The organism is Microbacterium kunmingense (genome assembly GCF_023155745.1).
Lineage (GTDB): Bacteria > Actinomycetota > Actinomycetes > Actinomycetales > Microbacteriaceae > Microbacterium > Microbacterium kunmingense.
Window position 1 is genome coordinate 1 of record NZ_JAKNUS010000007.1, and the last position, 56,970, is coordinate 56,970.

A 56,970-nucleotide genomic window follows, 5' to 3' on the forward strand; every position below is an offset into this window, starting at 1 on the left:
CAACCACGTCCGACCACACGAAGCGATCGCTTGGAACCGGCCCGCCGACGTCTACGCCGGCACCGCCGACCCCACCACCCCCAACTTCGAAATCGAAGAAACCCTGCCAACTACTTGACGCGGGACATCCTGTCGCGTCACCGTTCAAGACTCACCCACCGAGGAGCGGAACCTCTTGATCAACACGCCCTAGTAAGCCTGATCTGCACCCTCGCCAGCTTCATCCCCGTTGAGAGCTTCCTAGCTCGCTCCATGCTCGTCATCGTGCCCTATCTGCTCGTGCCCGCCGGCCTCGCCGCCACGGCGTTCGCGGTCGTCGCCGCGGTGCTCACGCACAGGTTCCGCCGGGCGAGCCGAAGCTGACGCTTACAGCTGTAAACCGGGGCCCCGCAGTGGCTCGGCCGAAGAGAACCGGGAAGGGGCTCCGACGCCCGCTCGCCAGCAGGGATGTGTCGGCATCTGAGTGCTCTTTGGTGTGCACTGTAGGCTGTGGGGGATGGTCTCTTCAGCCCGGATTCCGCGTTCCGCGACGCTGAACGAGCAGTGGTTGATAATGAGGCTCATTACTAGCATCGGTCTGGCGTTGCTACTGATGCTCGGTCTGGCAGCAACGGCGCATTCGGAATCGAGTGAGGCGACGTCTATTCCGCTCGTGGTATCCGGGCTGATGGACCCGCACGTGGAACCGGTGGCCGACGCCCCCGCAGAGCACGAGGAAGTCGGCAGCGGCGCATGGTCCGGATCGAACGCGCTGGCCGGTGCGGCGTTGTGTGTCTTCGGTGTTCTGTGTGGCCTCACATTCATGGTGGCTTTGCGAAGGCTATGGCACCGACGGATGCCGCCCGTTCTCCGTGAGGCACCTCGGGTGCCTTCGCTGTTTCCTGCGCCGGCCCTGAGCGCGCACCCGGTCGTGTTGTCGTTGACTCAGCTGGGTCTTTCTCGAACCTGACATCTGGCACGCCGCCCCGTGGTGGTGGTGTTTCGTCCCGGGCTGTGTGTGCTCGGGTGCTGTCCTGTGTTGTGTCTTGGTTTGGAGTACCCGATGAAAACGTCAGTAAAGGCGACGTTGATCAGTATTGCCGTTGTGGTGGTGCTGATTGGGGCCGCGTTGATCTATGTCCTTATCAATCAGAGCAAAGCCGCTCTGCCCTCATCCGGGAACGGCTCCTCGTCGTCGCAGCTGGTGCGGCAGAACTCGCACATTCTCGATGGCGGAGGTGAGGGAGCGGTCACGGTGGTGGAGTTCCTGGATTTCGAATGCGAGGCATGTGGGGCGTTCTACCCGATTGTGGAGGATCTGCGGGAGCAATTCGACGGGGAGATCACGTATGTGGTCCGCTACTTCCCTCTGCCGGGTCATTTCAACTCAAAGAACGCCGCGGTAGCTGCGGAAGCGGCCGCGCAGCAGGACCGGTTCGAGGACATGTACCACCGGTTGTTTGAGACTCAGGCGGAGTGGGGCGAGGCGCAGGAGTCGCGTGCCGATTTGTTCCGCGGCTTCGCGGAAGAGCTCGGCCTGGACATGGCGGCCTATGACGCCGCGGTGGCGGACCCAGCGACGACCGAGCGTGTCGAGTTTGACTTCGAGGAGGGGCGCGCTCTGGGGGTAAGGAGCACACCTACGTTCTTCATCGACGGGAAACTCGCCGAGCTGCAGGAGTGGGATGACCTGGAGAATGCCGTCCAGGCTGCGGTGAGCGGTGGGCAGTGATGCGGACGGGGTTGTCGCATCGTCGGGTGATCGTCGTCGGCGCCGGGCAGGCCGGTCTCGCGGTCGCTGTGGCGCTGAGCGCTGTAGGTCTTCGACCGCAACAGGATTTCGTGGTGATCGACGCGGCCCCGCCTGGGCACCGTTCCTGGGCGTCGCGGTGGCATTCGATGAAGCTGCTCAGCGACGCCCGCCACAGCGCGCTGCCTTCCCGACGGCTGCTGGGTGATCAACACCGGCATCCGCGCGCGGATGAGATGGCTGACTATCTCACTTTCGTAGAAGCAGGCTTTGGTGTGGAGACGGTCTGGGGCGTCCGCGCGACCAGGGTGGAGCATCGGGGAGATGGCTCGACATTGTTGTTGTCGACGACAGCGGGTGAGGTGCAGACCCGCAACGTGGTCTGCGCGACCGGTGCGCACACTCACCCCCGGGTTCCCGATTGGGCGAGCGGGCTGACGGTGCCAGGGGTAGTGATGCACAGCAGCGAGTACTTGTACCCAAAAGAGATCCCCGCTGGCGACGTGCTGATCGTCGGCGGCGGAAACAGCGGTGTGCAGCTGGCCCGCGAATTATCTGCCTCGCACACCGTCACGCTGTCCGTGCGCACTCCGCGGCAGCATCGGCCTGAGAGAAGCTACCCCGCCGCAGCAGGTGAAAGCGTGTCGCTGTTGTCGCGGAAGAGGCGACCCGAGCCTGTCTTTGGCGACAGCTACGAGCGGCTTCGCCGTGCGGGCGTTACGATCACCCCCGCAGTGGAAGCCGCTAGCGGCGCGGTAGTGACCTTCGCCGACAGCACCCACTTCTCCCCCCGATCGGTGATTCTCGCAACCGGCTACGACCCTGGTGATCGTTGGCTGCCGCAACCGCCCAGTTCTCCTCGGCCTCGGCGCACCATGACCGGTCTTCCCGGGTTGTTCGTGGCGGGGATGCCGCAGTACGGCGGTCGCGGGTCCGACACCGTGGCAGGGGTTCGGAGAGACGCGACGACGATCGCCCAGCACATCATCAACCGGCCCTGAAAGGACCGAGACCATGACCTCTATACCCGTTGCCGTCCGCGCATCCCGGCGCCGATCACCTACCCCCGGGGTCCGTCGACGCTCCGTTCTGCCCGGGCTGGCGGCGCTGCTGCTGACCGCCGGTCTGCTGTTCGCCGTTGCAGCTCCCGCGGCCGCGCACGATGAGATCGTCTCGTCCTCCCCGGAACCCGGTTCCACGATCACCGTGGTCCCGGAGGAGATCTCGCTGACCTTCAGCGGGGAGATTCTCACCGATTTCAGCGCGGTGATCATCGAGGTCGTCGCGGCAGACGGGCAGAACCTCGCGTCCGGAGACCCCATCATTGACGGGACCACCGTCACCCAGGCTGTGCGGCCGGGTCAGACTGGGGTCTTCACGGTGCGGTGGCGGGTCGTCTCCAGCGACGGGCACCCGATCAGCAATGAGTACCAGTACACCGTCGAAGCCGTCGCGGTGCCCACCAGTACCCCCATCTCCGAAGCGACCGAGCAACAGACACCCGAACCGTCTGCGACGACCCCGGCCGCGACCTCCGCAGAGGTTCACAACGGCCCCTCCGGAGGGGGGGAGCTTCTACCCGTCTTCGCGGTCGTGAGCGGTGTAATCGTTGTCGGCGGCGCTCTGATTGTCGTACTCATGGTGGCTCGAGAGCGCCGCCGTCGCGACAGAGCAGCCGCAGCTGCTGCGTCCGGTCAGGGCAGCGGAGACACGAGGAAGGACGGTCCCGCTGATGAATCGTGAGCAGTCCCGACGATTCGCGATCGCCTGTCTGGCCGCCGGCGTGGTGGTCCTGATCGACCAGGCGACGAAAGCGGCCGCACTCAGCGGGTTGAGCCAGGACGAGCGCCTCCCGCTGCTGGGAGATCTGCTCGGGCTGCAGCTCGCATTCAATCCGGGCGCGATCCTCTCTCTCGGCGCCGGGTTCACGGGGCTACTCACTCTCCTCGGCGTCGGCGCGGTGGTGGTGTTGATCGTCGCCGCGGCGCGGGCACGGACGGGATGGTGGGCGGTGGGGATCGGGCTGATCCTGGGCGGCGCGATCGGCAACGTGATCGACCGGCTGTTCTCCCCGCCTGGCTTCGGGGTCGGGCACGTCACCGACTTCCTCGCCTACGGAACCCTCTTCATCGGAAACCTCGCCGATGTCGCCCTCGGCGCGGGCGTGATCGTGCTCGGCCTGAACATCTGGGTCCGAGACCGGCGCGCCCGCACGGACACAACGAATGACGGGGTGACCGGCGGGGCAGCGCCGGCGGGATCGGCGGTGAGCGGGTCATGATGGCTAAGCAGCGCACCCCGTCTGTGTATCAGCGCAACGCGTTCGCCCCGGGGCTGCTTGCGGCCGCGGTGTTGTTCCTCGCGCCGGTTCTGATGGGCGGGGACTGGTTCACGCTGGTGCTGTTCGTCACCGCGATCTTCGCGGTCATCGTCGGCTGGTTCGCGATTCAGGCGCGGCAGTGGTGGTGGGTGCCGGTGTTCGCAGCGATCGTGGTGATCTGGAACCCGGTGTTCCCGTTTCCGTTCACTGGCCCGGTGTGGACGGCCGCGCAACCGGTCGCCGCGGTCGTGTTCCTGGTGGCCGGCGCACTGATCAAGGTCAAGCGACCATGAACCACCGCCCTCTGATCGCCACCGCCTCGGTTCTGCTTGTGGTTGGGCTGCTCGCCGGGTGCGGATCCAGCGACTCGCTCGCGCAGCAGTACCGGGACGGGAACGAGAAAGGCTACATCTCCGGCGACTTCCAGATCGTCGAGATCCCCGACGCCGATCGTGGAGAGCCGGTGGTGTTCGAAGGCGTCACCGAGACCGGCGAGACGGTGTCCAGCGACGACTACCGCGGCGGGGTGCTGGTGGTGAACTTCTGGTACGCCGCCTGCGGGCCATGCATCGTCGAGGCGCCGCTGCTCGAGGAGGTCTGGCAGGAGTACCAGGAGCAGGGTGTCGCGTTCCTCGGGGTCAACACCTACGACCAGCCCGCGACCGCACTGTCTTTCGCCCGCGACAACAACGTCACCTACCCGAGCGTGATCGACGTGAACGACGGCAAAGTGAAACTCGCATTCGCGCAGGTCACCCCAATCCAGGCCACCCCCACCACCCTGGTTATCGACCAGGAAGGGCGGGTCGCCGCGCGGATCATCGGGCAATTGGCCAGCGCATCGATCCTGTCCACCCTGGTCGCCGACACCCTCGCAGAGGACAGCTCGTGAACCCGGGAGCGGTCATCGTCGACGGTGCCCTGTGGGTCGCGATCCCGGTCGCGATCCTCGCCGGGCTGGTCTCCTTCGTGTCCCCGTGCGTTCTCCCACTGGTGCCCGGTTACCTCGGCTACCTCGGCAGCACCACCACCACCACAACATCTCCCACCGTGAACGGCGGGCGCACCGCCACTGCGGAGCGCGCCCGGCTGCTGCTTGGCGTAACACTATTCATCGCCGGGTTCACGATCGTCTTCGTCGCCGTAACGATCCTCGGGGGCACCTTCGGATACCTGCTGCTGCAATACGCGGGCATCCTCACCCGTGTGTTCGGGATCATCATCATCGCCCTCGGGCTGGTGTTCCTCGGCTTCTTCGGCATCGCGCAGCGCACCCTCCGCCCCCGCACCCAGGGCAGGGCCGGGCTGATCGGCGCGCCGCTCTTGGGGTTCGCGCTCGGCGTCGGCTGGACCCCCTGCATCGGCCCGACACTCGCGGCGATCATCTCGATGTCGTGGAACCTCGGCGACCCCGCCCGCGCCGGCCTGCTCGGGCTGGCGTACTCGCTGGGCCTAGGCATCCCGTTCCTGATCCTCGCGGCCGGGTGGGGCTGGGCGTCCCGATCGGTCACGTTCCTGCGCCGCCACATCCGGGCGCTGAACATCATCGGCGGGGCCATGCTCATCGCCCTCGGCCTGCTGATGGTCACGGGACTGTGGACGGCGCTGATGTCGCAGCTGCAACAGGTGGTGATCAATGTCCCCCTCCCGCTCTGACACCGGCACCGACGTCACAGCCGACCCGCTGCGGCCCCGTGACCACGCCGACACCGACGTCGATACCGCAACCGAGATCACCCAGCCGGCACTCGGCATCACGGGCTGGCTGCGGTGGGCGTGGCGGCAACTGACCAGCATGCGCACCGCGCTGGTGCTGCTGCTGTTCCTCGCCATCGCCGCCGTGCCCGGGTCGCTGTTCCCGCAACGCAGCGCCGACCCCAACGGGGTCATCCAGTGGGAGCGAAACAACCCCGACGTGTTCCCGCTAGCGGACGCGGTTGGGCTGTTCGACGTGTACCTGTCGCCGTGGTTCTCCGCGATTTACCTGCTGCTGTTCACTTCCCTGATCGGTTGCGTGATTCCACGCGCCAAGCATCATTACAAGGCGCTGCGCACTCGCCCGCCGCGCACCCCGGCGCGGCTATCACGCCTGTCCGAGTACCGAGAGGCCACCATCCCGGTAGGGGACGCGCAGCCCGACGTCGCCGCGCACGCGGTTGACGTCGCGGCAGAGCAGCTGCGTAAGTCCGGGTACCGGGTGGAACGCTACGACGCCCGCGGCGCCGCGTCGGTGTCTGCCGAGCGCGGATACCTGCGGGAAACCGGCAACCTCATCTTCCACGTCGCCCTCGTCGGGGTGCTGGTCTCGGTGGGAATCGGCGGGTCGTTCGCGTACACGGGGCAACGAGTGGTGGTGGAAGGCACCACGTTCGTGAACGCGCTCAGCGACTACTCCTCGTTCAACCCCGGCCGGTTCGTCGACGGCACAGGTCTTGCCCCCTACTCGCTCACCCTCGATGACTTCCAGGTCTCCTACCGGCTCCCTGGCACCCCGGGCGCAGGCCAGGCCGGCGACTTTTCCGCGGACGTCACCATCCGCCAGCCTGGGCAGGATGACCGGCCGCAGAACGTGATCGTGAATTACCCGATCACCGTCGAGGGTGACCGGATCTACCTGCTCGGCAACGGCTACGCCCCCACCCTCACGATCCGCGACGCCGCCGGCGAGGTGGTGTACAGCGAGTCGCAGCCGTTCCTGCCGCAGGACGGCAACATGACCTCGCTAGGGATCATCAAGATCCCGGATGGGCTACCCGAACAGGTCGGGTTGGTCGGGTTCTTCTACCCCACCCAGGGCGTCTTGCCCTCCGGCGCGTTTACCTCGATCTACCCCGACGTCATCAATCCCGTGATGACGCTCAATGTGTTCAGTGGTGATCTGGGCATCGACGACGGCACTCCGAGATCGGTGTACACGCTCGAAGTGGACGGGCTGACCCAGCACACCGGCGGCGACACCGCGGTCGATTCGCTCGAGCTCACTCCCGGCGCCACAGTGGACCTGCCGAACGGGTGGGGCACTATTACGTGGGAGGAGGTCACGGCGGAGGAGCCGGTGAAGCGGTTCGCGTCGTTGCAGATCCAACGGGACCCCAGCAGCGGCTGGGTGCTCGCGTTCTCGGTCCTTGCCACCCTGGGCCTGTTCGCCGGCCTGTTCGTGCCCCGCCGGCGGCTCTGGGTGAAAGCGCACACCACCCCGGGTGGCGTGCACGTCGAATACGCGGGGCTGGCCCGCGGCGAAGACCCTGCGTTGGCACGCGCCGTCGACGAGTTCGCGGCCCGCCACGCGCAGATCCTCGGCGTAGACCAGCCGGCGAAGGGTACGCTGTGACGACCGTGTGGATTCCGGACGCCCCGCCGACCCTGGGCGGGTTCCTCACCCCGGCCCCGCTTCCGGCCCCGGTGTTGCCGATCCTCGCGGGACTCCTCGCGGTCGTCTATCTTGCTGGCGCGATCCGCATGTGGGCGCGCGGCCGGGGCTGGCCGGTGTGGCGGACGATCAGCTTCCTGCTCGGCTGCGTCGCCCTTGCCGCCGTGACTGGGCTGGCGGTGGAGAACTATGGGTATGCCCTGTTCTCGGTGTTCATGTTCCAGCAGCTCACCTTGATGATGGCGATCCCGCCGCTGCTGGTTCTCGGCTCTCCCGGCACCCTGCTGTTGCGCGCTACTCCGCACCACGGCCCGGGTCTCCTGGTGCTGCGTGCCGCGCATGCTGGGCTGCGCAGTCGCACCGCGCGGTGGTTGCTCAGCCCGTGGCTGGCGGTGCCGCTGTACCTGGCCGCGTTCTATGGTCTGTACCTGGCGAACTTCGCCGACCCGATCCTGTCCACTATCACCGGGCACACCCTCCTCGAGGTCGGGTTCCTGGTCGCGGGGATGCTGTTCACCATCCCGATCCTGTCGTCTGACCCGCTGCCGGTGCGGATGAGTCACGGCGGCCGCGCCCTGGACGTGTTCGCCGAAGCCGCCCTGCACGCGTTCTTCGGCGTCTTCCTGATGATGGCCACCACCACCCTCATCGATGGGTTCGCCGGCCCGACGAGCGCGCTGGGCATCGACCCAATCGAAGACCAGGGCCTCGCCGGTGGGCTGGCCTGGTCCTACGGCGAGGCCCCCACCTTGCTGATGCTCATCTACGTCATGCACCGCTGGTTCCGCGACGACACCGCCCAGGCGGTCGCCGCCGACCGTCGCGCCGACGTCCACGGAGATCCCGAGCTCGACGCCTACAACGACTACCTCGCCCGCCTCCACCAGAAAGACACCTGAACCATGCGCACGACCCTGCCCACCCCTGCGTCGGCCGCCGCGCCGGAGCTGGAGGCGCCGCGCCGCACCGTTGCGGCGTGGTCGCTGCCGGTGTGGGCGGCGGTGCTGGCATCCGGGGCCGCCGGCCTGCTGCTGGATCTCGCCTCCGCGCCGGTGGGGTGGTGGCCGTTGACGTTCGTGAGCGTCACGGTCGCCCTAGTGGCGCTGATCGGCCGCAGCACCGGCGGAGCGTTGCTGGTCGGCACGGTCTTCGGCGCCGTGTTCTACATGACACATCTGGTGTGGGTGGGGGAGTTCCTCGGCCCGGTGCCGTGGCTTGCCCTCGCCGGGCTGGAAGCGGTCCTGTTCGGCGCCGGTGCGGTGCCGATCACCCTCGCCTACCGGTGGACCGCCCGATATCCGGCCCGCGGGGCCGTGCAGCTGCTCGTGGTGCCGCCGCTGATCGCGGTTCTGTGGACAGCCCGGGAGGTGGTGATGGGCGCGTGGCCGTATTCCGGATTCCCGTGGGCGCGCCTCGGCATGACCCAGGTGGGCGGGCCGCTCGCGGAGGTCGCGTCGTGGACCAGCGTGAACGGCCTCTCCTTGCTGATTGTCGTGGTGTGCGCCTCTGTGGTGCAGTGGGTCCGCGCTGGCGGCCTCCGGTTCATGCTGGGGCTGCACCCTGCCGTGAGCGTCGCTGTTCTCCTGGTCGTGACACCGCAGTTCCCCACCGCGCCGGCCGGGGAGTTCCGCGTGGGATGGGTGCAGGGAAACGGCCCGACCGGGTACTTCGACGACAAGGCGCCTGGCGACGTCCTGGCCGCGCAGACCGCCGCCACTGTGCCGCTGTACGGGCAGCCGATGGATCTGCTGGCCTGGCCGGAGGGCGGCGTCGACGCCGACCCGCTCAGTGATCCCGCCGCCGCCGAGGCGTTGAACCGGGTCGTGCGCTCGGCCGAGGCCCCGCTACTGATGAACGCCGCCACCACCCGCGGCGACGATGTCTTCAACACCTCCCTGCTGTGGACTGCGGATCCCACGGACCGGCAGTGGCACGACAAGGTCAATCCGGTCCCGTTCGGGGAGTACGTGCCCGACCGGTGGTTCTACGAGCTGATCGTCCCCGACTTGGTGGGACTGATCCAGCGGGAGTACACCCCAGGCACCAATTCGCCGATTGTGCGGGTCGGCGATGTCGGGGTGGGGTTGGCGATCTGCTTCGACGTGATCTACGACGCTGTGATCTGGGAGGGCGCCCGCGCCGGCGCGGAGGTGTTCGTGTTCCAGACCAACAACGCCGACTTCCGTGGGACCGACGAGAATCTGCAGCAGCTCGCGTTCGCCCGGATGCGCGCCATCGAAACCGCTCGCGCCGTGGTCAACGTCTCGACGGTGGGCACCAGTCAGGTGATCGCCCCTGACGGCACCACCCTCGACAGTATCGGCGTCGACACCGCAGGCGCGTCGATCGGCGCCGTCCCACTGCGCACCGGACTCACCCCCGCGGTGATCCTCGGTCCCTGGCTCACGGCTCTCATCATCCTCGCCGCCGTCGGCGCTCTCACAGCGGCGGGGGTCTCCCACCGTGCTCGCACGTGTGCGGACGGCGCAGATCGTTCGACTAATCCGGGGAGGCAGTCATGAACACGCCACGGGAGAGGCCTGCCGGAGGTCGACTTGCCGGGTCGCGGCGAATGCTGGCGACGGGCAGTGATCTCACCCTTCCTGATGATTTGATGGCGGAGGAGTGTGGGTGCGCGCCCACGCCCGCGGAGAGCCGCGCATTCCGGGCTGGTGTGGGCCGGCGCACTCTGCTGACCGCGGGAATATTGAGCTCGGTCGCCGTCCTGGTCGGCGGCCCGCTGCTGCCGCCAGCGTTCGCGGCGACCTATCCGTCCTGGGAGGACGTGCAAGCCGCGAAAGCAAAGGAGGCCACCAAAGCCGCTGAGGTGCAGCGGATCCAGGGCCTTATCCAGAGCCTGAACGGTGAGGTGGCGCGCACCCGCACCGCCGCCGAGCAGGCCGCTGGTGCGTTCTACACCGCCCAGCAGGAGTATTTCGACGCCTCCTTCCGGGCCGACACGTTGGAGTCCCAAGCCGACGTGGAAGCGCAAAACGCGGCCGATGCGGCGAACAAGGCCGGCCGCATCGCCGCGCAGCTATACCGCGATGGGGGCGACACAGCCTCCCTTGAACTGTTCTTTTCCGGGTCGGCAGCGACCGCGGACGATCTCCTGTCCCGGCTGGGCGTGATGGACAAGCTGCTGGAACGCAACCAGGGAGCGTATGCGGCCGCGATCACCGCCCGCGATGCTGCGCAGAGCCTCACCGATCAGGCCGTGGTCGCCCGAAACGAACGGGACCGGCTGCAGCAGGTCGCCGAGCAGAAGATGCTCGAGTCGCAGCAGGCCGCGGATGCCGCACAGGCCGCGGTGGACGCGCAGACTCTCCATCTCGGCGAGTTGCAGGCCCAGCTCGCCGCCCTCGAGGACACCACCGCGAAAACCATCGCCGATTATCAGGCTGGAATCGAGGCTGCCCGCATCGCCGAGGAGCAGCGGCGAGCGGCGGAGCGTGCCGAAGCAGAACGGCTCGCCGCCTCGGGCGGCGGCGGGGGTGTGGTCAGCTCCGGATGGGCACGGCCGACATCAGGGAATCGCACGTCGGGGTTCGGGCCGCGCAGCTCCCAGTGCGGAAACGGGTACTGCTCGACCAGCTATCACTACGGCGTGGATCTCAGCGGCGGCTGCGGCGCGGGGATCTATGCCGTCGCGGCGGGCACCGTCGTCTACGCCGGGTACAACGGTGGCTACGGCAACTACATCAAGATCGACCACGGCGAGGGGATCGGCACCGGGTACGCCCACATCCGCAACGGCGGCTTCTACGTCGGGTACGGGCAACGCGTGAATGCTGGCGACCTGATCGCCCGTGAGGGAGAGACCGGCAACGCGTTCGGCTGCAACCTCCACTTCGAAGTGTACGTGGGCGGCTCCCCGGTCAACCCCGCCACTTTCCTCGCCGCTCGCGGCGTCTCCATCTGACCGGAAATGAAGGAGGACACCATGGCTGAACGGACCACCCCAACGGGGGATCACCTCCAGTCGGTCCCGACACGACGCAGTCTTCGAGGGCTCGCGACACCGCCTCCCGCTTCGTGCGCATCCGTGACGTCGCGCGCGCCCAGTGCAGCAAGTGCTCTGCGTAGGCCGACGTCGTTGCGCCCAGCACGGACGCTGGTAGTCCTTGCGATGGTTGCTGGTCTCGTTGCCACTTTTGCTCTCCCGGCGTACGGGGCTTGGCAGCCCGCGGACTTGGAAACCCGCTCACTGCAGCAGGTCGCTTTGGAGGACGCGCAGTCATTGGTCGTCGCGTCCGATGCGGGCGCAGCGCAGCTCACCCGCGACAGCTACGCTGCCACCAGTCAGGAGGAGATTGATCAGAAAAAGGCGCGAGAAGCAGCGGCACAAGCAGCCGCTGAGCGTGCGCGGGCGTCCGCGCAGGTCGCGTCGGTACCGTTCGACTACGGCATGGTGCCCCCTGGCAGCGGAGCCGTGCGGTGGCCGGTCGGTGGCCCGTTCACTGTGACAGACAGGTTTGGAGCTCGCGGCGGCGCGCACATGGGGACCGACATGGTCGCTGCCGGCGGCACCCCCGTCTACGCCTCCGTCGACGGTGTCGTGCGGATTTCACAGGACAGCTACGGCGCATACGGGGTCACCGTCGTCGTGGAATCCGTTCTGAACGGGCAACAGGTGAGGACGGTGTACCCCCACATGCAAACCGGCAGCCGACAGGTCGCCGCCGGTCAGACCGTCACGGCCGGGCAGACCGTCGGACTCGTGGGCAGCACGGGCCGCTCCACCGCGAACCATCTGCACTTTGAGGTCTACCTCGACGGAACCGCCGTGGACTCGCTGGCCTGGCTGGAAGCGAACGCGGGCTGACCCATGTGCCGCACGGATCTTCCGCACCACCCCGCTCGCGGGCACTCCCTGACCGAGATAACGAAGAGGACGACCCTGCCATGACCGGAACCGACCCGCTCTCCCTCGACGGCATCTCACTGCTGCTGGTGTGGACGTCGATCGGCACCTACCTGCTTGCGTTCATCGCGTACACCATCGACCTGGCTCAACGCTCCGTCCCCGCCGGCGTCCCACAGCAAGAGCCGGTCCTGGCCGGCGCTACCGCCCGGGCGAGCCAGCAGACGGAAAAGGCCCAGAGTGGGGCGGTGGATAGCGTTCGCACGCCGCCTCCACAGCGGCAACGGCTGCTGTGGGCACGGATCGGAACGTCGCTGACGGTCCTCGCGTTCCTGTTCCACCTGGCCGGCACCATCCTGCGCGGGATCGCCGCAGAGCGGGTGCCATGGGCGAACATGTACGAGTTTGCGCTAACCGGCACCGTCTTGATCGTCGCCGTCTACCTGCTGGTGCTGCGCCGCTACGACCTCCGCTTCCTGGGTGCGTTTCTCATCGGCATGGTGGTGCTGCTGCTCGGCGGGGCGACAATCTCGTTCTACGTCGAAGTTGTGCCGCTGATGGATCCGCTCAAGAGCGTGTGGCTGGTCATCCACGTCTTCGTCGCCTCCCTGGCCACCGCCCTGTTCGCGATCGCCTGCGGCATCTCCATCACCCAGCTCCTGCAGGCCCGCCGTGAGCGCCGCGCCCGAGCATCCTCGGATACTGCCCACCCCGCCGGTCCCGGGTTCTTGCGCACTCTGCCCACCGCCGACGTGCTCGAGTCCCTCGCCTACCGGTTCGCGATCGTGGGGTTCGTGTTTTGGACCTTCACCCTGATTGCCGGTGCGATCTGGGCCAACGACTCCTGGGGTCGCTACTGGGGCTTCGACGTCAAGGAAGTGTGGACGTTCGTGATCTGGGTGGTCTATGCCGGGTACATCCACGCCCGCGCGACCCGGGGGTGGCGTGGCACCCGCTCCGCCTGGCTGTCCATCATCGGGTTCGTCGCGGTGTTGTTCAATTTCACAATCGTGAACATGTTCTTCCAGGGCCTCCACTCCTACTCCGGCCTCACTTGATCCTCTTCCGCAACTCCTCACATGAACTGGAAGCACACCTATGCCTTCGAACCGCTCGAACTCGACCAACAGGTCTCAACATGGGCCGGTGACCGTCAAACAACAGCGTGAGCAAAAGCGCCAACAAAAGTTGGCCAAGTATCAGAAGCAGCTCGCCAAACGCCGTCGCAGCAAACTGGTCTGGTGGGTTGTCGGGTCAACGGCGGCTGTGGTGATCATCGGCCTCGTCGTTGCGTCCGTCGTGCTCGCACCGTTACCGCCAAGACAGTACGAAGCCGGCAGCGAAGGGGCAACCATTGAAGGAGTCCAGACCTTCGAGAACACGGCTGAGCACGTCGCCGGTGCTGTCCAGTACGAGCAAAGCCCTCCAGCGGGCGGCCCGCACAACGCCGTCTGGTTGAACTGCGGCATTTATGACCAACCGGTCCCGAATGAGAACGCGGTCCACTCCATGGAGCACAGCGCTGTGTGGGTGACCTACAACCCCGACGAGGTCGCCGGTGAACAACTCGGAACCCTCAAGAGCCTTCTGCCCGCAACCTACGTCGTTCTCTCGCCTTATGAGGGACTGGATGCGCCGATCGTGATGTCCAACTGGAACCAGCAGCTGAAGGTTGATTCGGCGAACGACGAGCGTATCGGCGCCTTTTTCGAAGAGTACTGGCGCAGCCAGAACGCGCCTGAGCCGAACGCCGCCTGCACTGGCGCATACGACGCACCGGGAAAACAATGAGCCGCAGTGAAACCAGCGACGCGTCCCCATCCCGAGGGTGGCCGCGGTGGTGGATCGTCGTCCTTATCCTGCTCGCGGTCGGCGCGCTGACCTTCGCTGCGGGGCGCTTCTCAACTTTCGGGTCGCAGGGCGCGGGCACACCGGGTACCGACTCTCCCGAGGCGGGGTTCTCACGCGACATGCAGGTGCATCACGCGCAGGCCATCCAGATGGCCATGGAGATCTACCGCAAGACATCCGACGAGGAACTGAGGATCTTCGCGTACGACATCGCCACCGGGCAGGCGGGCCAGCGCGGCGAGATGTACGACTGGCTCGTGCAGTGGGGGCTGTCGCAGTCCGGTGGCCCGATGATGCAGTGGATGGATGCCTCTCCGGGTGGGAGCGACCATGCGATGTCTGACGGTGCGGCAATGACGGAGGAAGAGGCGCGCATCGCGATGGGCATGGCCTCCAGCGAAGAGATCTCCGCTTTGGAGGGCGCGACCGGGCAGCAAGCCGATTGTCTCTTCCTCGGGCTGCTCACTCGCCACCACGAAGGAGCCATCCCCATGGCGGAAGCGCTCATCGAACTCGGCACAGATCCACGTGCCCTGACCGTCGCAGAGAACATCAAGAACGGACAGACCGCCGAGATTAGCGCCATGAAATCCATGCAGGCGCGGATCGGCTGCGAATAACACCCGACTGCACCTCCGCGGCGGGTGCCGCAAACCTGCTCCGCCTGGCTGCGAATGATCCCGACCCGAGGGAACCACCGTGACCCCAACGCCCAGAAAACGTCTCGCAGGCGACCGCGCGGCGAGCAACCCGATTCACACCGTGCACGAATGATGTCGCGCAGCAGAGAGATCAATTACCGCACGTTGCGGGTACTCGGGCCGACGATCCTCGTTGGGGTGGCACTCGCTGTGCTGGTCGGCGCACTGGCATTCGGTGGCGGCGCTGCACAGCTCCCCCTCGGTGATGCCGGCCCGGTCGTACGCTGGGGGCTTCCGGCCGCGAAGCTGATCGTGAACCTCGCCGCGGCGGGAATGGTCGGTGTGCTCGTGACGGCGTTGTTCACGTTGCGGACGGGTGAGCGCGAGTTCGATATCGCCCTCGATACCGCCTCGATCTCCGCCGCCGTGTTCACCGTGGCGGCCGGTACGACCGGGTTCCTCACGTTTCTCAGCGTCTTCAACCCCGCGATCGACGTCGGACCGCAGTTCGGTGCCCAGCTCGGACGGTTTCTCGTCGAACTCGAGGTGGGCCGGACGTGGCTGATCACAACGGTCGCGGGCGCAGCACTCACCGTTCTGACATTCGCGGTGCGGTCCTGGGTTGGAACGCTTCTGGTCGCCCTGCTGGCGGTCTCCTCGCTCGTGCCGATGGGCACGCAAGGGCACTCCGGTGATGACGCCCTTCACCGCGAGGCGATGATGGCGCTCATCCTGCACATCATCGGCGCCGCGGTGTGGCTCGGCGGTCTCCTCTTGCTCGTCGCCATCCGTCCAGTCCTCCAGCGGCAGCGCATCGCCGATGTCGTCGCCCGCTACTCAAGCATCGCCTTGGCCGCGTTCGTGCTCGTCGCCATATCCGGCATGGTGCGCGCGGCGATCGGCCTGCAGCAGTGGTCGGACCTGCTCTCCCCTTATGGCGCAATCTTGGCCGTGAAGGTTGTCGCGCTGGTCGGTCTCGGACTGTTCGGCGCGTGGTACCGCATGCGGCTGATCGGCAAGATGCGCGGTTCTGACGGGGCATCCCGCCCCTTCTGGATCTTGATTGTGTTCGAGTTGGCGTTGATGGGCGTCGCCAGCGGTGCCGCTGCAGCGCTGGCCCGCACCCCTCCCCCGAACCCGGCCCCGCTTCCTGCGACCCCGACGCCAGCGGAACGCCTCACCGGCGCACCGCTGCCCGCGGAGCTCACGATCGAACGGTGGGTCACCGCATGGAACATCGATCTGCTGTGGGCGGTGATCGCCGGATTTGCGATCTTCTTCTACCTTGCCGGGGTATGGCGACTGCGCCGCCGCGGCGACCCCTGGCCGGTACACCGCACGATCATGTGGGTCACCGGCATGATGCTGCTGGTGTGGGTCACCGGCGGAGTCATCAACGTCTACCAGGACTACCTGTTCAGCATGCACATGCTCGGCCACATGCTGCTCACGATGGCGATCCCCGTGCTGCTGGTCGCTGGTGCCCCCGTGACCCTGGCGGCCCGGGCGATCCACAAGCGCGATGACGGCACGCGCGGCGGCCGCGAGTGGATCCTCTGGGCGGTGCACACCCCCATCGCCCGCGTACTGACGAACCCCTTCGTCGCTGCGGGGCTGTTCATCGGGTCGCTCTGGGCGTTCTACTACACCGATCTCTTCCGCTGGTCGCTCTACGACCACCTCGGACACGAGTGGATGATCGCCCACTTCCTCATCACCGGATACCTCTTCGCCCTCACCCTGATCGGCATCGACCCGGTGCCCTGGCGCCTCCCGTACGCGGGCCGGCTGCTGCTGCTCATCGGCGTCATGGCGATGCACGCCTTCTTCGGGGTGGCGATGATGATGCAGACCGGGCTCATGGTCGCCGAGTGGTTCGGGTCGATGGGACGTACATGGGGCCCCTCTCCGCTCGAGGACCAGTACATCGGCGGCGGTCTCGCGTGGTCGGTCGGCGAGATACCGACGCTCATTCTCGCCATTACGGTGGCGATTCAGTGGAGCCGCAGCGACGCCCGCGACCAGAAGCGCAGCGACCGCCACGCCGACCGCACCGACGACGCCGAGCTCGAGGCGTACAACGCGCACCTCACCGCGCTGGCGAAGAAGGACGCCCGTGACCGAAGATGACACCCGCGGATTGAATCGGCCTGACTTTCGTTCCGTTCTTCAAGCAAGGATGGAACTCGATGAACAGGAAGTACTCGCCGGAGATGCGTGAGCGTGCGTTGCGGATGCTCGCGGAGGCGCGGCCGGAGCACCCGAACATGATGAGCGCGGTCCGTCACGTCGCCGGCCTGCTCGGGATGAGCCCGGAGACGCTGCGGCTCTGGCAGCGCCGCTACGAGGTCGACGCCGGCACCAAGCCCGGCGTCACCACCGACGCCGCCGCCAGGATCAAGCAGCTCGAGAAGGAGGTCTCGGAGTTGCGGAAGGCGAACGAGATCCTCAAGGCTGCGAGCGTGTTTTTCGCGAAGGAGCTCGACCGTCCCTGACCGAGATGATCCGGTTCATCGACGAACACCGGGATCGTTTCGGGGTCGAGCTCATCTGCCGGGTCCTCCGACCGGCAGTGCAGGGCTTCCTCACCTCCCGCGGCTACCGCTCCGCCGTCGGCCGCGCACCGTCCGCCCGGCAGCTGCGGGACGACCTTCTCGTCCCGGAGGTCGCCAGGCTGCATGCGGAGAACTACGGCGTGTACGGGCGCCGGAAGATGCACGCGCTGATGCGCCGACAAGGCTGGGAGATCGGCCGTGACCAGACCGAACGGCTCATGCGGCTTGCCGGCGTGCGCGGGGTGAGGAAGTCGAAGCGGGTGTTCACCACGCGCTCCGACAAGACGGCGGCGCTACCGAGCGATCTCGTCAATCGCCGCTTCACCGCCCCGGCGCCGCGACGGCTCTGGGTCTGCGACGTGACCTATGTCGCGACGTGGTCCGGGTTCGCCTATGTCGCGTTCGTCACCGACGTCTACTCGAGACGCATCGTCGGATGGAACGTCGCCGCGACGCTGCGGTCCGAGATCCTGCCGATGCAGGCGCTCGACATGGCGGCGTGGGGCGCCGGCGGCCGGCTCGACGGGCTGATCCATCACGCCGACCACGGGTCGAACTACACCGCGATGGTCTACACCGAGCGGATCGTCGAGCTCGGCGCGGTCCCTTCCACCGGGACCGTCGGCGACAGCTTTGATAACGCGATGGCGGAAGCGGTGAACAACCTCTACAAGACCGAGCTGATCCGTCAGCAAGGACCATGGCGGACCGTCGAACAGGTCGAGTTGGCGACGCTCGAATGGGTGTGGTGGTGGAACAACCAGCGCCTCCACGGCGAGCTCGACATGCGCACCCCGGTCGAGGTCGAGACCGCGTATTACGCTGACCTGGAATCAGCCCAATCGGCGCCTGCCGGGCAAGGCTCCCGATAGGAACGAAAGTCAGGCCGATTCAGATGGTGGTCGAGGGTAACCAGGAGGAAGCTTGTCGGGACGCAGACACCAAGGCCTGCCGTACCGTGCCCCGGCGCACCGTAGCGGCGGGCGAGTGCTCAGATACTGAGCTCCTCGCTCGCGCGTCACGGCGAATGTTCGCGAATAGCCTCGACCCTGTTCCCCATCCCGACCACCGCCCTCCCCGCCCTCGGCGAGCAGGCCAAATCTCCAGGTAGGTCGGAATCAGACCGTCACCCTGGTCTCAGAACAAGCGGTCACAGACACTCACGCCCCGGTGAGCACGAGCCATACCAGGACACCGTTAAGGATGATGAGAAAGACGGCTGCGGCGATTCCCGCTACCGTCGTCGCTACATGGTTGCGGAAGGGGCCGAGCACCTCAAACTTTGCCGTAACCACGATCAACGGCACAAGCGCAAACGGGATGCCGAACGAAAGCAACACCTGGCTCAGCACGAGCGCGAGAGTAGGATCGACGCCGAACCCAAGAAGAACAAGCGCGGGCACAAGCGTCACCAGCCGACGCGCGAGCAACGGTACGCGGAGGCGCAGCAAGCCTCGCATGATCTCCGCACCCGCATACGCTCCGACTGACGTACTCGCCAGACCGCTGGCGAGTAGTCCGATGGCGAAAAGGGTCGCGACGACAGGACCAATGTCGTCGTAGAGAGCCGAGTATGCACCCTCGAGGGTGTCCGTGCCGGGCATTCCAGCGAGATTGGCTGCAGCCAGTAGAAGGATGCAGAGGTTGACGGTGCCGGCGATCAGCATCGCGAGCGTGACGTCCCAGCGCGTCGCGCGCAGTAGACGGGATGTCGAGATCCCGCGAACGTCATCGAGCATGACGCCTCGCGGTATGGCACCCGCTGTCGCCAGGTTCTTTGGCGCAGGCGGCGTGAACCGATCACGCGCGAGGGCGCCGTGCGCATAGATTGCGTGCGGCATGATTGTCGCACCGAGGATCGATGCAGCCAGGAGCACGGAGCCAGTGCTGTCGAAACGCGGAAGTAGTCCGCCGACCACCCGGGCCGGGTCAGGCGCTCCGACGAACACGCCGTAGGTAAAGCCGATCGCGATGATGACCGTAAGAACGATCACGGCAAACTCGAACGGCCTCGCCCCGCCGCGCGACTGCACGAGGAGCAAAGTGAGCGAGACGCCTCCGGTAATGATCCCACCCCACAAAAGCGGGATGTCAAATAGCAAGTACAGCGCAACCGCTCCACCTATGACCTCGGCGATGTCGGTCGCCATTGCGACGAGCTCGGCCTGGAACCAGTACGCCCGACGCGCCCAGGAGTTGTGAATACGGTCGCCCATGGTTTCTGGGAGGCTCCGCCCTGTGACGATACCGAGTTTCGCCGACAGGTATTGAATAAGCCAAGCCATGACATTGGCGAGCACAATGACCCACACGAGCAGGTAGCCGTACCGAGCGCCCGCCGTCATATTGCTCGCCACGTTGCCCGGGTCAAGGTAGGCCACTCCAGCGACAATCGCCGGACCTATCAGCCAAGCCCTGCGGTTCGTGGACACGCGACGCGCCGCGCGGGAGCTCCGAGATCCCGGCCAAAAGGGAGTCGGCACCCAAGAAGGCTAATTTTTCGGTGTGCCGAAAACAAGGGGGACGCTCGGTGACCGCAGTAGACAGGCTTATTCTCGCGGTCGATCCCACGACGCTCCCCGCCTTGCACGAAAAACAGGCGCATGAGGTCCGCCGTAGTAGCTCGAAGAGGGCTACGCGTCATGGCGGCTGTCGCCTCGGCGCCCTCCCACACATTCGTCAGATGACGTTGGCATAGATGCGTTGTCCAAAAAACGATATCATCGCATTATGACGATGAAGGTCGCGGTTGGATCCCCGCTGGATGAAGGTGCCACCGAAGTGTATGCCCACCTGTTCGACGCACTCGGGGACCCAACCCGATTGGCGGTCCTACAGCACCTCGCCTCCGGCGAGCATCGAGTACGAGATCTGGTTGAGCACATCGGTCTTGCACAGTCCACCGTGAGTAAACACCTGAGCTTCTTGCTCGACTGTCGCCTGATTACGGTCCGTCCGGAAGGTCGCTCCTCGTGGTATTCGCTGACCGAGCCAAACGCAACCGCCGCGCTCATCAACGCGGCTCAATCGCTCCTCAGCGCCACCGGAACCCACGCCCAACTGCACACACACCTGCGTGACCCCCACCTTGCCCACAAGGAGAGAACGGAGATCCGCTAATGGGCGCTGGGCACAATCACGGTTCCACCCCGGGCGCCGCAGGCCAACCGGGGGACCACCGCAAGAGGCTTTGGATCGCTTTTGGCCTTACCGGGATAATTGTCGTCGCCCAAGCAATCGGATCAATTGTCACGGGCAGTCTCGCGCTACTCACCGACACCGCACATGCGATCACGGACGCTTCTGGCCTCCTGGTTGCCCTGATCGCTGCAACCCTCGTATTGCGGCCGGCCAGCGCGAAGCGCACGTGGGGTTTCCGTCGCATCGAGGTCATCGCCGCAATGGGGCAAGCGACCCTGCTCCTCCTCGTTGGCGCCTACACCGCGATCGAGGGAATTCGCCGCTTGTTCGAACCGCCCGAGGTGCCGGGAACCGAGCTCCTGGTGTTCGGCATCATCGGCCTCACAGCCAACATCGCCGCAATAGTCCTTCTGTCCTCAACTCGCGAAGCAAACTTCAACATGCGCGCCGCGTTCCTTGAAGTACTCAACGATGCACTGGGATCGCTTGGCGTCATTACGGCAGCGATTGTGATCGCAACCACAGGTTTCATGCAGGCTGACGCGATCGCCGGCTTGTTGATCGCCGCGCTCATCGTGCCGCGCGCCTTCAAGCTCCTACGCGAGACCACTAGCGTTCTAATGGAATTCACGCCTCCCGGCTTAGACCTCGACCAAGTTCGTGCCCACATTCTCAAGCTCGACCACGTCAAAGACGTCCATGATCTGCACGCTTCCATCGTCGCAACCGGGCTGCCCACCATCAGCGCTCACGTGGTCGTTGAAGATCGGTGCTTCTCAGACGGTCACGCTGCGAGAGTGCTGGAGGAGGTGAAGGAATGCGTCGCCAACCACTTCGAGGTCTCTGTTCTCCACTCCACCTTTCAGATAGAAACAGCTCATATCCAAGAGGAGGAGGCGACCGTGACCCACGCTTGAGGCTCTCGAACAGCCAGATGATTCGTGACCAATCGACGTAGGTGAGCTAGATAGGCGCAGTTCTCGCTACTGTTCATGCGCCGTTGGTTCGTTGAAATGGTCGTCCGAGGATTCAGATAAGGCGGGATCCGCCGCGCCTCATCGGTCGATGACCGGCTGTACGGGCCGATCTCCCACCCAAATAGTTCATTGTCCAGTGTATAGTCATCGCATGCTGACTCATGCCGATCGACTCGACATAATGAACCGGCTGGGGCGCGCCATGGCCGACCCGACCCGCTCACGCATCCTCCTGACGCTTTTGGCCGGCCCGAGTTACCCCGCGGTGCTGTCTCGCGATCTGGGGCTTTCCCGCTCGAACGTGTCGAACCATCTGACGTGTTTACGGGGGTGCGGGATCGTGGTGGCCGAGCCCGAGGGGCGGCAGACCCGCTACGAGGTCGCAGACCCGCACCTTGCCCGCGCCCTGACGGCGCTGGTTGATGTGACGCTCGCGGTCGACGAGAGCGTGCCGTGCATGGACCCAAACTGCGGGGTCGAGGGCTGCGTGCCGGGGGAGGTTCGGGCATGAGCGCGGTCACGAGTTCGCAAGTCGAACACGTCGACCTCGACGACGACGACGATGACGATGACCGGCCGTGGTATCGGAGCCCGAGCGTTCTGATCCCGATTGCCTCCGGCGTCGCGTTCGCCGCCGGCCTGGTGTGCGACTGGACCGGCGCGGAGACCGCGGGCCTGGTGCTGTTCTGGATCGGTCTGCTGCTGGGCGCGTACACATTCGTGCCGGGCGCACTGCGCAAGCTGTTCACCAAGGGCAAGCTCGGCATCGGGCTCCTGATGACGATCAGCGCCACCGGCGCCGTGATCCTCGGCTACGTCGAGGAGGCCGCCGCACTGGCGTTCCTGTACTCCATCGCGGAGGCGCTGGAAGACAAAGCGATGGACCGCGCCCGCGCAGGGCTAAGGGCGCTGTTGAAGCTCGTGCCCGACACCGCACTCGTCAAGCGCGGCGACGCCACAACGGAGGTTGAGGCGAAGGAGCTGCGTGTCGGCGATGTGCTCACGGTCCGGCCTGGTGAACGGATCGCGACAGATGGTATCGTGCGTGCCGGGCGGAGCAGCCTGGACACGTCCGCGATCACAGGCGAGTCGATCCCGGTCGAGGTCGAGCCCGGCACCGACGTGTCGGCCGGGTCGATCAACACCACCGGTGTCCTCGAAGTCGAAGCCACCGCCGCCGGCACCGACAACTCGCTCACCACGATTGTGGAACTGGTCGAGCAGGCGCAGGCGGAGAAGGGCGACCGCGCCCGCCTGGCCGACCGAATCGCCCGACCCCTCGTGCCCGGGGTGATGATCCTCGCCGTGCTGGTCGGCGTGCTCGGGTCGCTGCTGAGCGGCGACCCCGAGCTGTGGATCACCCGCGCCCTGGTCGTGCTGGTCGCAGCGTCGCCGTGTGCTCTGGCGATCGCGGTCCCGGTCACCGTCGTATCTGCCATCGGCGCCGCCTCTAAGTTCGGTGTGGTCGTGAAGTCCGGTGCCGCGTTCGAGCGGTTCGGTGGCATCCGCCACCTCGCCGTCGACAAGACCGGCACCCTGACTCGCAATGAGCCCACGGTCACCCATGTCGTCACCACCGGCGCGACAAAGGATGATGTGCTGGCATGGGCAGCGAGCCTGGAAGGTCACAGCACGCATCCCCTCGCCGCAGCGATCACCAACGCGGTTCCCGACGCTCCGGCCGCTACCGGCGTTGGCGAGACCGCGGGCCACGGCATCGTCGGCACGCTCGACGGTGCTCATCTCGCCGTAGGGAGTCCACGCTGGCTGGACGCTGGCACGCTGGCCGACGAGGTGCAGGCGATGGAGTCCGAGGGGATGACCGTTGTCATCGTCCACCGCAACGACCAGCCAGTCGGCGCGATCGGGGTGCGGGACGAGCTGCGTCCTGAGGTTCCTGAGGTCATAGCGACATTGAACCGGCGCGGGATCGGGGTGACGATGCTCACCGGCGACAACGCCCGCACCGCCGCGGCCCTCGCCGCGCAGGCCGGCATCAGCGACGTGCGCGCCGAACTGCGTCCCGAGGACAAGGCCACCGCCGTCGCGGAACTGTCGAAGTCGCAGCCCACCGCGATGATCGGGGATGGCATCAACGACGCCCCCGCTCTCGCGGCTGCCGACCTGGGAATCGCGATGGGAGCCAAGGGCGCGGATGCCGCGATCGAGTCCGCCGACGTCGCATTCACAGGCCACGACCTGCGCCTCATCCCGCAGGCCCTCGCTCACGCCCGTCGCGGCCGCAACATCATCAACCAAAACGTCGTACTGTCCATCGCGATCATCGCTGTCCTCCTGCCGTTGGCGATCACCGGAATCCTCGGACTTGCCGCCGTGGTGCTCGTCCACGAAGTCGCGGAAGTCATCGTCATCCTCAACGGCCTCCGCGCGGCGCGGCGCGCACAAGCATGACCGGGTCCGCTGACAGCCGTGCGCCCGGAAGTGGGGGTACCGTAGTCAATGCCGCCGATCATATTGGTGCGCGCGTGCGACCCCGACTGTTTCTGCTCGCGTTCGCCGTTGCCGTCAGTGCCGTGCTGATCGACCAAGGCACCAAAGCACTCGCCCTTTCACGGCTCAGCGAACAAGCCCGCATCCCACTCCTCGGAGACTGGCTCGGCCTGCAACTCGCGTTCAATCCCGGCACCGTCATGTCCCTCGGATCCGGCTCAACCTGGTTGATCACCCTTATTGCTGCGGCGGCATCCGTGGGTCTACTGATCGCCTCCGCCCGCGCCCGCACCGCGGGGTGGGCCGTCGTGATCGGGCTAATCTGGGGCGGCGCGGTCGGCAACCTCCTAGACCGGCTGTTTGCTCCACCCGGATTCGGAGTGGGTCACGTCACAGACTTTCTCGCCTACGGCAACCTCTTCATCGGTAACCTCGCCGACGTCATCATCGGCATCGGCGTCGGACTCGGCCTCCTGCTATACCTCCGTCAGGGAAAGACCCGAGCATGATCTTCTCCTCCGTTCTGCAGGCGATCGGGCTGTTCCTCGCGACGAACATCGACGACATCATCGTGCTCTCCCTGTTCTTCGCCCGCGGCGCCGGGCAACGGGGAACGACACCTCGGATCCTCGTCGGTCAGTATGTGGGGTTCGCAGGTATTCTCGGCGCCGCCGTACTCGTATCCCTCGGCGCTGGGGCGTTTCTGCCTCCAGAGGTGATTCCCTACTTCGGGCTCATCCCGCTGGGGCTGGGGCTATGGGCGGCTTGGCAAGCCTGGCGCCGCCGACACGACGACGATGACGACGAAAGCAAGATTGAAGGCACGAAAGTCGCTGTCTGGGCCGTGGCCGGAGTCACTTTCGCTAACGGTGGGGACAACATCGGCGTCTACGTCCCCGTCTTCCTCAACGTGGGATCTGCCGCCGTCGTCGCCTACTGCGTGGTCTTTCTCGCGCTCGTCGCGGTTCTGGTGATAGTGGCCAAGTTCATCGCCACACGACGTCCGATCGCGGAAATCCTGGAACATTGGGAGCACATATTGTTCCCGCTTGTTCTTATCGGACTTGGCATCTTCATCTTGATCAGCGGGGGAGCATTCGGGCTCTGACATAAACGTCATTGCAGGGTGATTCAGACAGCTATGCGTCTCAACGTCATGGTCGTCGCCGCCCTCAGCTACTCGACAACGCCGCGCAGCTACCCAGCTGACCACACAATCATGGCGCCGCGAGCCGAGCGGTTGTTCCACCGAACGCAATCGACAAGGCTGCCCTACATCGAGCACCCGCCAAGCGGGCCGCACGTGACGAGGTGAACTATGAAAGTCGACATTCTTCATATTGCCGACTGCCCGACCTGGCAAGCGGCGGTCGAAGAACTGCGCGCCGCACTCGACGCGACGAGCCACGGTGGAGTCAACATCAATCCCATCCTCGTCGAGTCTGCTGATCAGGCTACGCAACTCCCATTCGCTGGTTCACCCACGATCGTTATCGACGGGATAGACCTCTTCCCGTCCGACGACCGCTCAGACGACATGGCGTGTCGCATCTACTGGACAACGAGCGGTCTGAAAGGTCACCCGAAAAGGGGCTCTTCACGAACGAGGGTGTAGTCGGTTGAGCGCGTCGATGGCCGGGTAGGGGTCGAGGTCTCCCGGATGATGGAAGTTCTTCACGCTTGCCATCCCGAAAGACCTCGACTTGCTCCACCCTACGTTCGCGACCCCTGACCTGACCACGTTCTGCCGCCTCGACGAGCTCGGGCTGGTCGCCGTGGGCCAGCTGCTCGACCCGGGTCGGGCGACGATCGAGTGCCGCGTCGTCGACGATGACCCGTGGTGCCGGAAATGCGGCGCCGAGGGCGCGCCGCGGGACACGGTGACGCGCCGGCTCGCGCACGAGCCGTTCGGCCACCGGCCGACGACTCTGCTGGTGCGGGTGCGCCGGTATCGGTGCGCGCACTGCCGGCGCACATGGCGGCAGGACGCCAGCAAGGCGGCGACGCCGAGGACGAAGATCTCCCGCGGTGGTCTGGAGTGGGCGCTGCGGGGCATCGTCGTCGACCATCTCACCGTGTCCCGCGTCGCCGCCGGTCTCGGAGTGTCCTGGAGCGCCGCGAACGCCGCCGTCCTCGCCGAAGGCAAGCGGCGACTGATCGACGACCCCACCCGGTTCGATGGGGTGACCACGATCGGTGTCGACGAGCATGTCTGGCGTCACACCCGGCTCGGCGACAAGTACGTGACCGTGATCATCGACCTCACCCCAGCCCGCGAGAAGACGGGCCCGGCACGGCTGTTGGACATGGTCGAGGGCCGCTCGAAGGCGGTGTTCAAGCAGTGGCTCGCCGGACGGCCCAAGGAGTGGAGCAAGCGGATCGAGGTGGTCGCGATGGACGGGTTCGCCGGCTTCAAGACCGCCGCCGCCGAAGAGCTCCCCGACGCCGTCCCCGTCATGGATCCTTTCCACGTGGTCCGGCTGGCCGGTGATGCGCTCGATGTCTGCCGTCGCCGCGTCCAGCAGGACACCACCGGTCACCGCGGGCTCAAGGGCGACCCGCTCTACGATCTCCTGTCGCGTCACCGTTCAAGACTCACCCACCGAGGAGCGGAACCTCTTGATCAACACGCCCTAGGGCTCGACCTCCGCGCGACGCGGGTCGGCGATGTCGCGTTGTGCGTCGTGATGGAGGATGTAACGAATCGGGAGGGTGTGGACAGTACAGGGTATGGATGTGCCGGATCGGTCGGAGCGGGCGCTGTGGGAGCGTGGTGCTGCCGGTGATGGTGGCGCGTTCGGTCTGATCTTTGATCTGCACCGCGACCGTGTGTTCCGTCACGCGTACCGGATCCTGCAGGACGTCCACGATGCCGAGGATGCGTCCGCGGTGGCGTTCCTCGAGTTGTGGCGCCGACGACGGCAGGTGCGGCTGGTCGAGGGGTCGCCGTTGCCGTGGCTGCTGGCGACGACGACGAACACGTGCTGGAACCTCGACCGCGCCAAGCGCCGCTACCGGACCCTGCTCGACACGTTGCCGCACAGCACCATTGCACCGTCGGCGGAGGATGCCGCCCTCGACGGGCTTGTCGCCGACGGCGAGCTCGCGGCCGCGATGGGCACGCTGAGCCGGGCGGATGCGGAGCTGTTCGCCCTGGTCGCGGCGGAGGGCTACTCGATCACGGATGCCGCCGTCGTGGTTGGAGTGTCGCCGGGGGCGGCGCGGACGCGGATGCACCGGATCAGGAACAACCTGCAGCAACGTTTGGGGCACCACACCCTTGCCGGGTACCTCTCGAAGGAGGCGACATGAACACCACCCAGATGAGTCCCGAGTTCGCGACCGCGTTCCGGGCCCGACTCGTGGAACACGTGAACACCACCGCCCGGCCGAAGCGGCGCCGCGCGCTCCTCGCCGGCGGGATCACGCTGACCCTGGTCCTGGGCGGCACGGCCGCGGCCGCCGCGACCGGACTGATCCCCCTCCCCGGCGGAACCGAGATCACCGAACTGGCCGAGACCACCTCCGGCACCTTCACCGGGACCGGCGCGCTCGAACTCGGCGAGCGGCCGGCAGATACGACCGGGGTCGCGGTGTCACTGACCTGCCTCACCCCTGGGACGTTCAGGTTCGACGACGGCGCATCCGTCACCTGCAGCACCGCGTCCGACAGTGCAAACCCGTCCACGTACGTCGTCCCGGCCGATGCGGTCACCGGCAACCAGGTCGGCATCGTCACCGGTCCGGATGCGGTGTGGTCGATGACCGCGACCTGGGTGCTGGCGGAGACGACCGAGTGGGCGGTCAACGCCGACGGGTACACCTACGGGGTCATCAACGAGAACGGCGAACCCGACCTGATCGCGGTCATGACCACCGACAACCAGCCGGGGTACGTCTGGCGGACAGACCTCAACGACGCCAACGGCACCACCGCCGCGGAATCGTTCACATCACCCGAAGACGCCCTCCGCTGGCAGGAAGCCAACGCCGGCGTCGTCCGCCACATCCCCGTCTACGAATCCGACGGCACCACACAGATCGGCGCATTCCAGGTCGGCGGCAACTAGAGGTCACCCGCGCGACGGCGAACGGGGGAGCCCGTCAGCCGGTCCTTCATCGCTCAGCGCGTTGCGCCGTTATTGGGCGTGCTCAGCTCGCAGGAGCGGGAGGGGGCTCGACCGCCACGTCCGTGTCATAACGCGGCGCAGTTCCGGCCTCGTCGGTCCGGGGGAGCATGTAGCTCGGCACCGGCTGTCCAATCGAATGAATCCGCCACCCGTGCAGTTCCGGCCGCCACACCAGGTTGACGTACCCGAGCACGTCATCGCGCGGCACCTCGGACAGATAGACGCCCGTGTCGGGAACAACCTTCACGTACGCGATGTCGATTGCGTCGATGGGCCGCAGCGCGCGCGTTGAGACCGCGATCACCTGGTCCAGGAAGAACTGGCTGGCGATTGAGAAGTCACCCCAATCTTCCCGCGCCTCAGGCGTAACGAACAGCTCCAGCAGCGCGATCGCACGCTCCTCCTCGTGGAACAAGTCGTTGAACGCGGTCACCACCTTGGACGGGTGGTCTGCCGCAAGCGCCCGGAACCGACCGCGCGCCTCTTCGAGTCCTTCGCCCCAGCCATCGTCGACCATGTTGCGATCCTTCCAGAGAGCGCCGACATCACAGCGCGGCGGCCCCATCTGACCAGGCGATGACTCGGCGGTAGGCGAACTGTCCGCGAGCGGTCCAGCGCATTCGAGACGATGACGCGATGCCTGAAGCAACGCACGGCAGCGGAGCTGCCTTAGGATTGGACCCACCCACCTTGAGGGCCGGCCGGATGCACAGCAGCGAGCGTAGACCGGTCCGCATACGCCCACGAGAGTCCGGCGGTTCGGGCATGGTCACGTCGGTAGGTTGGGCGAGAATCGCTGCGTGAGCTTCAGAACGGCAGACGGCGCCTCGTACCAAGGTCGAGACTCTTCCGGTCACGAGCGCTTTAGCATCTCGATTCCGTACGACGAGCATGGCTACTTCGGGCGCGAGTGCCCGGCTTGCCATCAGATCTTTCGCATGCGCGGTGAGGACTACGACGCGCTCCCCGACGACCTGAATCTGACCTGCCCTTACTGCGGTCATCGAGAAGGGCACAGCGAGTTCATGACCGCCCAGCAACGCGACCGTGTGATGCGCGTCGCGCAGGACGCGGCGATGCAGTTGCTATCAGACGCCCTCAGCAAGAGCTTCGGCTCCATGGCACGGTCAACCAGGAGTAACCGCTTTGTGAAAGTCACCTATCGATCGAAGCCGTTCTACCCCCAGCCCCTACCCGGTATCGACGAAGAGCGACTCGTGCGGGAGCGGACGTGTCTCGAGTGCGGTGTGCGCTACGCCGTCTTCGGGGAGCACCGGTTCTGCCCGGTCAGTGGCGCGCTCAGCGCATCCGTCGTGGCAGAGGACGCCTTTGCTGCCGAGCGGGTGAAGCTGGCTGCGCTCGACGACATTCCTACGGAGCAGCGAGCTGTGCTTCGCGAACAGGGCGTCTATGACCGGATCGCGGTTGACACGCTTGGACGTGTGGTCGGGACCGTGGAGGCATTCGCGGATTCCGAGTATCGCCGGCGCGTGCCGGATGCCGCCGCGTCATTGAAGGGCAGGGGTAACGTCTTCCAGCGGCTCGACGACCTGGCTGATCTGTTCGGTCCGCTCGGCACCGACCCGCGCGACGTCCCGGGTATCGATTGGGCGGCGCTCAAGCGCCTCTGGGCTGCGCGCCACGCGCACGTTCATGCGGACGGCCGCGTGGATGACAAGTATCTTCGCGCTGTTCCCAACTCACCGCTCAAGCTCGGCCAGCGAATCTTCGTCTCACCGAAGGATGCGCGGAGCGCGATCGAACTGGCCGCGACGCTCTGCGCCGCGATCGACGGTCGGGGTGACGACTGAACGCTGTCGTGATGCTCTGCGCAGGCTCAGACCGCCGCGAACCTCACGCTGATGCCCTCGCGCACGAACAACGGTCCCCTCGCGGACGGATCCTTCGCGAAGTGCTCGGCCGGCTCGCGGACTACCGGTCCGGGATGCATCGGCCTGCCGAAACTGGGGCGGCGCACAGATCGACCCCGATCGGCCGAGGGCTATCGTCGGAGTGGTGACCAGAGTCGTTCTGATGTGCGGGCCAGCGGGTTCTGGCAAGTCGACCGTCGCCAGGCGGCTTGAAGCGGAGGGCTTGGTGCGCCTTTCATTCGATCAGGAAGCCTGGCGACGTGGGATTCAAACCATGCCCCTATCCAACGAGGTGCACGACGAGATCGAGCAGGAACTCCGCGCTCGCCTCATCGCGCTCGTCGCGGCCGGCACAGACGTGGTGCTCGACTACTCGTTCTGGTCCAAGCGTGCCCGCCTCGCGTATCGGGAGTTGCTGAGCCCGCTTGGTGTGGTGCCGGAGACGATCTATCTAGCGACGCCGCGATCAGTCGCATTGGAACGGCTGGGCGCACGCAGCCACGAGCACGCTGACGACTACGCGCTTCCCTACAACGTCGCTGCGGAGTACTTCGACCATTTCGAGCCCCCGAGCGCCGACGAAGGTCCCTTGACGGTCCTCGGCGCGCCGCCGACGCAATAAGGGGTCCGCGAGCGGGCGTGGTGGCCTCAGTCGTATCGCGTTCGCGGAAAATGCCGGCCGCGCGGGTGGCGTCGCCGAATCGGAATTCCGACGTCCAGACGTGAGCGCACCGGGAGAATCACCGATTCGCGTATGACCCGCCCGACGAAGTGCCCGACGATGGTGCCCCATCCGCGACGAACAGGGGCACGCGGTCAGCCGCTGTCCCCGAGCCGATCAGGCCACCGCCCGGGCACGTACCGCCGCAGTCAGCGCGCGGATGCCGAGGTCGACGTCGGAGGCCGACACCGCCTCGTCGGGGTGGTGGCTGATGCCGTCGGGGTTCCGGAGGAAGAGCATCCCGACGCCCGTCACCGCCGCGAAGGCCATGCCGTCGTGGCCCGCCCGACTGAAGAGCGTCGGCGCCTCCCCCGTCCGACCAGGTAACGCCAACCGGATTCCGTCGCTGACGACGTCCTTCAGCAGCGGGTCGCAGAACACCGCTGACGCCTCGTGCACCTCGCGCGCCGACCACGTCAGACCCCGGCGCGCGGTGACAGCGGCCACCTCGTCCTGGATCACCCGCCACACCCGGTCGCGGTCACCGTCGAACTCGCCGCGGAGATCGAGCGACAGGTACGCGTCGCCGGGCACCACGTTGATGGCCCCCGGGTGGATCTGCAGCTCGCCGACCGTGCCGACGATATGGTGCTCGGCGCGGCACACGCGCTCCACGGCGAGCGCGATCTCGGCCGCCCCGAGCAGCGCGTCGCGCCGACGGTCGTAGGGAGTTCCCCCCGCGTGCCGAGCCTCGCCGGCGATGTCGAGCCGGAACCGCCGCGCCGACGCGATTGACGACACCACGGCCAACGGTTCGTCGCCCTCGTCGAGCTCGGGGCCCTGCTCGATGTGCGCCTCGAGGTACCCGACGAGGTCGTCCGGCCGACGCGCCGCATCGCCGATGCGCCCGGGGTCGAGACCGAAGTCGAGGAAGGCTTCGCGCAGAGTCGTGCCCGCGGCATCCCGCAGCTCCCACCACGTCGGGTCCCACACGCCCGCAGCCGCCGACGACCCGAGCAGCGCCCGGCCGAATCGGATGCCCTCCTCGTCCCAGAACGCCACGACCTCGAGCGCGAACGGCAGCGCCTCCGCGCGCAGCGCGCGGACCACCTCGATCGCCATGAGCACCCCGGCGATGCCGTCGTACCGGCCCGCGTCGGGCACGGTGTCGAGGTGCGATCCGAGCACCAGCGCCGCCGCTTCGCCGGCGGCCGCGCCGAGCCGGCCGATGAGGTTGCCCGCGGCATCCTGTCTCGTGGTCATCCCCGCTTCGCGCATCCACTCCGCCACCAGCCGGTTCACCCGCGCGTGCTCGGGCGAGAGGTACACCCGCTCGATGCCGCCCTCGGCGCCGCTGATGCGCGCGAGCTCGTCACAGCGCGCCATCACCCGCTCGGCGGCCGTCATCGCCCCCGCGCGCGTCACGCGTGCGCGGTCCACACGGTCTCCCCCGCGCCCCGGAACACATCGGTCGCCGCCTCGACCCCGCCGCCGGCGGGCACCGCCACCCCATGCCGGCGCAGCACGGCCTCGAGCGCCGCCAGCGTCACCAGCACCGCGTCCTCACGGGCGTTGTACCCCATCGTGCCGATCCGCCACACCCGTCCGTGCAGCGGCCCGAACGACGTGCCGATCTCGATGCCGAAGTCCTCGAGCAGGTCGCTGCGCACCGCGTCGCCGACCACCCCGTCGGGGATCTCGACGGCCACGACGTTGGTCATCTTGTGCGCGACGTCGCCGAACACGACCAGCCCGAGGCCCTGCACGCCGGCGAGCATCGCCGCGCCGGCGCGCGCGTGCCGCGCGAGCACATTGTCGGCGCCCTCTTCGAGCAGCAGCCGGGCGCACTCGCGCGCGCCGTAGAGCATCGAGGTCGCCTCGGTGTGGTGGTTCAGGCGCCTGGGCCCCCAGTAGTCGAGGATCATGCCGAGGTCGAAGTAGTTCGAGCGGATGAAATCGGATGCCGCCTCGTCGCCCTCCTCGCGGATGCCGGCCTCGATGCGCTTCCGCGACCGGATGATCTCCACCGCGCGGTCGGACAGTGTCACCGGCGCCGACCCCGAGGGGCCGCCGAGGCACTTCTGCAGGCCCGCGGTCGCGGCATCCAGTCCCCACCCGTCGGCCTCGAACGGGTTGCCGCCGAGCGACGCGGTGGCATCGGTGTAGAACAGCACGCCATGCCGGGCGCAGATCTCGCCGACCCCGGCGAGCGGCTGGTTCATCGTCGTGGAGGTGTCGCCCTGCACGAGCGCGAGGAGGGTCGGGCGCACCCGCACGACGGCCTCCTCGATCACCGAGTCGGGGAACACCTGCCCCCACTCGGTCTCGATCGTGTGCACCTCGGCGAGCGCACGCTCGGCGATCTCGGCGAGGAGGTGCCCGAACCGCCCGAAGATCGGGACGAGCACACGGTCACCGGGCCGGATGAGCGAGACGAGCACCGCCTCGATCCCTGCCCGTGAGGTGCCGTCGACGAGCACGGTCGCCTCGTTGCGGGTGCGCCACACCTGCCGGTAAAGGGCCTGCGTCTCGGTCATCGTCGCGGTCATGAAGGGGTCGTACTGGCCGACGAGCGGCGCCGACATCGCCGTGAGCACGCTCGGGTACGCCGAGATCGGACCCGGGCCCATGAGCAGGCGCGGGGGCGGGGCGATAGGTCCGGGGAGGTGGGTCATGGCGCGTCCTGAGTCAGTGGGCCGGGGGTTGGTCATTCCTGAACCGCCTCGGCGAGACGGCGGGCGAGCCGGACAAGCGCGACGTCGGTGCCGGCGCGCGAGGTTACGCAGACCCCGACGGGCGCGGGGGCGCTTCCCACGGCGGGCACTCGGAGGAGCGGCACCGACAGCGACGGCAGGCCTGCGACCGCGGCGGGTGTCGTCATGCGGAGGGTCGCGGTGCGCGCCGCGTCGATGTCGGCGCCCGCGGCGGTGCGTCGCGGCGCGGGCCCGGGCGCGGTCGGCATGAGCAGCACCGCATCGGCGGTGAGCGCCTGCAGGCGCGCGGCGAGAGGAGCGAGGGCGCGGCGGGCGTCGCGCTCTTCCGCCGCGGTGATTCCGGATGCCGCGCGGAAGCGCTCCGCGACGGCCGGCCCGAGCGCGCCCGGATGCTTCTCGATCCACTCCCCGTGGTTCCGCCACGCTTCGGCGCCCTGCACCGTGCGGAAGGGGACGAGGTATTCGTCGAGGTCGCCGATCGAGACGGTGTCGACGTCTGCGGCATCCGACTCCAGCAGGCGTGCGACGAGCGCGTTGAAAGCCGCGCGCGTCTCGGGCGCGGCGGCGGCGAGCATCTCGTCGGGGACGACGAAGCGCCAGGGGAGGTCGTCGTCGGAGGCGCCGAAGACGTTCTCGGTCGACTCGGACGAGTCGTAGCTCAGGCACCAGTCGGCGACCCGTTGCAGGGTCTCGCCGTCGCGGGCGAGCCACCCGACGGTGTCGAACGACTGCGCGAGGGGTACGAGGCCCTGGCGGGGGACGAGGCCGTGGGTGGTGCGCAGGCCCCAGAGCCCCTGGTACGACGCGGGCACGCGGATCGACCCGGCCGTGTCGGTGGCCAGGCCCACCTCGGCGTGGCCGAGGGCGACCGCGGCGGCGGGTCCGCTCGACGAGCCTCCGGGGAGCGCGTCGGGGGCCGCCGGGTTCGGCGGGGTGCCGTAGTGGGCGTTGTCGCCGGCGATGCTGTACGCGAACTCGTCGGTGCGGGCGATGCCCCGCAGCGACGCTCCGCCGCGGAGCAGGTCGGCGACCGCCGGCGCGGTGGTCTTCTCGGGGCGGGCCTCGTCGAGGAAAGCGGGGTTTCCCGCACCGATCCGGTACCCGGCGATGGCGAAGAGGTCTTTGACGGCGACGGTGAGTCCTGCGAGGGGTCCCTCCCACGCGCCCTGCCACAGCGGATCGCCGACGGTGCGCCAGACGGTGCGGTCGAAGGGGCCGTCTCCGGCCGCGGGGGCGGCGATCTCGTGCGGCGCCGGGCCCGCGGCATCCGTCCGTCCTTCGAAATCCGACACCCGGATGCGCGCGTGCACACCGCAGACGATGTCGACCACCTGCGAGATGTCGAAGTCGGTCGCGGCGCTGAGGTAGGCGTAGGCGAGGTGCTCGGCCATGCCGTACCGCGCTTCGAGGAGGGTGAGCGCCGCGCGCACGCACCGGCGCATCGCCTCGTTCAGGTCGGGGTGAAGGCCCGTGGGCACGAGGTACTCGGGCGTCCGCACGAGCGGGCCCGCGAGCTCGCCGAACTCGGCGAGCGCCTGCGCGCGCGGGATCACGTCGAAGCGCAGCGTCGCGCGCAGCGACGCCTCGAGCGCCGTCAGCGCGACCTCGCCGTCACCCTGCGCGAAGTGCGGGTCGCCGACGTAGGCGAGGGCCCCCTCCACCTGGACGGGAAGGTACAGCGCCGTCCCCTCGACGAGGAGGTTGATGTCGATGTTGCCGCCGTGCGGTCCGGGCGGCACCGAGTGGGGGCGCTCCGACCCCGCGACGGCGACGCCCATGGTTCCGAGGAACGGCGCGAGGGGGAAGGACACCACCCGCTCGCCGTCGTCGACGATCGGCAGCAGCCCGAAGAGCCGGCCGTCGCGCTCCTCGACCGGGGTGAAGACGCTCACGTGCCAGTCCCCGCGGGGAAGCTCTCCGACCAGCGCGCCCTTGCCGTGCCGGTTCGAGATCACGCCGTACGGCACGCGCGGCGCGAGCTTGTCGACCGTGATGCGCAGCACGTCGCCGGGCTGGGCACCCTCGACGAAGACCGGCCCGGTCACCACGTGCGGCCCGTCGTTCGCGGGGTCGCGCGACAGCTGCGCGGCGATCGCGATCGCGTCTTCGAGCACGGCGTCGGGCGCGACGCCGTGACCGGTGAAGTAGCCGAGGGGGTCTTTGCCGTGGTCTTCGAGGATGCCCTCGTGGCTGACGGTGTCGATCGTGACCGACTCCCCCGAGCGGATCCGCAGCACCGGCGCATCCGTCTCGCAGGGAAGGCGCCCCCACCGCACCGTCTCGGGGGTCGCGCGCAGGTAGTGGTCGCCGGGGATCGCGCCGACGCCCGGCTGCAGGATGGGCGTCACCGGGGGCATGCTCTCATCCCACCCCATCAGCCCGCCTCCCGCGAGAGCAGGCGACCGCCGGGTGCCCCGCGGAACTCCGGCGCCTCGCCCGGGCCGCCCTCGGTCACATCGAACACCGACCGGCCGTGCAGCCACGTTCGTCGTACCCGACCGCGCAGCACGCGGTTCTCGTACGCGGTGATGGGGTTCTTGTGCAGCAGCTGCGCCGCTCTGATCGGGTACGGGTCGTCGGTGCCGAAGACCGTCAGGTGCGCCGGCGCGCCGGGTGCGATGACGCCCGCCTCGAGTCCTGCGACACGCGCCGGCCCGGTCGTGAAGAGCGGCACGAGGGCCGGAAGAGGGATGCTGCGCCGCCGCGCCTCGGTCCACACCGCCGAGAGCCCCACCTGCAGGCCCGAGATCCCGCCCCAGGCGAGCCCGAAGTCGCCGCCGCCGCTGCGCTTGAGGTCGAGCGTGGAGGGCGAGTGGTCGCTGACGATCGCGTCGATCGTGCCGTCGACGATCCCCTCCCACAGCCGGTCGCGATTCGCGGCGTCACGGATCGGCGGGCAGCACTTGAACTCCGCCGACCCGGCGGGGATCTCCTCGGCCGCGATCGTGAGGTAGTGCGGGCAGGTCTCGACCGTCAGGTCGACGCCCTCGGCCTTCGCGCGGCGGATCGCGGGAAGGGAGCCGGCGTCGCTCAGGTGCAGGATATGCGCGCGGGCGCCCGAGCGACGCGCCTCGGCGATGACCCCGTCGATCGCCGAGGCCTCGCTCTCGGCGGGGCGCGAGGCGAGGAACGCGGCGTAGTCGCGACCGAGCGGGCCGTCGTCGCGCAGCAGCGCGGGGTCTTCAGCGTGGACGATCAGGCGCGAGCCGAGAGCGGCGATCTCGTCCATCGCCGCCGCGAGCTGGGCACGGTCGAGGTGTCCGAACTCGGGCACCCCCGACGGGGAGAGGAAGCACTTGAATCCGTACACGCCCGCGTCGTGGAGCGGGCCGAGCCGCCCCAGGTTCTCGGGCACCGCCCCTCCCCAGAACCCCACGTCGATGTACGCCGAGGGCGCGGCTGCCGCCTGCTTCACCGCGAGCGCCTCGGCGGTCGTCGTCGGCGGGAGGGAGTTGAGCGGCATGTCGATGATCGTCGTCACCCCGCCGGCCGCGGCGGCGAGGGTCGCCGAGCGGAACCCCTCCCACTCGGTGCGGCCGGGTTCGTTCACATGCACATGGGAATCGACGAGACCCGGCAGCAGCACCGCGTCATCCGGAACGATCTGCGCCCCCCGGGCGCTCCCCGACGGGTCGTCGACACGCGTGATCACCCCGTCGGCGAACTCGACGTCGGCGGGAACGAACCGGCCGCCGACCCACGCGTGCGCCGCGCGGATCACGCCGCTGCCGGCGCTTCGCGGGTAGGCCATCGGCGCTCCTTCGTCGGTTCCGCCGAGCGGCGGATGCCCCATCCTCCCTCCGCCGCGTTTCGGCGGTGTGAACGGCGGCGCGGCAACGCGATGTTTACACGAGGGAAACCGAAACGTGCCGACGCGCTTCGTAGCGTGGGCCCCCAGCAGCACCCCCGCGGGAGGACCGTCATGCGCATCGGCGACTTCAACGCCCTCGACGAGGGCGAAGCGCGTGATCTGGTGAGCCTGTGGGCGGCGATCCCGCGGTGGGTGTCTGCGGTGGTCGGGGGGCGTCCGTACCCGACCCGTGAGGCGCTGGAAGAGACGGCCGCCGCCGAGGCCGCGACGTGGGACGCCGCCGATCTCGACCAGGCGCTGGCGCAGCATCCGCGTATCGGGGAGCGCGCGACCGGCGATGACCCCTCCGCGACCGCGTCGCGCCGCGAGCAGGCCGCGATGACGGATGCCGCCTCCGACGTCGCCCAGCGGATCGCCACCGGCAACACCCGCTACGAGGCGCGGTTCGGGCGGGTGTTCCTCATCCGGGCCCGCGGGCGGTCCGCCGAGGAGATGCTCGCCGAGCTCGAGCGGCGCCTGGCGAACACCGCCGAGTCGGAGGTCGCCGAGGCGGCAGGAGAGCTCTACGAGATCGCGCTGCTGCGTCTGCGCGAGACCGTGACGGCGGATCGCGTGGCGGCAGGATGAGGCCATGACCAGCCAGCTCACCACCCACATCCTCGATGCCTCCACCGGGTTCCCCGCGAGCGGAGTCGCCGTCGTCCTGTCGAAGATGGGCGACGAACCTCGCATCGTGCAGGTCGCGTCGGGCGAGACCGACCTCGACGGGCGCCTCAGCCTCGGGCCCGAGTTCCTCGACCACGGCACCCACATGCTGACCTTCGCCACCGGCGCGTATTTCGCGGGGCTCGGCGTGGAGACGTTCTACCCGTCGGTGACGGTGACCTTCCGCGTCACCGACGACACCCACCTGCATGTGCCGCTGCTGCTGAGCCCCTTCTCCTATTCCACCTACCGAGGGAGCTGATCCGTGAAGGTCGTGATCATCGGAGCCGGTATCGGGGGCACGAGCGCGGGGATCGCGCTCGCCCGGCACGGCCATGATGTGGTGATCTACGACCGGATGCGACAGAACCGACCCGTCGGCGCCGCCCTGTCGCTGTGGTCGAACAGCGTGAAGGTGCTCAACTGGCTGGGCCTCGGCGCCGAGGTCGCGCGCCTGGGCGGCCGGATGGACCACATGGCCTATCACGACGGGCACACCGGCGATCAGCTGTGCCGCTTCAGCCTCGAACCGGTGACCGCGCACACCGGCCAGCGGCCGTACCCGGTGTCGCGCTCCGAGCTGCAGGCGCTCCTCATGGACACGTTCGGGCTCGACCGGATCCACCTCGGGCGCGAGCTCGTCGGCATCCGCGAGGAGGGCGAGAAGGTCACCGCGGTCTTCGCCGACGGGTCGACCGACACCGCCGACCTGCTGATCGGCGCCGACGGGGCCCGCTCGATCACCCGCGACTGGATCACCCGCGCCGACGAGGGCGGCTTCCGGGTCGAGCGGCGGTACTCGGGGTACACGAACTTCAACGGGCTGGTGGACGCGTCGCCGGCGATCGCGCCGCTCGACCAGTGGACGACGTGGGTCGCCGAGGGAAAACGCGCCGCGGTGATGCCCGTCGCCGACGACCGCTTCTACTTCTGGTTCGACATCCCGCAGCCGTCGGGGCTCCCCTACGACCGGGGCGACGGCGTGGCACCCCTCGAGGCCGCGTTCGGGCACTGGTCGCCCGAGGTGCGGCGGCTGATCAGCGGCATCCGTCCTTCGGAGTCTTTGAACCGGGTGGAGATCTGGGACATCGACCCCCTGCACACGTGGACCCGCGGGCGCGTGGCGATCCTCGGCGACGCCGCGCACAACACCGCGCCCGACATCGGGCAGGGCGCGTGCTCGGCGCTGGAGGACAGCTTCGCGCTCGCGATCAGCCTCACCACCCACACCGTCGGGGTGGAGGACTCGCTGCGGCGCTACGAGAAGATGCGCACCGAGCGGGCGGGCGAGCTGGTGCTGCGGGCGCGCAAGCGCGGCGAGGAGACGCACGGATACGACCCGTCGATCACCGCCGCCTGGTACGAGAGCCTGCGGGGCACCGACGGGACGGCGATCATCCGCGGCATCATCGGCAACATCGAGGGGAGCCCCATCAACCTCGGGGTGGGGCTGCTGTAGGGCGGGTCAGCGGGCCGGTGACTCCGGCGGCATCCGTCCCGAGCCCTCCTCGGGCATCGCGTCGCCGGGAACGGCGGCATCCGTCTCCGCGGCGGCGCGGCGGTCGGCGTCGAGCACCTTCGTCGGGATGAGGCCGGTCCCCTGGGCCTCGGGGTGCACGAGGGCGGCAGCGGCCGGGCCGCGGACGGCGTCGTGGGCGGAGAACGCGGGTTCCCCGGTTCGGCTCGCCCGCATCTCCTCGGTGTTCAGGAGCAGGTTCAACAGGATCGCCGTGATCGCACCCGCGCTGATCCCCGAATCGAAGATGAGCGTGAACCACTGCGGGAACTGGTCGTAGATCGTCGGGGCGACCGTGGGAAGGAGCGCCACGCCGACCGAGATCGCCACGATGAGGACGTTCTTGTTGTCGAAGCGCACCTTCGCCAGCGTGCGGATGCCCGACGCCGCGACCATCCCGAAAAGGGCGATCCCCGCACCGCCGAGCACCGCGCGCGGCACCCCCTCGACCACCGCCGAGATCTTCGGGATGAGCCCGAGGACCACGAGGATGACGCCCGCCGCCGTCGCCACCCACCGCGATCGCACGCCGGTGAGCGAGACGAGACCGACGTTCTGCGCGAAGGCGGTGTATGGGAAGGTGTTGAACACGCCGCCGATGACGGTGCCGAGGCCGTCGGCGCGCAGGCCGTCGGCGAGGCGCCGGCGAGTCACGGGCTTGTCGACGATCTCGCCGACGGCGATCATGTCGCCGGTCGTCTCGGTCATGATGACGATGCCGACGATGATCAGCGACACCACCGAGGCAACCTGGAAGGTCGGCAGCCCGAAGTGGAACGGGGTGATGAGGGCGAACCAGCCCGCCTCGCCGACCCCCGACCAGTCGACCATCCCGGGCACGAAGAGCGCCGCCACGGTGCCGATCGCAAGGCCGAGAAGCACCGAGACGCGTTGCAGCGCCCGCGGCGCGAAGCGCTCGATGAGGATGATGACGAGGAGCGTCGCGGCGGCGAAGGCGACGTTGACCGGTGGAGCGCCGTCTTCCGAGCCATCCACGATCCAGCCCGTGGCGACCCGCATGAGGGAGAGGCCGATGATGAGGATGACGGTGCCCGTCACGATCGGCGGGAAGAAACGCAGCAGCTGCGAGAAGAACGGCGCGACGAGGATCATGAACAGGCCGCAGGCGATGGTCGCGCCGAAGATCGCCTGGATGCCCTCGGCCTGACCGATCGCGATCATCGGCCCGACGGCGGCGAAGGTCACCCCCTGCATGAGCGGGAGCCGTACCCCGAACCGCCAGAACCCTACCGACTGGATGATGGTGGCGATACCGGCGACGAAGAGGTCGGCGCTGATCAGGAAGGCGAGGTCTTCGGACGAGTAGCCGAGCGCGCCGCCGACGATGAGCGGCACCGCGACGGCGCCGGCGTACATCGCCAGGACGTGCTGCAGGCCGAGCGGGAACAGTCGCGCGAGCGGCGGGACGGTGTCGACGCCGTTCGCGGCTGCGCGGGCACGGCGCGCGGCCTGCTTGTCGGTCGGCTCCGTGGCTTCGCCTGCCTTCGCGTCAGTGGTCATGCGTCGACGGTAGGGCGTGGTGGGCTCCGACTGAAGCGCGGGGCCGAGCTTGTTGCGGGACGTTCACGCCCGGAAACCTCCGGGCAACGCGGGCCGGGCGCCGGACCCGGTCAACCGGCGGTGACGAGCAGGGCGATGCCGGCCGCGACACTCACCGCCGCGAGGATCAGCGCGAGCGTGATCAGCACGACGTGCACGCGGTAGAACGCGGTGCGCCGTCCTCCGGCGTCGCGGGCGCGCGGGTCGTTGGCGATGCGCGGGTAGAACCGCGGCCACACGACGACGTTGAAGAGCGCATTGATGAAGAGGACGACCGCCGCGAGCACGAGCACCGCTTGATCGTACGCGTGAAGCGCCACATCGGCGCGCATCGGCCCACCCTCGCCGCGCCGGTCTCGGCCCCGACATGCGCAGTGCCGGCGCGTACATCTCACAAGTCGCGATCGGGCTGAGTGAGGAAAGAGTTACGTGCGGGGTACCTGTCGGGCCCCGGCGTGAAACACCCCGCGCATACCGTCAGTCATCGGCTGGTTTCAGCTGCCAGGCCACACGAAGGAGACTTCATGACGTACGTCAAGCCGGTTGATCTCGTCGGCACGGTGATCGACGCCGGCGCCTCGAAGGTGCTGCTCTCAACCAGGGACACGCTCGTCCGCTCCATCATGGGCGGCGCGACCCTCACCATCGCCGCGGCGTTCGCCGTCACGGTGAGCGTCTCGACCGGGATGCCGCTGCTCGGCGCCATCCTCTTCCCAGTCGGCTTCATCATGCTGTACCTCCTCGGCTACGACCTGCTCACCGGAGTGTTCGTGCTGGCACCGCTCGCGTGGCTCGACAAGCGTCCCGGCGTGACGTTCAGCGGCGTGCTTCGCAACTGGGGACTCGTCTTCGTGGGGAACTTCATCGGCGCCTTCACGGTCGCCGTGCTGATGGCGGTCGTCGTGACGAATGGGTTCTCGACGCCGCCGAACGAGGTGGGTCAAGCGATCGGACACATCGGCGAGGGACGCACTGTCGGGTACGCGGAACACGGCGCCGCCGGAATGCTGACCCTGTTCGTTCGCGCCGTGCTGTGCAACTGGATGGTCGCAATGGGCGTCGTGCTGTCGATGGTTTCCAAGAGCGTCCCCGGCAAGATCCTCGCGATGTGGATGCCGATCATGCTCTTCTTCTATATGGGGTTCGAGCACTCCATCGTCAACATGTTCCTCTTCCCGTCCGGGCTGCTGCTCGGTGGCGACTTCACGATCATGGACTATCTCATCTGGAACGAGCTGCCCACGGTGCTCGGGAACCTCGTCGGCGGTCTCGCGTTCGTCGGCGTTCCGCTCTACCTCACCTACGCCCGCGGCACCTCCCCTCGTCCCCTGTCGGGACGGCGCCCGCGCCGGGGCCCCAGGGGAGCAGGAACCGCGCCGGCCGTCGCCACAGCCGCGACGGAGTCCGCAGCTCGCGAGCCTGCCGCCGTCACCGGCTGAACCTGCCCGCAGCCCGCGACCGGATCGATCGGACACCTGATGCCTCGCACCGTCAAGAACCGGAAACATCACGCTGACGCCGTCGAAACAGCGTCCACGTACCGTGACGGAATGAGCTCGACCGACACCACCTCTGTGCACGTGGTGGTGGTCGGCGCCGGAATGGTCGCTCACCGGTTCGTGGACAGTTTGCTCAGTCGCAGCGGAGACGACTGGCGTGTCACGCTGATCGGCGAGGAAGCACGGCATCCGTACGACCGCGTGGGCCTCACATCGTTCTTCGGCGGCGCGTCGGTCGAAGAGCTGGAGCTCGAGCGGTCCGTCATAGACGACGAGCGCGTGCGGTTCGTGTGCGGGGATGCCGTAACCGCGATCGATCGCGCCGCGCGGCAGGTCACGACGGCACACGGCCTCAGCGTCGCTTACGACCACCTGATCCTCGCCACCGGCTCCTACGCGGCCAAGGTCGCCGTCGACGGCGCCGGGTGGGAGGGATGCTTCGTCTACCGCACGCTGGACGACGTCGAGCGGCTGCGCGAGTTCGTCAGAACTCGATCCGCTCAGCTCGGCCGACCGCTCACCGGCACCGTCATCGGGGGTGGGCTGCTCGGGCTCGAGGCAGCGGGCGCTCTCCAGAGCCTCGACGTCTCGTGCACCGTGGTGCAGTCGTCGGATCGGCTGATGTCGGCGCAGCTCGACCGGGCGGCTGGCGACGCCCTGCGTCGCCTCATCGAGTCGCGGGGTATCAGGGTGCGGACCGAGTCGATCACGACCCGTCTGGACGCCGATGCGTCGGGCAAGGTCGTCGGGCTGGAGTTTCGGGACGGCACCTGGGAGCCCACCGACGTCGTCGTGTTCACGGTCGGAGTGAGACCGCGCGACGAGCTGGCGCGGGCCGCGTCGCTCGACGTGGAGCCACGCGGCGGGATCGTGATCGACGCGGGCTGCCGCACGAGCGATCCCCGGATCCTGGCGATCGGCGAGGTGGCGAGCTTCGATGGTGCGTGCGTCGGTCTCGTCGCGCCGGGGTACGCGATGGCCGAGGTGGCGGCGACCCGCCTGCTGGGCGGGCACGCGCAGTTCTCCGGGTACGACGTATCGACGAAGCTCAAGCTCTCGGGGGTGGATGTCGCGAGCTTCGGCGACGCGTTCGCAGAAACGCCGGGAGCGCTCGATGTCGTCTACGCCGACCCGGTGGCCGGCGTCTACAAGAAACTCGTGATGTCGGATGACGCGAAGACGCTGCTCGGCGGAATCCTGGTCGGCGACGCCTCCTCCTACGCGGCGCTGCGGCCGCTCGTCGGCGCGGCGCTCGGCGGCGACCCAGTCGTGTACCTGATGCCCGAGGGCGGTGCCGAAGCTGCTTCCGGAGACCTGCCGGACGAAGCGCTCGTCTGCTCCTGCAACAGCGTCACCGCGGGCACGATCCGTCATGCCGTGCGCGATGACGGATGCACCGACGTCGCGGCTGTCAAGTCGTGCACGAAAGCGGGTGCCGCGTGCGGGTCGTGCGTGACGATGGTGAAGAAGATCGTCGGCGTCGAACTCGCCAAGACCGGCGCGGCGCTCAGTACCGCGCTCTGCGAGCACTTCGCGATGTCGCGACGCCAGCTTTTCGACGCCGTGCGGGTTTCGGGGCTCACCACCTTCAGCACCGTGATCGACCGGTTCGGCACCGGGCGTGGTTGCGACATCTGCAAGCCCGCCCTCGCCAGCATCCTCTCGACCCTCGTCGGGGCTCACGTCCTGGAAGGCGAGAACGCCACCCTTCAGGACACCAACGACCACGTCATGGCCAACCTCCAGAAGGACGGCAGCTACTCGGTCGTCCCACGAATCCCCGGCGGTGAGATCACACCGGAAGGCCTGCTCGTGATCGGCGAGGTTGCGCGCGACTTCGGGTTGTACACAAAGATCACCGGCGGCCAGCGGATCGACATGTTCGGCGCCCGCCTCGAGCAGCTGCCCGAGATCTGGCGGCGACTGGTCGACGCCGGCTTCGAATCCGGACACGCCTATGGAAAGTCGCTGCGCACCGTGAAGTCCTGCGTCGGATCCACGTGGTGCCGGTTCGGCGTGCAGGACTCGGTCGGAATGGCTGTCCGGCTCGAGCTGCGATACCGGGGGCTGCGATCGCCGCACAAGATCAAGCTCGGCGTATCGGGTTGCGCCCGCGAGTGCGCGGAGGCCCGAGGCAAGGACGTCGGCGTGATCGCGACGGAAGCGGGCTGGAACATGTACGTCGGCGGCAACGGCGGCTTCACACCGCGGCACGCCGTGCTTCTTGCAGAAGGTCTCGACGACGACGCACTGCTCACCGCAATCGATCGATTCCTGATGTATTACATCTTCACCGCTGACCGGCTGCAGCGCACAGCTCCCTGGTTCGAAGACCTCGAAGGCGGCATCGACGGACTGCGGGCTGTCATCTTCGACGACAGCCTCGGACTGTGCGCCGACCTCGACTCCGCGATGGCCCGCCACGTCGGCGCGTACGAAGACGAGTGGAAAGCGACCCTCGACGACCCCGACAAGCTGAAGCGATTCGCCTCGTTCGTCAACGCTCCCATAACCCCCGACCCCTCTCTCGCGTATACCGCCGAGCGCGGCCAGCCGCGGCCGGCCACGGAGTCCGAGCGCTCGGACCCCCGCGTGCTCATCGCCGGCACGACACTGGAGGTGCGGAGATGACCATGGTCGAAACCGTACGCGCCGCCGTGGGGGCCGAGGCTGGTGCGCGGACGTCGAGGTGGGTGCGCGTGTGCGCCCTTGACGACCTCGAGATCGAGCGCGGCCGCGCAGCGCTTCTCCGTGACACGCAGATCGCCCTGTTCGTCCTGCGCGGCCATGACGGTGCACCCGGCCGTGTGCACGCCGTCTCCAACCTCGACCCGTACAGCGGCGCGCACGTGATCTCCCGCGGCATCGTCGGCAGCCGAGATGACGTGCCCACCGTGGCATCCCCGATGTACAAGCAGGTCTTCGACCTGCGCACGGGCGTGTGCCTCGACACCCAGGGCGCGGAGCCCCGTTCACTGCGGGTGTGGCCGGTGGCCATCGACGGGGATCATGTGCTCGTGCGTTGGGAGGACCACCGATGACGACGATGCTGGGGATCTCGCTGGCTGGCCGCCGCGTCGTGCTGGTCGGCGGCGGCGCCGTCACCGGCCGTCGGCTCCCGCGCTTCCTCGACGACGGCGCCGACATCCTGATCGTGGCCCCGATCCTCAGCGACGACACCCGGGTGCTCCTCGAGCGGCACGGTCTGCGCCACGAGAGCCGTCCGGTGCGCGTCGACGACGTCGAAGACGCGTGGCTCGTGCACACCGCCACGGGTGACCCGCGCGTGGATGCCGAGGTCGCTGCGTGGTGCGAGAGCCGCCGCATCCTCTGCATCAACGCGTCCAACGGAGCTCACGGCAGCGCGCGCCTTACGGCCGAGTCGCGCGCGGGCGACGTCGTCGTCGGGGTCATGTCGGACTCCGGCGTCGACCCCCGGCGCGCTGCGCGACTGCGCGACGCGATCGCCGGTCTGCTGCGAGAGGGGAGGCTGCCGCTGCGCCGCCGACGCCGCTCCGCGGCAGGGCGTGTCGATCTCGTCGGGGGCGGTCCGGGACCGACTGACCTCATGACGATCCGCGGACGACGATTGCTCGCGGAAGCCGACGTTGTCGTCGCCGACCGGCTGGGACCTGCTGACGTACTGGCCGAACTCGATTCCGACGTCGAGGTGATCGACGTGGGCAAGCGTCCCGGTCACCACCCGGTGCCACAGGAGGAGATCAATCAAATCCTCGTCGACCGGGCGCGGCTCGGGCTTCGCGTCGTGCGGCTCAAGGGCGGTGACCCGTTCGTCTACGGGCGGGGCGGCGAGGAGGTCGCGGCATGCCTGGCCGCCGGCGTCCCTGTCGAAGTCGTTCCCGGACTCACCAGCGTCGTGTCCGTGCCGCAAGCGGCCGGCATACCGGTGACGCACCGCGGCACCGCCGTCGGCTTCCACGTCGTCAACGGCCAGGCGGAGGTCACGTCGTCCACGCTCGACGCACTGCGCGACGATTCCGTCACGACCGTGGTGCTGATGGGCGTCGCCGCGCTGCGAAAACTTGTGTCCGCCGCCGTCGAGGCCGGCGTACCAGCCTCGCGCCCCGTTGCAATCGTGGAGAACGGGCACACCCCGCAGCAACGCACCACGCGGACGACACTCGGTCGCGCCCACCTCGACGCCGAGGCGGCCCAGGTCCGCAACCCAGCTGTCATCGTGATCGGCGACGTTGCGCGCGCCAGCCTCCTGCTGGGCGTGCACGAGGAAGCGGGTGAGACGGTCCGGTGACCTCGTCCGTGCGTCCGGCGCTCTCGACAGCGCTGATCGGCTGCTCCATCGTGATCACCGTCGATCGGCGGTCGTCAGAGCTGGCCGCGGCGCTCGAGCGTCACGGCGCGCAGGTGCGGCACGCACCCGCGCTCACGATCGTCCCCCACATCGACGACGAGGCCCTGATAGCAGCGACCCGCGAGCTGGTCGAGCATCCGCCCGACATCGTCGTCGCGACGACCGGCGTCGGATTCCGCGGGTGGATGGAAGCCGCCGACGAGGCCGGCCTGCTCGACGACCTCGGTCGTGCGTTCGCCTCGGCCCAGATCGTCGCCCGCGGCCCAAAGGCCCGCGGCGCGATCCAACAGGCAGGGTTCACGGCCGACTGGGTCGCCGAGTCCGAGACATCCGCCGAACTGGGCGACTTCCTCCTCGCCGAGGGCGTATCTGGCCGCCGCGTCGCCGTGCAGCACCACGGCTCCGGCTCCGACGGGCTGGACGAGCTCTTCACGGGCGCGGGCGCTCTCGTCTCGAGCCTCACTGTCTACCGCTGGGGGCCACCGCCGGATGAGACGGTGGTGACCAAGTCGGTCGTCGCGGCCGCAAGCGGTGAGGTCGACGCGGTGCTCTTCACCTCCGCGCCTGGTGCTGCGGAGTGGCTCGCCGCAGCCGAGCGAGCCGGGGCGCTCGGCGAGATCGCGGCCCTCTCAGCCGCCGGTCGCCTGCTGGCGGCTGCCGTCGGTCCCATCACCGCGGGGCCTCTTGTCGCCGCGGGAATCACCCCGCTCATCGCGGAGCGCGGTCGCCTTGGTTCGCTGGTGCGTGCTGTCGTCACGCACTTCGGCGGAGGGCACGCGCGATTCATTGAAACGACATCCGGTCGCCTGGAGTTGCGCAGCGGAGGCGCGATCCTCGACGGACGATTCACGCCGCTCTCACGAACAGGCCTCGCCGTGCTCACCGTTCTGGTCGACGGGGCAGGCGGCGTGGTGAGTCGTCCTCAACTCCAGCGCGCCCTGCCGCGATCGGCCGACAGCGAGCATGCCGTCGAGGTTGCGGTAGCCAGGTTGCGTGACGCTTTGGCTGCCCCCCAACTCATCAAGACCGTCGTCAAACGGGGATACCGCCTCGACACGGTCGAAACCGAGGAGGCCCGATGACCACCACGCTGATCGCGTGCTCGCATGGCACCAGCGACGACGCCGGCCGACGCGCCATCCAGCTTCTGACGTCCCAGGTCGCTCGCCTCGTCCCCGGCATCCGCGTCGAGCAGGCGTTCGTCGACGTCGAACAGCCGGCCGTTGACGATGTCGTGGCTACCGCTGTCCGCCGCGGCACAGCGGTCGTCGTCCCCCTGCTGCTTTCGACAGGCTTCCACGTGAAAGTCGACATCGCGCGAGCCGTCGGCCGGTATCCGGGACGCGCTGTGGCGGCGGATCCGCTCGGTCCGCACCCACTAATCACCGCCGTGCTCGAGCATCGACTCGCATCCAGCGGAGTGCGGGACGACGATGCGATAGTCCTCGCCGCGGCGGGATCCTCCGACCCCGCGGCCACAGTGGCCGTGCAGGAAGTCGCGCGCGATCTCGCCGACAAGGTCGGTCGCCACATCGATGTCGGGTTCGCCGCCGGTGCCGGAACACCCATCGAGGAAGCCGTCGCCATGGCGCGCGAACGCAGCACCGGCCGCGTGATCGTCGCAAGCTACGTACTCGCGCCCGGCTTCTTCGCGGGCCGCATTGCGTCGTGCGGGGCAGACATCGCCACCGAACCGCTCGCCCCCGACGTGCGTGTGGCGGGAATCGTGCGCAGCCGATTTCAGGCGTCACTTGCGACACTCAACTCGGCTGCCGCGTAGCGAAGCGCATCGCTCCGCTCCTGGCTCAACGACCAGGCGTCCTTCGTACGGTTCCCGCCGCGCTGCGGAACCACCGGCGCTCTGCTCCGTTGCGGGTCAAGCCCGCGGCCCGCTGGTACTCGCGCCGCGCCTCGTCCGCGCGGCCGGCGCGACCGAGCAGGTGCGCCCGTACTGCCGCGACGCGGAGCGGCGATGCTCTGCCCTCGACCGCCGCGACGACCTGCAAGCCGGCGTCCGGACCGACCACCTCCCCCACCGCGACCGCCCGGCCGAGCTCGCTCACCGGGCCCGGGTCGAGGCGGCAGAGCACCTCGTACAGTCCAAGGATCTGTCGCCAGTCGGTGCCGCTCGCTGTCTCAGCCTCGTCGTGCACCGCGGCGATCGCGGCCCGAACCTGATAGCGCCCCGCGCGCTCCTGCGTCAGCGCGTCGGTGAGGAGCTCGACGCCCTCGGCGATGAGGTCGGCGCGCCACAGGCTCCGGTCCTGATGCGCGAGCGGAACCAGAAGGCCCTCTCGGTCTGCGCGCGCGGGCGCACGCGCATCGGTGAGAAGCATGAGAGCGACCAATCCCGCGGCCTCCGGGCGCCACGGGTCGTCGGGGCGACCGAGTGAGAGAAGGAGTCGAGCGAGCCGCAGCGCCTCGGCGGCGAGGAGGGGCCTCGTGATGTCCTCGCCCTCGACGGCCGAATGCGCCTCGGTGTGGATGAGGCTCAGCACATCGAGGAGCACCGGGATCCGCTCCGTCATCTCGCCGCCCGGCTCGAGCGGCACGCCGCGAAGCGTGGCTTTCGCCCGCGAGATCCGCTGCGCGACGGTCGCCTCGGTGGCGAGAAGTCCGCGCGCGATCTCCCGGGTGGTGAGCCCACCCACGCAGCGCAGGGTGAGCGCCATCTGCGACGCGGGCGACAGCGACGGGTGACAGCACAGAAGGAAGAGGCGGAGGGTGTCGTCCACGTCGGCCGCGACGGCGCCGCCGGGCTCCTGCCGGGTCGCCCGCTCCTCCCGTGCCCGCCGCGCGGCATCTGATCTGACCGCATCGACATACCGGCGTGACGCCACCGACACCAGCCACGCGGCAGGATTCTCGGGCATCCCCTCCCGCGGCCACTGGCCCCATGCCGCGAGGAGCGCCTCCTGCACCGCGTCCTCCGCGTCGTCGAAGGCGCCCGTCCGGCGCACCATCACCGCGAGCGCGCGTGGAGCCGCCGACCGCACGGCGGCGGTCAGTGCCCCGAGCGGCGGCCGACTCACGTGTTGGCGGCGAAGTCCGCGTCGGTCCATATGCGCGCGATCCGCATGCCGCCAGGAACCACGGCTTCGGGGAACCGTGCGGCGATCTCGGCGGCACGGGCCTCGTCGGCGACATCCACCAGGTAGTAGCCCGACACCACTTCGGTCAGTTCCGGCAGGGGTGCGTCGGTGACGACCGGACCGTCGGCACCGCGGGTGACCTGCTGCTGTGCGTCGGTGTCGAGCGCCTTGGAGTCGACCAGCTCGCCGGTGGCCTGCAGGTCGGACTCGACGTCCCAGTAGACCTGAAACGCCGCCGCACGCTCCTCGTCGCTCATCTTCGCGAACAGGTCGATCACGGCCGGGCTGTTGTGGATCAGGATCAGGTACTGCATCGGAACTCCCTCGCTTCCGGCCGCTGTGCGCGGCCCTCTCAGTGTGTCGGAGCCGGGTGCCGTTTCTCGACACGCTCTCTCGCCCTGTTTCGGCGGGAAAGGGGGGTTTCGGCGAGGAAGGGGCGCCGCACCGCGCGTTTAGCCTCGTCGCTGCCCGCCCCGGTCGAAGCGCCCGCCGGCGGGTCAGGCGACCTGCTGCTGCAGATCGACCACCCAGCGGGTGCCGCCCGGATCCATCGGGGTCTCGAGGTACACCTCGCGGGCAGGACCCGCGGGCGTGAGCCCCCGGCGGTCGATCTCGGCGACGAGGTCCTGCCACGCCCGCTGGATGCCCAGCAGATCATCGGCCTCGTACCGCCCGGTCAGGGCGCGGGATGCCGCGGGCACGGTCGCCCGCTCGAGACCGGCCGGAGTCGCGGCATCCCCGATTTGCTCCGCCGCGGCGGCGATCATGCCATCTCCGTCGGTGGTGTAGATCGCCACTCCCGGCCCGGTGTGCACCGCCCCGGCCGCAGCGATCGCCTCGTTGACCCGGGTGAACATGTACCCGATCTCGGCTTCGATCTGCGACATCTCCTCGATGCGCATCGTCTCCTGCACCACGTGCAGCTCGGGCAGGGCGGTTTCGACGTATTCCGTCATGGGAATCTCCTTCTGGATGACGCGGAGACGCGCCTCGACGGCGGCGAGCCGATGCCGGTCTGCGGCGATCTGCGACCGCAGCTCCTCGCGCCGCTCGCGGAGGAGGAGCGCGACGTCCTCCTGCGAGAGGCCGCCGTCCAGCATCCGTCCGACCTGATCCAGGGTGAACCCGAGATCTTTCAGGGCGACGATGCGGTTGGCGCGCTCGAGCTGACCGACACCGTAGGAGCGGTAGCCGCTCCAGGGGTCGACCCGCTCGGGCGTGAGGAGACCGAGGTGGTCGTAGTGACGCAGCATCCGGACCGACACTCCGGCCAGCCGGGCGAACTCTCCGATGCTCAACATGGTGATTCCACGACAGAGCCTGACACCGTGTCAGGGTCAAGCACCAGGGTTCGGGTTCACTCCGTCACACTCGGAAGACGGTGTGGATGTCACGTTCCACGCGACCCAGCACCGCGCGACCGCCGAGCGCCTCGAGCTCGAGAAGCACCGCGGTGCCGGTGACCTGCGCTCCGACGGCGGCGAACAGCTCGTGCGCGGCGGCGAGGGTGCCGCCGGTGGCGAGCACGTCGTCGACGAGCAGCACCCGCGTGCCGCGGGGCAGGTCGTCGTGCACCTCGATCGTGGCGTGACCGTACTCCAGCGCGTACTCGACCGCGGCCGCGGGACGCGGCAGCTTCCCTGCCTTGCGCACCGGCACGACGCCGGTGTCGGCGGCGATCGCCGCGGCGGCGGCGAGGAGGAACCCGCGCGCCTCGACGCCGGCGACCACGTCGAACGTGCCCGCGAACGGAGCGATCAGCGCATCGATGACGGCGCGGAGCGCGTCGGCGTCGGCGAGGAGCGGGGTGATGTCGCGGAACTGGATGCCCGGCGACGGATAGTCGGGGATGACGGTGATCAGCGATTCGGCGCGGGCGAGGGGGCCGGAGGCGTTCACCCCGCCACCCTAGTCCCGCGCCTCACACACTCAGGAAAATGTAAGCGCTTGCAGTATTGTGAGCGCATGACTTCGCCCGATACGGTCACCTCCCCCGCAGACCGCGCCTCCACCCCCGGCTCCGAGTGGTGGCGCACCGCCGTCATCTACCAGATCTACCCGCGTTCCTTCGCCGACACCTCCGGTGACGGCATCGGCGACCTCCCCGGCGTCACCGCCCACCTCGACGACCTCGCCGAGCTCGGTGTCGACGCGATCTGGCTCTCCCCCTTCATGCGTAGCCCCCAGAAGGACGCCGGCTACGACGTCGCCGACTACTGCGACGTCGACCCGCTGTTCGGCACGCTCGCCGACTTCGACGACATGCTCGAGGGAGCGCACGCCCGCGGCATCCGGGTCATCGTCGACCTCGTCCCCAACCACTCCTCCGACCAGCACGAGTGGTTCCAGCAGGCTCTCGCCGCCGCGCCCGGCAGCCCCGAGCGCGCGCGCTACATCTTCCGCGAGGGTCGTGGCATCGACGGCGACGTGCCCCCGAACAACTGGGAGTCGGTCTTCGGCGGCCCGGCGTGGACGCGCGTGACCGAGGCCGACGGCACCCCCGGCCAGTGGTACCTCCACCTCTTCGACACCTCGCAGCCCGACTTCGACTGGAGCAACGAAGAGGTGCGCGAGGAGTTCCGCCGCATCCTGCGCTTCTGGCTCGACCGGGGCGTCGACGGCTTCCGCGTCGACGTGGCTCACGGCCTGGTCAAGGCCGAGGGGCTGCCCGACTACACCCCGCCCTCCACCGCCGACTCGATGGGCGGCGGCGAGGTGGACGTCCCCTACTGGGGCCAGGAGGGCGTGCACGACGTCTACCGCGACTGGCACGAGCTCCTCGACGAGTACGAGGGCGACCGCGTGCTCGCCGCCGAGGCGTGGCTCCCCACCGCCGACAAGACGGCGCTGTGGGTGCGCGAAGACGAGATGCACCAGGCCTTCAACTTCCCCTACCTCTCCACGCCGTGGAACGCCGCGGAGCTGCGCGAGGTCATCGACGAGTCGCTGCGGGCGTTCCCGGGCGTCGGCGCGCCCAGCACCTGGGTGTTGTCGAACCACGACGTCGTCCGCCACGCCTCGCGCCTGGCGCTCACGGCCGAGAACCCACAGGGGCACGGCATCGGACCGAACTCCCCCGGCAAGCCGATTGCGGATGTCGGACTGCGGCGTGCCCGCGCGGCGACCACCGTCATGCTGGCCCTCCCCGGGTCGTCCTACCTGTTCCAGGGCGAGGAACTCGGCCTCCCCGAGGTCGTCGACCTGCCCGACGACGCCCGTCAGGACCCGACCTGGTTCCGCACCGGTGGCGAGCGTTACGGCCGGGACGGCTGCCGTGTGCCGCTTCCCTGGAAGAGCGACGCCCCCGCCTTCGGCTTCAGCCCGAACGGCGAGGCCTGGCTGCCGCAGCCGACCGACTGGGCGGGTGTGGCCCGTGACGTCCAGCGCGCCGACGGCTCGTCGACCCTGTCGCTGTACCGGAGCCTGCTCGCCGAGCGCCGCACCCACCAGCTGGGCGCGGGGAAGCTGGAGTGGCTCGACGGCTTCGGCGACGACGTGGTGGCGTTCCGGAATGGTTCGGTGCGCGTCGTGGCGAACCTCGGCGCCGCACCGGTGGAGCTGCCGGCGGGTGAGATCCTGGTCGCGAGCGGCCCGATCGACGGCCGCGCGCTGCCCGTCGACACCGCGGTCTGGCTGACCGAGGACTGAGGGGCACCGGCCGCGGGGGCGGCGCGACGGAACGCGAGGGGGCGACGTGGTCAGCATCGATGAGGTGGCGCGCCTGGCGGGCGTGTCCACCGCCACGGTCTCCCGCGCCCTGAGCGGCCGGGGTCACGTCTCGGCGACCGCCAAGACGAGGGTCGAGGATGCCGCGAAGAGCCTCGGCTACGTCGTGTCGGCATCGGCGTCGAGCCTGGCCTCCGGCCGCCGTCGCAACATCGGCGTGCTCGTGCCGTTCCTCGACCGCTGGTTCTTCAGCACGGTGCTGAGCGGCATCTCGACCTCGCTCATGCGCCGCGGGTACGACATCACGCTGTACAGCCTGACCAACGACGCCGGCGAGCGGCATGCGATCTTCGAGACGTTCCTGCGCCGCCAGCGCGTGGACGGCGTCATCGCGATCTCGCTCGAGCTCGGCGAGGAGGAGCTCGAGCGGCTGCGTCAGCTCGACCTGCCGGTCATCGCGATCGGTGGGCCGAGCCCGCGGCTGGACACCCTGACGATGGATGACGTCGCCGTGGCCAGGCTCGCCACCGAGCACCTCCTCGCGCTCGGCCATCGCGACATCGCGCACATCGGCGCGAGCCCCGAGTTCGACGTCGACTTCCACGTGCCGACGCAGCGGCGACAGGGGTTCGAGCAGGCGCTGGCCGACGCCGGGTTCCCGGCGCGGCCGGCCCTGTACGAACCGGCCGACTTCACGATCGAGGGCGGGTTCCGCGCGGCGAAGCAGCTGCTCGGGCGCCCCGGCGAGCGTCCCACGGCGATCTTCGCCGGCTCGGACGAGATGGCGATCGGAGCGCTCCTCGCGGCCCGCGAGCTCGGCTACCGGGTGCCCGAAGACCTCTCGATCATCGGGATCGACGGTCACGAGCTGGGCGAGTTCTTCCGACTCTCGACCGTCGACCAGTTCCCGCTCGGGCAGGGCGAGAGGGCCGCGGCGGCGATCCTCGCCGAGATCGACGCGACGGTGCCGCCCGAGGACCGCCCGTCGCGCCGCCTGCCGTACGAGCTGATCGTGCGCGGCTCCACCGCGCGCGCGGCCGGCTGAGCGCCGCGGGGCGGGCCGCGCCGAGCGCCGCACCGCGAACGGCGCCCGCCCGGAGCCGCGCCCCGGGGGCGCGTTAGGCTCGGCGGTATGGCCCTCGACCTCGATGCGATCTACACCGACCTTCACCGTCATCCCGAGCTGTCGTTCCAGGAGACCCGCACCGCGGGTGTCATCGCGCAGCGTCTGACGGAGCTGGGAATCGAGTTCGAAGAGGGCATCGGGCGCACGGGGCTTGCCGCGGTGATCCGAAACGATGATGCCGACGACGGCGAGCGCGGCCCGGTCGTGTGGCTGCGCGCCGACATGGACGGCCTCCCCGTCGAGGAGCGCACCGGTCTCGCCTACGCCAGCACCGCCCGCGGCGTCGACCCGCAGGGCCTCGATGTGCCGGTGATGCACGCGTGCGGGCACGACATGCATGTCACCGCCCTCCTCGGCGCGCTCGAGCGCCTCGTCGCGACCACCGACGAGTGGCGGGGCACCGTGGTCGCGGTCTTCCAGCCCGCGGAAGAGTACGGCGCCGGGTCGCAGGCGATGATCGCCGACGGCGTACTCGACCGGTTCCCCCGCCCCGACATCGTGCTCGGCCAGCACGTCACCCCGCTCCCCGCCGGCACGATCGGCGTGCGCCCGGGCACCCAGATGGCCGCCTCCGACGGACTGCGCGTCACCCTCCTCGGCCGGGGCGGTCACGGTTCGCGCCCGCAGGCGACGATCGACCCGGTGGTGATGGCCGCCGCGACCGTGATGCGGCTGCAGACCGTCGTCTCGCGCGAGACCGATCCGCGCGATGTCGCCGTGGTCACCGTCGGGTCGATCCACGCGGGCCTGAAGAACAACATCATCCCCGCCGAGGCGGTGCTCGAGCTCAGCCTCCGCTATCCCGACGACGAGGCCCGCGCCCGGGTGCTGGAGAAGGTCGAGCGCATCGTCCGCGCCGAGGCGCAGGCATCCGGCGCCGAGGAGGAGCCCGTCATCAAGGTCGACCACAGTCTCCCGCCGACGATCAACGACGAGGAGGCGACCGCGCGCCTGCGCGCCGCCTTCGCCCGCGCCTTCGGCGACGAGAAGGTCGTCGACCCGGGCATGTTCACCGGCAGCGAGGATGTCTCGTGGTTCGCCCGCGAGGCGGGCGTGCCGCTGGTCTTCTGGTTCTGGGGAGGGGTCGACCCTCAGGTGTACGCCGACGCCGCGGCATCCGGAAGCATCGAACGCGACATCCCCACCAACCACTCGCCGTTCTTCGCGCCGCTGCTGCAGCCGACCCTCGACAACGGCGTGGCGAACCTCGTCACCGCGGCGCGGGAGTTCCTCGCCGCGCGTTAGCCGCGGCATCCTCTCCCCCACAGCGCGGGCACCCGTCGTCCGCGCCGCCTCCGCTCGGCCTCCCCGCGCGCGGACAATCGGCCGAGACGCGCACGTTTCGGCCGGAAAAGTCCTCCGGCGGGCCGATCGTCCTCTCGCCGCGAACCGCGGCCCAGGGCCGCCACGCCGCGCCGGAGTGCGCGCGCGCCCCGACAGGCGTAGTGTCATCGGCCGTGACGACTGATGGTCGCGAGCCGGTGGAGGAATCCCCTCGCGCGAAACGTCTCCTGCTGGGAGACCCCCTCACCTCCGAGAAGCTCGACGACCAGCTGCTGCCCAAGCGCCGGGCGCTGCCGATCTTCGCCTCCGACGCGCTGAGCTCGGTCGCCTATGCGCCGCAGGAGCTGCTGATGATCCTGCTGATCGGCGGGACCGCGTTCCTCGCCTTCAGCCCCGGGGTCGCGGTCGCCGTCGTCGTGCTCCTCATCGTGGTCGTGCTGAGCTACCGCCAGCTCATCAAGGCCTACCCCACGGGTGGCGGCGACTACGAGGTGGCGCGGACGAACCTCGGCGAGGTGCCGGGGGTCGTCGTCGCCTCGGCGCTCCTCGTCGACTACGTCCTCACCGTGGCGGTGTCGATCGCCTCGGGGGTCGACAACATCATCTCGGCGATCCCCGAGCTCGCGCCCTTCCGCATCGAGTTCGCGGTCGGCTTCGTCATCCTGCTGGTGGTCGTGAACCTCCGCGGGGTGCGCGAGGCCTCGTTCGCCTTCGCGATCCCCACCTACGTCTTCATCGGCTCGGTCGCGGTGATGGTGGTCGTGGCCCTCATCCGCACCGCGCTCGGCGACCCGCCGATCGCGTCGAGCGCCGAGTACGCCGTGCAGGCCGAGGAGCTCACCCAGGCCGCGACGATCCTCCTCATCCTGCGGGCGTTCTCGAGCGGATGCTCCGCCCTCACCGGTGTCGAAGCGGTCTCCAACGGCGTGCCGGCCTTCCGCCGCCCGAAGGTGCGCAACGCCCAGTGGACGCTCGTGCTCATGGGCGGGGTCGCGATCACTCTGTTCGCCGGCCTCACCGCCGTGGGACTCATCTCCCAGGCGCACTACGCGGAAGACCCTTGCAACCTCGTCGGCTTCGCCTGCGAGACCACTCCGCAACCGAGC

The 56,970-nt window shown here is 68.6% G+C and carries 54 protein-coding genes, 2 pseudogenes and 1 other annotated feature (1 of these 57 only partly in view); of the genes and pseudogenes, 43 read left to right on the top strand and 13 right to left on the bottom strand.

The window, feature by feature from the left end:
* Positions 1-496: 496 nt before the first annotated feature.
* The 18 genes from MA875_RS11145 (at position 497) to MA875_RS11230 (ending at position 18,202) form a co-directional block, all read left to right on the top strand.
* Positions 497-949, top strand: a complete 453-nt coding sequence (locus MA875_RS11145; RefSeq protein ID WP_039712034.1) for a hypothetical protein — start codon at positions 497-499, stop codon at positions 947-949.
* 93 nt (positions 950-1,042) lie between these two features.
* On the top strand, positions 1,043-1,711 hold the full coding sequence (locus MA875_RS11150) for a DsbA family protein (protein ID WP_179561481.1): 669 nt from the start codon (positions 1,043-1,045) through the stop codon (positions 1,709-1,711).
* Positions 1,712-1,737: 26 nt separating this feature from the next.
* Positions 1,738-2,730 carry a flavin-containing monooxygenase gene (locus MA875_RS11155; protein ID WP_248242368.1) on the top strand — a complete coding sequence of 331 codons (993 nt, stop codon included), beginning with the start codon at positions 1,738-1,740 and terminating at the stop codon, positions 2,728-2,730.
* 13 nt (positions 2,731-2,743) lie between these two features.
* Positions 2,744-3,472 (top strand): copper resistance CopC family protein, encoded by a 729-nt coding sequence (locus MA875_RS11160; protein ID WP_248242369.1) that lies wholly within the window; start codon positions 2,744-2,746, stop codon positions 3,470-3,472.
* The gene (locus tag MA875_RS11165) at positions 3,462-4,010 is read left to right on the top strand and encodes a signal peptidase II (RefSeq protein ID WP_248242370.1); all 549 of its coding nucleotides are present in this window, start codon (positions 3,462-3,464) and stop codon (positions 4,008-4,010) included. Before MA875_RS11160 ends, MA875_RS11165 begins: the two co-directional genes overlap by 11 nt.
* Positions 4,007-4,342: a DUF6804 family protein gene (locus tag MA875_RS11170; protein WP_248242371.1), complete on the top strand. Its 336-nt coding sequence runs from the start codon at positions 4,007-4,009 to the stop codon at positions 4,340-4,342. Before MA875_RS11165 ends, MA875_RS11170 begins: the two co-directional genes overlap by 4 nt.
* Positions 4,339-4,941 (top strand): TlpA family protein disulfide reductase, encoded by a 603-nt coding sequence (locus MA875_RS11175; protein WP_248242372.1) that lies wholly within the window; start codon positions 4,339-4,341, stop codon positions 4,939-4,941. Before MA875_RS11170 ends, MA875_RS11175 begins: the two co-directional genes overlap by 4 nt.
* Entirely contained in the window at positions 4,938-5,705 is a 768-nt protein-coding gene (locus MA875_RS11180) for a cytochrome c biogenesis CcdA family protein (protein ID WP_248242373.1), read from the top strand. Before MA875_RS11175 ends, MA875_RS11180 begins: the two co-directional genes overlap by 4 nt.
* Positions 5,686-7,380: a cytochrome c biogenesis protein ResB gene (gene resB, locus MA875_RS11185; protein WP_248242374.1), complete on the top strand. Its 1,695-nt coding sequence runs from the start codon at positions 5,686-5,688 to the stop codon at positions 7,378-7,380. Before MA875_RS11180 ends, resB begins: the two co-directional genes overlap by 20 nt.
* On the top strand, positions 7,377-8,318 hold the full coding sequence (locus MA875_RS11190) for a cytochrome c oxidase assembly protein (protein WP_248242375.1): 942 nt from the start codon (positions 7,377-7,379) through the stop codon (positions 8,316-8,318). Before resB ends, MA875_RS11190 begins: the two co-directional genes overlap by 4 nt.
* Before the next feature lie 3 nt (positions 8,319-8,321).
* Positions 8,322-9,941 carry an apolipoprotein N-acyltransferase gene (gene lnt, locus MA875_RS11195; protein ID WP_179561439.1) on the top strand — a complete coding sequence of 540 codons (1,620 nt, stop codon included), beginning with the start codon at positions 8,322-8,324 and terminating at the stop codon, positions 9,939-9,941.
* 50 nt (positions 9,942-9,991) lie between these two features.
* Positions 9,992-11,341 carry a M23 family metallopeptidase gene (locus MA875_RS11200; RefSeq protein ID WP_248242376.1) on the top strand — a complete coding sequence of 450 codons (1,350 nt, stop codon included), beginning with the start codon at positions 9,992-9,994 and terminating at the stop codon, positions 11,339-11,341.
* Positions 11,342-11,611: 270 nt separating this feature from the next.
* Entirely contained in the window at positions 11,612-12,244 is a 633-nt protein-coding gene (locus tag MA875_RS11205; RefSeq protein WP_248242377.1) for a M23 family metallopeptidase, read from the top strand.
* An 80-nt stretch (positions 12,245-12,324) separates the two neighbouring features.
* Positions 12,325-13,341 (top strand): c-type cytochrome biogenesis protein CcsB, encoded by a 1,017-nt coding sequence (gene ccsB / locus MA875_RS11210; RefSeq protein ID WP_248242378.1) that lies wholly within the window; start codon positions 12,325-12,327, stop codon positions 13,339-13,341.
* A gap of 40 nt (positions 13,342-13,381) precedes the next feature.
* A complete protein-coding gene (locus tag MA875_RS11215; protein WP_248242379.1) occupies positions 13,382-14,074 on the top strand; it encodes a thioredoxin-like domain-containing protein in 693 nt (230 codons plus the stop codon).
* Positions 14,071-14,754, top strand: a complete 684-nt coding sequence (locus MA875_RS11220) for a DUF305 domain-containing protein (protein ID WP_248242380.1) — start codon at positions 14,071-14,073, stop codon at positions 14,752-14,754. Before MA875_RS11215 ends, MA875_RS11220 begins: the two co-directional genes overlap by 4 nt.
* Positions 14,755-14,904: 150 nt before the next feature.
* Positions 14,905-16,905, top strand: a complete 2,001-nt coding sequence (locus tag MA875_RS11225; protein WP_372492569.1) for a bifunctional copper resistance protein CopD/cytochrome c oxidase assembly protein — start codon at positions 14,905-14,907, stop codon at positions 16,903-16,905.
* A gap of 59 nt (positions 16,906-16,964) precedes the next feature.
* Positions 16,965-18,202, top strand: a protein-coding gene (locus MA875_RS11230; protein ID WP_372492570.1) for an IS3 family transposase whose coding sequence is annotated in 2 segments (ribosomal slippage) — positions 16,965-17,250 and positions 17,250-18,202 — 1,239 coding nt in all. Because the reading frame shifts where the segments join, the coding sequence is not laid out codon by codon here.
* Positions 17,235-17,340 (top strand) — a sequence feature (AL1L pseudoknot). (Overlaps the previous gene by 106 nt.)
* 288 nt (positions 18,203-18,490) lie before the next feature.
* Here the strand turns inward: MA875_RS11230 and MA875_RS11235 are convergent.
* On the bottom strand, positions 18,491-19,762 hold the full coding sequence (locus MA875_RS11235) for an Nramp family divalent metal transporter (RefSeq protein WP_039711342.1): 1,272 nt from the start codon (positions 19,760-19,762) through the stop codon (positions 18,491-18,493).
* Between the two features lie 298 nt (positions 19,763-20,060).
* Between MA875_RS11235 and MA875_RS11240 the strand changes: the two genes are divergently transcribed.
* The 10 genes and pseudogenes from MA875_RS11240 to MA875_RS11285 all read left to right on the top strand — a co-directional run bounded on the left by MA875_RS11240 (position 20,061) and on the right by MA875_RS11285 (position 27,969).
* Complete coding sequence (locus MA875_RS11240; protein WP_179561446.1) at positions 20,061-20,450, top strand: ArsR/SmtB family transcription factor; 390 nt, start codon at positions 20,061-20,063, stop codon at positions 20,448-20,450.
* On the top strand, positions 20,450-21,388 hold the full coding sequence (locus tag MA875_RS11245) for a cation diffusion facilitator family transporter (protein WP_039711339.1): 939 nt from the start codon (positions 20,450-20,452) through the stop codon (positions 21,386-21,388). Before MA875_RS11240 ends, MA875_RS11245 begins: the two co-directional genes overlap by 1 nt.
* Before the next feature lie 211 nt (positions 21,389-21,599).
* On the top strand, positions 21,600-21,959 hold the full coding sequence (gene cmtR, locus MA875_RS11250) for a Cd(II)/Pb(II)-sensing metalloregulatory transcriptional regulator CmtR (RefSeq protein ID WP_039711340.1): 360 nt from the start codon (positions 21,600-21,602) through the stop codon (positions 21,957-21,959).
* Positions 21,956-23,860 carry a heavy metal translocating P-type ATPase gene (locus MA875_RS11255; protein WP_248242383.1) on the top strand — a complete coding sequence of 635 codons (1,905 nt, stop codon included), beginning with the start codon at positions 21,956-21,958 and terminating at the stop codon, positions 23,858-23,860. The genes cmtR and MA875_RS11255 overlap by 4 nt, the downstream gene beginning before the upstream one ends.
* Positions 23,861-23,934: 74 nt before the next feature.
* Entirely contained in the window at positions 23,935-24,408 is a 474-nt protein-coding gene (locus tag MA875_RS11260; protein ID WP_248242384.1) for a signal peptidase II, read from the top strand.
* The gene (locus MA875_RS11265; protein ID WP_248242385.1) at positions 24,405-25,007 is read left to right on the top strand and encodes a cadmium resistance transporter; all 603 of its coding nucleotides are present in this window, start codon (positions 24,405-24,407) and stop codon (positions 25,005-25,007) included. Before MA875_RS11260 ends, MA875_RS11265 begins: the two co-directional genes overlap by 4 nt.
* Before the next feature lie 210 nt (positions 25,008-25,217).
* Positions 25,218-25,514: a hypothetical protein gene (locus MA875_RS11270; protein WP_248242386.1), complete on the top strand. Its 297-nt coding sequence runs from the start codon at positions 25,218-25,220 to the stop codon at positions 25,512-25,514.
* Between the two features lie 88 nt (positions 25,515-25,602).
* Positions 25,603-26,520: pseudogene (locus MA875_RS11275) on the top strand (ISL3 family transposase); the annotation flags it as partial.
* A 109-nt stretch (positions 26,521-26,629) separates the two neighbouring features.
* Positions 26,630-27,211: an RNA polymerase sigma factor gene (locus MA875_RS11280; RefSeq protein WP_248242387.1), complete on the top strand. Its 582-nt coding sequence runs from the start codon at positions 26,630-26,632 to the stop codon at positions 27,209-27,211.
* Positions 27,208-27,969 carry a hypothetical protein gene (locus tag MA875_RS11285; RefSeq protein ID WP_248242388.1) on the top strand — a complete coding sequence of 254 codons (762 nt, stop codon included), beginning with the start codon at positions 27,208-27,210 and terminating at the stop codon, positions 27,967-27,969. The genes MA875_RS11280 and MA875_RS11285 overlap by 4 nt, the downstream gene beginning before the upstream one ends.
* Before the next feature lie 82 nt (positions 27,970-28,051).
* Here the strand turns inward: MA875_RS11285 and MA875_RS11290 are convergent, their stop codons facing one another.
* Positions 28,052-28,546, bottom strand: a complete 495-nt coding sequence (locus tag MA875_RS11290) for a hypothetical protein (RefSeq protein ID WP_248242389.1) — start codon at positions 28,544-28,546, stop codon at positions 28,052-28,054.
* 283 nt (positions 28,547-28,829) lie between these two features.
* Between MA875_RS11290 and MA875_RS11295 the strand changes: the two genes are divergently transcribed.
* On the top strand, positions 28,830-29,840 hold the full coding sequence (locus MA875_RS11295) for a hypothetical protein (protein WP_248242390.1): 1,011 nt from the start codon (positions 28,830-28,832) through the stop codon (positions 29,838-29,840).
* A 205-nt stretch (positions 29,841-30,045) separates the two neighbouring features.
* On the top strand, positions 30,046-30,522 hold the full coding sequence (locus MA875_RS11300) for a P-loop nucleotide/nucleoside kinase family protein (RefSeq protein ID WP_248242391.1): 477 nt from the start codon (positions 30,046-30,048) through the stop codon (positions 30,520-30,522).
* 216 nt (positions 30,523-30,738) lie between these two features.
* On the opposite strand, the gene MA875_RS11305 is transcribed toward MA875_RS11300, so the two are convergent.
* From MA875_RS11305 to allB, 5 genes and pseudogenes are all read right to left on the bottom strand, one after another.
* On the bottom strand, positions 30,739-32,001 hold the full coding sequence (locus tag MA875_RS11305) for an allantoate amidohydrolase (protein ID WP_248242392.1): 1,263 nt from the start codon (positions 31,999-32,001) through the stop codon (positions 30,739-30,741).
* Positions 31,983-33,236, bottom strand: a complete 1,254-nt coding sequence (locus MA875_RS11310) for a pyridoxal-phosphate-dependent aminotransferase family protein (RefSeq protein WP_248242393.1) — start codon at positions 33,234-33,236, stop codon at positions 31,983-31,985. Before MA875_RS11310 ends, MA875_RS11305 begins: the two co-directional genes overlap by 19 nt.
* 32 nt (positions 33,237-33,268) lie before the next feature.
* On the bottom strand, positions 33,269-34,567 hold the full coding sequence (locus MA875_RS11315; protein ID WP_248242505.1) for an amidase family protein: 1,299 nt from the start codon (positions 34,565-34,567) through the stop codon (positions 33,269-33,271).
* A pseudogene (locus MA875_RS11320) lies at positions 34,556-35,650 on the bottom strand (acetamidase/formamidase family protein); the annotation flags it as partial. The gene MA875_RS11315 and the pseudogene MA875_RS11320, both read right to left, overlap by 12 nt.
* Positions 35,650-37,026 carry an allantoinase AllB gene (gene allB / locus MA875_RS11325; RefSeq protein WP_248242394.1) on the bottom strand — a complete coding sequence of 459 codons (1,377 nt, stop codon included), beginning with the start codon at positions 37,024-37,026 and terminating at the stop codon, positions 35,650-35,652. The gene allB and the pseudogene MA875_RS11320, both read right to left, overlap by 1 nt.
* Positions 37,027-37,197: 171 nt before the next feature.
* Between allB and uraD the strand changes: the two genes are divergently transcribed.
* The 3 genes from uraD to hpxO are packed head-to-tail and all read left to right on the top strand — an operon-like array spanning position 37,198 to position 39,250.
* Positions 37,198-37,713 carry a 2-oxo-4-hydroxy-4-carboxy-5-ureidoimidazoline decarboxylase gene (uraD, locus tag MA875_RS11330; RefSeq protein ID WP_248242395.1) on the top strand — a complete coding sequence of 172 codons (516 nt, stop codon included), beginning with the start codon at positions 37,198-37,200 and terminating at the stop codon, positions 37,711-37,713.
* 4 nt (positions 37,714-37,717) lie between these two features.
* Complete coding sequence (gene uraH, locus MA875_RS11335; protein ID WP_248242396.1) at positions 37,718-38,053, top strand: hydroxyisourate hydrolase; 336 nt, start codon at positions 37,718-37,720, stop codon at positions 38,051-38,053.
* Between the two features lie 3 nt (positions 38,054-38,056).
* The gene (hpxO, locus tag MA875_RS11340) at positions 38,057-39,250 is read left to right on the top strand and encodes an FAD-dependent urate hydroxylase HpxO (protein WP_248242397.1); all 1,194 of its coding nucleotides are present in this window, start codon (positions 38,057-38,059) and stop codon (positions 39,248-39,250) included.
* A 6-nt stretch (positions 39,251-39,256) separates the two neighbouring features.
* Here hpxO and MA875_RS11345 read toward each other — a convergent pair whose 3' ends face one another.
* Together MA875_RS11345 and MA875_RS11350 are read right to left on the bottom strand one after the other, a co-directional pair.
* Positions 39,257-40,828 carry a nucleobase:cation symporter-2 family protein gene (locus MA875_RS11345; RefSeq protein ID WP_248242398.1) on the bottom strand — a complete coding sequence of 524 codons (1,572 nt, stop codon included), beginning with the start codon at positions 40,826-40,828 and terminating at the stop codon, positions 39,257-39,259.
* Between the two features lie 110 nt (positions 40,829-40,938).
* Entirely contained in the window at positions 40,939-41,199 is a 261-nt protein-coding gene (locus tag MA875_RS11350) for an SCO4848 family membrane protein (RefSeq protein WP_248242399.1), read from the bottom strand.
* Between the two features lie 192 nt (positions 41,200-41,391).
* On the opposite strand from MA875_RS11350, the gene MA875_RS11355 reads away from it, so the two are divergent.
* The 6 genes from MA875_RS11355 to MA875_RS11380 all read left to right on the top strand — a co-directional run bounded on the left by MA875_RS11355 (position 41,392) and on the right by MA875_RS11380 (position 48,476).
* Complete coding sequence (locus tag MA875_RS11355; protein ID WP_248242400.1) at positions 41,392-42,306, top strand: formate/nitrite transporter family protein; 915 nt, start codon at positions 41,392-41,394, stop codon at positions 42,304-42,306.
* 111 nt (positions 42,307-42,417) lie between these two features.
* Positions 42,418-44,997, top strand: a complete 2,580-nt coding sequence (nirB, locus tag MA875_RS11360) for a nitrite reductase large subunit NirB (RefSeq protein ID WP_248242401.1) — start codon at positions 42,418-42,420, stop codon at positions 44,995-44,997.
* Between the two features lie 2 nt (positions 44,998-44,999).
* Complete coding sequence (gene nirD / locus MA875_RS11365) at positions 45,000-45,407, top strand: nitrite reductase small subunit NirD (RefSeq protein WP_248242506.1); 408 nt, start codon at positions 45,000-45,002, stop codon at positions 45,405-45,407.
* Positions 45,404-46,636, top strand: coding sequence for a uroporphyrinogen-III C-methyltransferase (cobA, locus tag MA875_RS11370; protein WP_248242402.1), 1,233 nt, complete (start codon positions 45,404-45,406; stop codon positions 46,634-46,636). Before nirD ends, cobA begins: the two co-directional genes overlap by 4 nt.
* Positions 46,633-47,778 carry a uroporphyrinogen-III synthase gene (locus MA875_RS11375; RefSeq protein WP_248242403.1) on the top strand — a complete coding sequence of 382 codons (1,146 nt, stop codon included), beginning with the start codon at positions 46,633-46,635 and terminating at the stop codon, positions 47,776-47,778. Before cobA ends, MA875_RS11375 begins: the two co-directional genes overlap by 4 nt.
* Positions 47,775-48,476: a sirohydrochlorin chelatase gene (locus MA875_RS11380; protein WP_248242404.1), complete on the top strand. Its 702-nt coding sequence runs from the start codon at positions 47,775-47,777 to the stop codon at positions 48,474-48,476. Before MA875_RS11375 ends, MA875_RS11380 begins: the two co-directional genes overlap by 4 nt.
* Before the next feature lie 25 nt (positions 48,477-48,501).
* Here the strand turns inward: MA875_RS11380 and MA875_RS11385 are convergent, their stop codons facing one another.
* From MA875_RS11385 to MA875_RS11400, 4 genes are all read right to left on the bottom strand, one after another.
* On the bottom strand, positions 48,502-49,728 hold the full coding sequence (locus MA875_RS11385; RefSeq protein ID WP_248242405.1) for an RNA polymerase sigma factor: 1,227 nt from the start codon (positions 49,726-49,728) through the stop codon (positions 48,502-48,504).
* Positions 49,725-50,102 (bottom strand): YciI family protein, encoded by a 378-nt coding sequence (locus tag MA875_RS11390; RefSeq protein WP_248242406.1) that lies wholly within the window; start codon positions 50,100-50,102, stop codon positions 49,725-49,727. Before MA875_RS11390 ends, MA875_RS11385 begins: the two co-directional genes overlap by 4 nt.
* Before the next feature lie 183 nt (positions 50,103-50,285).
* On the bottom strand, positions 50,286-51,089 hold the full coding sequence (locus MA875_RS11395; RefSeq protein WP_248242407.1) for a MerR family transcriptional regulator: 804 nt from the start codon (positions 51,087-51,089) through the stop codon (positions 50,286-50,288).
* Between the two features lie 64 nt (positions 51,090-51,153).
* A complete protein-coding gene (locus MA875_RS11400) occupies positions 51,154-51,687 on the bottom strand; it encodes an adenine phosphoribosyltransferase (RefSeq protein WP_248242408.1) in 534 nt (177 codons plus the stop codon).
* 66 nt (positions 51,688-51,753) lie between these two features.
* Between MA875_RS11400 and MA875_RS11405 the strand changes: the two genes are divergently transcribed.
* From MA875_RS11405 to MA875_RS11420, 4 genes are all read left to right on the top strand, one after another.
* The gene (locus tag MA875_RS11405; protein ID WP_248242409.1) at positions 51,754-53,436 is read left to right on the top strand and encodes a glycoside hydrolase family 13 protein; all 1,683 of its coding nucleotides are present in this window, start codon (positions 51,754-51,756) and stop codon (positions 53,434-53,436) included.
* Between the two features lie 46 nt (positions 53,437-53,482).
* Positions 53,483-54,499, top strand: a complete 1,017-nt coding sequence (locus tag MA875_RS11410) for a LacI family DNA-binding transcriptional regulator (RefSeq protein WP_248242410.1) — start codon at positions 53,483-53,485, stop codon at positions 54,497-54,499.
* 87 nt (positions 54,500-54,586) lie between these two features.
* Positions 54,587-55,825, top strand: a complete 1,239-nt coding sequence (locus MA875_RS11415; RefSeq protein WP_248242412.1) for an amidohydrolase — start codon at positions 54,587-54,589, stop codon at positions 55,823-55,825.
* Between the two features lie 212 nt (positions 55,826-56,037).
* Positions 56,038-56,970 carry the 5' end (the start) of an APC family permease gene (locus tag MA875_RS11420; protein ID WP_248242413.1) on the top strand. It continues 1,155 nt past the right edge of the window, so the window shows 933 of its 2,088 coding nt (coding positions 1-933); the start codon lies at positions 56,038-56,040; its stop codon lies off the right edge, out of view.

What these genes read in the sequence shown, in the direction of transcription:
- MA875_RS11255 (WP_248242383.1), top strand. Translation starts at nt 21,956, where the DNA reads ATGAGCGCGGTCACGAGTTCGCAAGTCGAACACGTCGACCTCGACGAC.
- MA875_RS11355 (WP_248242400.1), top strand. Translation starts at nt 41,392, where the DNA reads ATGACGTACGTCAAGCCGGTTGATCTCGTCGGCACGGTGATCGACGCC.
- MA875_RS11380 (WP_248242404.1), top strand. Translation starts at nt 47,775, where the DNA reads ATGACCACCACGCTGATCGCGTGCTCGCATGGCACCAGCGACGACGCC.
- MA875_RS11165 (WP_248242370.1), top strand. Translation starts at nt 3,462, where the DNA reads ATGAATCGTGAGCAGTCCCGACGATTCGCGATCGCCTGTCTGGCCGCC.
- MA875_RS11405 (WP_248242409.1), top strand. Translation starts at nt 51,754, where the DNA reads ATGACTTCGCCCGATACGGTCACCTCCCCCGCAGACCGCGCCTCCACC.
- MA875_RS11245 (WP_039711339.1), top strand. Translation starts at nt 20,450, where the DNA reads ATGGGCGCTGGGCACAATCACGGTTCCACCCCGGGCGCCGCAGGCCAA.
- allB (WP_248242394.1), bottom strand. Translation starts at nt 37,026, where the DNA reads ATGGCCTACCCGCGAAGCGCCGGCAGCGGCGTGATCCGCGCGGCGCAC.
- resB (WP_248242374.1), top strand. Translation starts at nt 5,686, where the DNA reads ATGTCCCCCTCCCGCTCTGACACCGGCACCGACGTCACAGCCGACCCG.
- nirD (WP_248242506.1), top strand. Translation starts at nt 45,000, where the DNA reads ATGGTCGAAACCGTACGCGCCGCCGTGGGGGCCGAGGCTGGTGCGCGG.
- MA875_RS11220 (WP_248242380.1), top strand. Translation starts at nt 14,071, where the DNA reads ATGAGCCGCAGTGAAACCAGCGACGCGTCCCCATCCCGAGGGTGGCCG.
- MA875_RS11160 (WP_248242369.1), top strand. Translation starts at nt 2,744, where the DNA reads ATGACCTCTATACCCGTTGCCGTCCGCGCATCCCGGCGCCGATCACCT.
- MA875_RS11350 (WP_248242399.1), bottom strand. Translation starts at nt 41,199, where the DNA reads ATGCGCGCCGATGTGGCGCTTCACGCGTACGATCAAGCGGTGCTCGTG.
- MA875_RS11175 (WP_248242372.1), top strand. Translation starts at nt 4,339, where the DNA reads ATGAACCACCGCCCTCTGATCGCCACCGCCTCGGTTCTGCTTGTGGTT.
- uraH (WP_248242396.1), top strand. Translation starts at nt 37,718, where the DNA reads ATGACCAGCCAGCTCACCACCCACATCCTCGATGCCTCCACCGGGTTC.
- lnt (WP_179561439.1), top strand. Translation starts at nt 8,322, where the DNA reads ATGCGCACGACCCTGCCCACCCCTGCGTCGGCCGCCGCGCCGGAGCTG.
- MA875_RS11265 (WP_248242385.1), top strand. Translation starts at nt 24,405, where the DNA reads ATGATCTTCTCCTCCGTTCTGCAGGCGATCGGGCTGTTCCTCGCGACG.
- MA875_RS11150 (WP_179561481.1), top strand. Translation starts at nt 1,043, where the DNA reads ATGAAAACGTCAGTAAAGGCGACGTTGATCAGTATTGCCGTTGTGGTG.
- MA875_RS11415 (WP_248242412.1), top strand. Translation starts at nt 54,587, where the DNA reads ATGGCCCTCGACCTCGATGCGATCTACACCGACCTTCACCGTCATCCC.
- MA875_RS11345 (WP_248242398.1), bottom strand. Translation starts at nt 40,828, where the DNA reads ATGACCACTGACGCGAAGGCAGGCGAAGCCACGGAGCCGACCGACAAG.
- MA875_RS11270 (WP_248242386.1), top strand. Translation starts at nt 25,218, where the DNA reads ATGAAAGTCGACATTCTTCATATTGCCGACTGCCCGACCTGGCAAGCG.
- MA875_RS11285 (WP_248242388.1), top strand. Translation starts at nt 27,208, where the DNA reads ATGAACACCACCCAGATGAGTCCCGAGTTCGCGACCGCGTTCCGGGCC.
- MA875_RS11390 (WP_248242406.1), bottom strand. Translation starts at nt 50,102, where the DNA reads ATGCAGTACCTGATCCTGATCCACAACAGCCCGGCCGTGATCGACCTG.
- MA875_RS11290 (WP_248242389.1), bottom strand. Translation starts at nt 28,546, where the DNA reads ATGGTCGACGATGGCTGGGGCGAAGGACTCGAAGAGGCGCGCGGTCGG.
- ccsB (WP_248242378.1), top strand. Translation starts at nt 12,325, where the DNA reads ATGACCGGAACCGACCCGCTCTCCCTCGACGGCATCTCACTGCTGCTG.
- cobA (WP_248242402.1), top strand. Translation starts at nt 45,404, where the DNA reads ATGACGACGATGCTGGGGATCTCGCTGGCTGGCCGCCGCGTCGTGCTG.
- cmtR (WP_039711340.1), top strand. Translation starts at nt 21,600, where the DNA reads ATGCTGACTCATGCCGATCGACTCGACATAATGAACCGGCTGGGGCGC.
- MA875_RS11170 (WP_248242371.1), top strand. Translation starts at nt 4,007, where the DNA reads ATGATGGCTAAGCAGCGCACCCCGTCTGTGTATCAGCGCAACGCGTTC.
- MA875_RS11225 (WP_372492569.1), top strand. Translation starts at nt 14,905, where the DNA reads ATGATGTCGCGCAGCAGAGAGATCAATTACCGCACGTTGCGGGTACTC.
- nirB (WP_248242401.1), top strand. Translation starts at nt 42,418, where the DNA reads ATGAGCTCGACCGACACCACCTCTGTGCACGTGGTGGTGGTCGGCGCC.
- MA875_RS11145 (WP_039712034.1), top strand. Translation starts at nt 497, where the DNA reads ATGGTCTCTTCAGCCCGGATTCCGCGTTCCGCGACGCTGAACGAGCAG.
- uraD (WP_248242395.1), top strand. Translation starts at nt 37,198, where the DNA reads ATGCGCATCGGCGACTTCAACGCCCTCGACGAGGGCGAAGCGCGTGAT.
- MA875_RS11215 (WP_248242379.1), top strand. Translation starts at nt 13,382, where the DNA reads ATGCCTTCGAACCGCTCGAACTCGACCAACAGGTCTCAACATGGGCCG.
- MA875_RS11395 (WP_248242407.1), bottom strand. Translation starts at nt 51,089, where the DNA reads ATGTTGAGCATCGGAGAGTTCGCCCGGCTGGCCGGAGTGTCGGTCCGG.
- MA875_RS11280 (WP_248242387.1), top strand. Translation starts at nt 26,630, where the DNA reads ATGGATGTGCCGGATCGGTCGGAGCGGGCGCTGTGGGAGCGTGGTGCT.
- MA875_RS11200 (WP_248242376.1), top strand. Translation starts at nt 9,992, where the DNA reads ATGCTGGCGACGGGCAGTGATCTCACCCTTCCTGATGATTTGATGGCG.
- MA875_RS11310 (WP_248242393.1), bottom strand. Translation starts at nt 33,236, where the DNA reads ATGACCCACCTCCCCGGACCTATCGCCCCGCCCCCGCGCCTGCTCATG.
- MA875_RS11240 (WP_179561446.1), top strand. Translation starts at nt 20,061, where the DNA reads ATGACGATGAAGGTCGCGGTTGGATCCCCGCTGGATGAAGGTGCCACC.